Origin of the sequence: Pseudomonas sp. PDM22 (assembly GCF_014851965.1) — a bacterium.
Classification (GTDB): domain Bacteria; phylum Pseudomonadota; class Gammaproteobacteria; order Pseudomonadales; family Pseudomonadaceae; genus Pseudomonas.
The window spans coordinates 57672-115342 of the sequence record NZ_JACVAR010000002.1 but is presented as its reverse complement, the minus strand read 5'-3'; the positions used below and the strand labels follow the sequence as shown (position 1 = coordinate 115342).

The window sequence follows — 57671 nt, the reverse complement described above, 5'->3', positions numbered from 1 at the left end:
GCCGCTGCTCATCACGCCCAGACCATCGGTCCACAGCACCTTGGCGCCGCCCACTGGCGTGCCTTCGTGCTTGCGCGCGGTCCACACCAGCAGCTCATTGCCGGCGATCTTGCTCACCGCAACGCTGTTGGAGACGAACACAACGGTGGTCGCGCGGTATTTGCCGACCAGCGCCTCGACCAGGTACAGGCCGGGCTTCAGCTTGCCCAGCGGCACGTAGACGTTGCCCGGTGCGACATTGATGAACTCGCTGGAAGAGCCGGCGAGGCTGACTTCCTTCGGCGGCTGGATCGGTTTGGCGTCCCACAATGGATAGCGGAACTGGATGACCATCGGCAGGCCGGGAATCGGCGCGTACTGCGGCTGCGCGTCATAGGGCGTCGGCGCGCGCATGGCATTGCCCATCTTCAGCTCGGGCACCACCTCGGTGACCTGCTGGCGCGACTCGTAGGAGAAGGTCCGCTGCATCACCCGACGCGACTTGCGGTACCAGTTGTCCCACAGGTAGGCCAGGGTGTTGGACAGACCCTCGCCCTTGAACTGCCCTTCGGACAGCACGCGGTGCAGGTTCTTCTGGCGCTTGAGGAAGTCCAGCGGCTTGTCGATGCGGTAGACGCGGATATCCGCGCCACCGTATGGCTCCATGCGGTAGCGACGGTAGTCACGGCCTGGCGCTTCCAGGCGCACCTTGGCCACCTCGTCGGAAGCGAAGCTTGAGTCGGCGAGCAGGAAGAACGACTCGCCAGCCATGGGCGCGTAGTTGCTCGCCGGGACGTCATCGTCCGCCTGCACGATCGCGGGCGCGGCGGCGAACAGGCCGGCGCAGGCCAGGGCAGCGGCAATGCCGCGCAGCGCGTTCATCGGGTCAGGAAGGACAAGCGATAGACGCCGATAAAGTTGGGATTGGATTCGTCGGGTATCCATCGGGTGTCCTTCCATGTCATGAGTTGTTGCAGGCTGACCGAGCGCATGCCGTTGTCGGTCGCCGTACGAGTGCCGGTGTGATAAGCGATGTCGCGGCCCATCCAGATCATCAGATGCTGGTCATCGCCCTGGTCGAAGAACATCAGGTCGCCGGGACGCGCCTGGTTGAGGTCGCGACCAACGAGCTGGCTGTTGTATTGAATGAGTTTGATCGCGTTGACGTAGGGGCCGGTCTTACCGCCGCCCTGCTGCCAGGTCTGCGCGAGATTGCGCTGTGCGTCGGACAGTTCCAGCTCCGGCGGCAGGTAGCGGTTGGACATACCGTTGGCGCGCAGCCACTTGGCGTCATGCACCTTTAGCGCCTCGTTGGCGGCAAAGCGCACGAGGCCGGCGCAGTCCTGCTGGTACCAGCGCGGGTTCGGCCCGCGACGCAGCTGCTCCTCGGCGATGCGCACGAACCAGGCGCGGAACACCTGGGTCTGCTGCGCATCCAGCGCCGGCTCCGTTGCGTGCGCCAGCGTGGCGACAAGCAGACTGGCCAGCAGCATGAGGGGTTTGCGGATCACAGCGCCTTCCATTCCAGCGGCAACCACTCCCACTCACCGCTAGGCTCGCTGCCAGCCGGCAGGGTCAGGGCGTAGGAGCCGTTGCCGGCGAGAGTCTTCAGGCGCGGCAGGAGCAGCGTGTCGGCGGCGTTGCGGAATACCGGCTCGATGTCCTGCGGCAGGCTGTCCAGGGTCTCACGCTGGAGCAGTGCGGACAGCGTCTTGGGCGCCAGGTACGCGGGCACCAGGGCGTCCTTGGGCAGCACGTCGGCCAGCGGCGGGTAGCGCTTGGCCAGGGTGTTGCGGGCCTTGTCGAGCAGCTTGTCGTCGATGGAGAACAGCAGGGTGTTGCCATCGCGCAGCAGGCTGACGCGGAAGAAGCCGTTGCCGCTGACCTGGTCGGGATTCCCCGCCTCGCTGGCCGGGTACTGGCCGAAGCGCGAGCTGACTTGACGCTGCCACAGGTGACCTTCGCCCTCGGCACGACTTTCAACCTCGAAGGCGCCGGCCTCCACGTTGGCCTCGTAGGCTCCGATCATGCTGCCGAACAGCTTGCCCAGTTGCTCGTCCAGCTCGGGGCTGGCCGGCGCGTCGAGCTTCACCGCGAGCAGCGGCGAGTGCAGGCGCGAGTCCGGGTACCAGCACAGGCCGGCAGCGCCGGAGAGGTGCTCGGAGAAGGCGGCTGCCATCTTCTGCTCGGCGCCCAGCTTCACCAGCATGTTGTCGTACAGGCCCGGCGTGACCGGCAGCGCGACGCAGGCGCTGGCGCCCATGGGCATGGCCTGCCAGACAGGGGTGAAGTCCAGGTCCGGCTGGCGGGCAACCTCGTTGAGCGCCAGGTAGCTGTGCCAGCCGTCCTTGCCCTGTTCGAAGCGCACGCCAGCGAAGGTCGGGATGAAGCGCTGGTAGCCCATGGCGAGAACACCGGCGCCCAGGGTGATGCGCTGCTTCAGCTCGCCACGCGGTTCCAGGGAGAAGTCCTTGGCGAACAATGGCTCGCCTTCCAGCGCGCTGCCCAGGTCCTTGGCGACGGCGGCATCGGGCTCGCCCAGGTTGTCGTAATCCGGGTTGGGGAAGAGCATCTTCGGGTTCGACAGAACCAGCATCTGGTCGCCACGGGAGACGAACAGCAGGGTCTTCTCGGCGCCATAGCGCAGGCTGTAGACCGGCGTGGCGCTGCTCTTCACCTGGATTTCCGCGACCTTCTTCAGCTGGCTGTCATCGGCCGCGATCCTGGCCAGCGGCTCCAGCACCTTGGCCAGGCCGCCGCGCTTGAGCACCACCATGAAGTCGCGCAGACGGCCATCGGCACCGCGCCACAGGGCGACCTGGGCCGGCTGGTCGAGCAGTTCCTCGATCACGCTGTCCTTCAGGGTCAGGTCGTGCTCGTAGACGATGCGCCGCAGGGTGCCGGTCAGGCCCAGGCGGTCGGCGTTGTTCTCGTAGTAGAAGACGAAGTCCTCGGTGAGCACGTCGCGCAGCAGCGGCACTTCCAGCACGGCCTTGGGCAACTGGCTGAGGGAGGCGCTCTCGATCAGCGCGTCGGGGCGCTTGAGGTCGCGGACCACTTCCGGGCTTTCCGGCGCTTCCAGGGTCCCCACCGGCGCCGAATGGAAAGCCGGGATCAAGCCGAAGGCGAGGGCCAGGCCACCGGCGACCAGCGCGGCGGCGAGCGCGCCGATGGCGATCAGCGGACCACGGCCCGGGGCCTGGGCCGGCGTCGGCGTGGAGGTGCTGTCTTGGCTGCTGGAGGGCGTATTGTCGCTCATGGATCGCTTGTCCCGTGTCATCCCTGCGAGGGGCGAATTCAGTAGTTGAAGGTCTTCACCAGCACCAGATCACCGATGGTGCGCATCGGCACCACGAAGGTCTCGCGCTTCTCGTTGACGGTATTTTCGTTGAACACCAGGTTGATCTCGGCGGTGATCACGTCCTGCTCGTGGTTGCCTTCCTGGAAGTTGTAACCCTGGCTGGCGTTGTAGTTGCCCCAGTAGTTCACGTAGACCAGGTAGGTGCCGTGCAGCGGCGCGGCCATGGTGAACATTTCCGGGCCGGGGCCATCGACGCCGTCCGGGTCGAGGCCGCCGCCATTGCTCAGGCGCGGCCGCGCCCAGAAGGCATGCTGGCCGTCGGGCGTGACGATATGCAGGTCGAGCTCGGCCTTGGGGTCGTTCCAGCCCAGCGCCAGGCGCAGGCGCGGCGCGACCCGGTGGTTGTTGGCCTCGTAGAACTGGATGCGCTTGAGGGATTTGCCCTCGGCGCTGGCCACCTCGACGCTGTTGCTGCCGGCGCCGAAGTTGTACGGACGGACAAACCTGCCTTCGCCGTCGGTGTAGAGAGGGAGCGGATTGCCGTTGACTACCAGGCGCTGGGCACGGTCGACGCCGGCCACTTCGCGCAGGTGGCCCTCGATCAGGCTGCGGCCACGGGAACCGCCCCGGTCGATGGGTGGCGTGGGATAGGCCACGCGGGGCACGCTGGGATCATCGGTCAGACCCGAATAGCGCCAGCCGGCGGCAGGGCTGGAGAGGTCCGCACTCGGCTCGGCAGCGACCGTCGCAGCCAGGAGACTGGCTGACAGAAAAAAGACGGCACGAACCATCCGACGCGTGAGCTGCATGAACATTCCTTGATCGTGCATAGCGGGGGGAGCCAAATGTAACCGGTCTTGTCGACGCGCGGAACGGCGTTAGCGCGGCGTTGCGACCCAAGGCGATCTTTCAGAAATTTCCTACAAGCTGAATAGCCTTTTTCGCAACACCCATTGGAAGAATCTCGACTTCCCCCGAGTCACATCCAGCCGCCCCACTGCAGGACGAAGATGCCGATGTTGGTCGTCAGCGCCGCCACCAGGGTGGTGATGACGATGATCGACGCCGCCAGCTCGTGATTGCCATTGGCCGCACGGGCCATGACATAGCTGGCCGCCGCCGTGGGGCTGGCGAAATAGAGGAACAGCACGCCCAGTTCGGCGCCGCGGAAGCCCAATGCCCAGGCGACGGAGGTGCAGATCAGCGGCAGCCAGACCATCTTCATCAGGCTCGCGCTGATCGCCAGCCCACCGCTTTCGCGCAGCGAGGCCAGCGACAGGGTGCCGCCGATGCACACCAGCGCCAGCGGCAGGGTCATCTGGGCGAAGTAGTCAGCGGAGGTCAGCAGCCACTTCGGCAGGCCGATACCGAACCAGGAGAACGGCAGCGCCGCCAGTACGCTGATGATCAGCGGATTGCAGATGACATTGCGGGCGATGCTCAGCGGGTCGGACTTCATGCTCGGGCTGTAGATCGCCAGCACCACCGAGGACAGCGTGTTGTAGCAGAGGATCACCAGCGCAGCGAGGACCGAGCCCAGCGCCAGGCCGTGGTCGCCATAGAGGCTGGTGGCCAGCGCCAGACCGATGATGCCGTTGTTGCCGCGGAATGAACCCTGCACGTAGACGCCACGCTCCTCGCGCGGCACCCGCCAGACGGCCCAGCCCCAGGCCAGCAGGAAACCCACCAGGGTCGCCGCGCAGAAGTACAGCAGCACTTCGGGGCGCGCCGCACTGTGCAGATCGGAGTGGTAGATGCCGAGGAACAGCATCGCCGGCATGGTGGCGTTGAACACCAGCGCCGACGCCGTCTGGATGAATTCCGGGTTGATCGCCCCCACGCGGCGCAGCAGCACTCCGAGGAACAGCATGGCGAAGACCGGGGCGGTGATGCTGAAGGTCTGGAGCAGGAGTGCGAGCATGGGGCGGGAGGGGTCTGGGCGGTGGGGGCGACAATCATAGCAAGCTAAGTACCCACCGCGCCGGGGCAAATCAGGCTTCGCCCTCTTCCTCGTGGGCCAGCGCCAGGTACTCCGTAGACCTGGTCACGTCGCCCTCGGCCACGCGGGTCAGCTTGCCGTCGACGGTGGCGCCATTCTCCATGCTCAGTTGGCGATACTGGATATTGCCCATTACCCGCGCATTGGAATGCAACTCCAGCAGGTGCTCGACGTACAGGTCGCCGACGATGGTGCCGTCGATCAGCGCATCATAACTGCTGACATTACCCTCGATTCGGCCTTCCGCACTGAGCGCCAGCAGGCTGGCCGCGCCGGGCTTGTGGATTACGTTGCCCTTCACCGTGCCGAGGACCTTCAGGCCGTCCTCGAACTGAATGTCTCCTACCAGAGCGACGTTGCCGGACAACAGGCTGGAGAACTTGTCCACCGTCACCTGCGGCCCTTTTTTCTTGCTGTTGCTGAACATCGAATTTCCTCGCGCGGACTACTTGCCAGGTTTCTGCTGGCGGTAGAAGGCCAGCTCGGTCTTGAGTTTCTTGATCTCGGCCGACATCGAATCGATGCGGCGCATCAGTTGTTCACGGTTGGCGCGGTCCTCCTCGCCCTGCATGCGCTTTTCCTCCAGTTCGGCGGTCAGTTGCACCACCTGTTCCTGCAGCGCATGCAGCTCATCGGCGTGTTTCTGGCCCTGGCTGTCGTCCAGCCCGCGCACGAACCACAGGCCCGCCAGCACCGCCGCCAGCAGGACGAACAGCGCCAGCAGGCGGCCGAACCATGCCGAGCCACGGGGAGCATGGGGCGAATGGTCGGCGCGTAGCAGGTCGCGGGTAGAAGGCTTTCTAGTCCGTGGCCATGCCATCGCTATCGATCTCCATTCCCCCTAGCGAGAGGAAGTTCTGTGGGTCAACGAACTCGCCGTGGTAGAGCACTTCGAAGTGCAGGTGCGGGCCGGTGGAACGCCCGGTGGAGCCGACCTTGGCGATTTCCTGCCCCGGCAGCACGACGTCGCCAACTTTCACCTCCAGCTTGGAAGCGTGGGCGTAGCGGGTCACCAGGCCGTTGCCGTGGTCGATTTCCACCCGATTGCCATAGGAGGGGTTCGGCCCCGCCACGATCACGCGCCCTCCCGCGGCCGCGTGGATCGGGCTGCCGGTGGGCGCGGAGAAGTCCTGCCCGGAATGGAAGGCCAGGTGATGATTGAAGGGGTCGAATCGGTTGCCGAAGGGCGAGCCCAGGCGCGCCTGCTCGACCGGCCGGCGCGCTGGAATCGCCATGAAATCGGCATTGCGGCGGGCCACCTGATCCATCAGCAGGTCGAAGACCCGGCGCAGGCATTTCGCCGAGCGCTCGCCCTGCTGCAGATCGTCGGTCGAGCCGGGCAGCGGCTCGGCACAGGGACGCGGAGGCAGGAGGATGCCGCCCTCGCCTTTGCCGGACGCCGCGACCTTTGCCGCGGCCTTGGGCTTGGGTACCAGTTCCGGATCGACCTTGGCCAGCTTGCGGGCGATTTCCTCGTGACTGTCGACGGCCTGGAGCAGATAGGTCGCATCCTTTTCCAGTACCTGCAGGCGACCGGCCAGGTCGCCGATGCGCTCCGCGGCGAAGCGTTCGCCGGAGTCGTCTTCCGCCGCCGGCTCGGCCGGGGCAGCGACCGGCATCGGCGCCGGCGCGAGGTTGACCCGACCGACCCAGATGCCGCCGGCGAAGGCCGCAACAGCGAACAGTACGGCCACGCAGCCACCGATCACCACGATCCGGCGCGGGTCGACCAGGCGCAGGTCCGAGCGGGTCAGGGCTTGGCGTGACGGGGAAAGGGATTTCATAGCGGTACCAGTGAATTGCATTCGGCCCGACGGGTGGCCGCCGGGGTGCACAGGGTACCTGTTCTTGAAAACTTCGCAGCGGCTAAACACTGAAAAATGTAAATAAATAAGAAGAAATCATCTTGTCTGAGAAGACTTTCAGATGTTTCCCACTAACAGGATCACATTATCCCAGTGAATCAAACTGCCACTACGCCGGTAAAACGGACTCGATCTCCTGCAAACGATGCTCCTCCAGGCGCAGTTGGCGCGAGTGGAATCGCTTCAGGCTGACCCGGTGGCCAATGCTGACCAGCGTCACCCCCGGCAACTGGTCGAGCAGCACCTGATAGAGCGCGGCTTCGTCGGATTCATCGAGCGCGGAGGTGGCTTCGTCGAGGAACAGCCACTGCGGTGCGTAGAGCAGCGCGCGGGCGATGGCCAGGCGCTGCTGCTCGCCCGGCGAGAGCACACGCTGCCAGTGATCGGCGTCATCCAGACGCGGCACCAGCGAATCCAGGCGGCACAGATGCAGCACCTGCTTCAGCTGCTCAGGGGCGTGGCGATCGCCTGACTCCGGATAGCTCAGCGCCTCGGCCAGGGTGCCGATGGGCAGATAGGGTTTCTGCGGGACGAACAGGCTGCGTGCGTCAGGCATCTGCACCACGCCGCTGCCATAGCGCCAGAGGCCGCTCATGGCGCGCAACAGGGTGCTCTTGCCGCCGCCGGAGGGGCCGCCGATCAGCACGTGCTCGCCGGGGTTCAGCTCCAGGCTGGTGGGCTGCAGCAATTCTCGGCCGTTGCCCAGGCTCAGGGTGAGGTTGTGCAGTTGCAGGTTGTCACCGGTCTTGCGCGCGTCGATGTTGGCGGACTCATGGGCAGTCTCGTCCATGGTCTCGCGGAAGCTCAGCAGACGGTCGCAGGTGGCGCGCCAGCTGGCGAGGCTGGCGTAGGCGTCGATGAACCAGCTCAGGCCGTCCTGCACGTTGCCGAAGGCGGAGTTGATCTGCATGAGTTCGCCGAGCTGGATCTGCCCGGAGAAGTAGCGCGGCGCGGCGACGATGAAGGGAAACACGGTGGCGATCTGGGCGTAGCCTGAGCTGAAGAAGGTCAGGCGCTTCTGCACCTTCATCAGTTCCCAGAAATTGCTCCAGACGTTGCGGAAGCGGCCCATCAGGCGGGCGCTCTCGTTGGCCTCGCCGTTGTACAGGGCGATGCTTTCGGCGTTCTCGCGCACCCGCACCAGGCCGAAACGCAGGTCCGCCTCGTAGCGTTGCTGGCGGTTGTTCAGACCGATCAGGCGGCGTGCGATGAGGTGCGTCAACCAGCTGCCGACCGCGGCGTAGAGCAGTGCCGCCCAGAACATGTAGCCGGGAATGCTGATACCGAAGAGCTCGATGCTGCCGGATACGCCCCAGAGAATGACCGAGAAGGACACCAGGCTGACGATGTTGCGGATCAGCCCCAGACCAAGGGTCAGGGTGGTGTCGGTGAAGCTGTTGAGGTCTTCGGAAAGACGCTGGTCAGGGTTGTCGGTGTGCCCACGCTGCTCCAGGCGGTAGTAGTTCTTGTCGCCCAGCCAGGCGGCGAAGTGCTTCTCCGTAAGCCAGCGGCGCCAGCGGATGGTGAGCATCTGGGTGAGGTACAGCCGGTACACCGCGGTGAGGATGAACACCGCGGCGATGCCGCAGAACATCAGCATCAGGTGGATGAAGCTCTTCAGGTCCTTGTTCTGCAGGGCGTTGTAGAAGTCGCGGTACCAGCTGTTGAGCCAGACGCTGAGGGCCACGCCGACCAGCGACAGGGCGATCACCACGATCAGCAGCAACCAGGCCATGCCCTTCTCTTCGCTGCGCCAGTAGGGCGCGGTGAGTTGCCAGACTCGGTGGAAGAAGCGGCTGCGAACGGCGTCGTTCGCGGCCCGGTACTCGGCGCTGTCGGTCATGGGGGTCGGCTCGCACGGCTGGAAATAAAAAGGAGCGCTCATTGGCGCTCCTTTGTCTTATCGATCGCTTAACGCCTCACCGGGCGCTTCTGCAGCTTACGTTGCAATGTGCGCCGGTGCATACCCAGCGCTCGAGCGGTCGCGGAGATGTTGCCGTCATGTTCGGCAAGCACGCGCTGGATATGTTCCCACTGCAGACGATCCACCGACATGGGGTTTTCCGGCACCAGGGATTCCAGGTCGGCATGTTGCGACAGCAGTGCAGTGAGCACATCGTCGGCATCGGCTGGTTTGCACAGGTAGTTGGTGGCGCCGCGCTTGATGGCTTCCACCGCGGTGGCGATGCTGGAATAGCCGGTGAGGATCACCACGCGCATCTCGGCGTCGAGCTCGAGCAGCTTGGGCAGCAGCACCAGGCCGGAGTCGCCGTCCATCTTCAGGTCCAGCACGGCGTAGTCGGGCAGATCTTCCTTGGCCATGGCCAGGCCTTCCTCGGCGGAGCCGGCGACCGACACCCGCAACCCGCGGCGGGTCATGGCTCGGGCCATGACGCGGGTAAAGGTGGCATCGTCGTCCACCAGCAGCAGGTGGGGCTGCTCTTCGCCTTCGAACAGGATCTCTTCGCTCATGGTACTTCCTCGCGGGCGCGGCTATCAGGCCACGCCATAGCTTCTGGGCAGACGCAACTCGGTCAGAGTGCCGCCATCTTCATGGTTATACAACTTCACCGTTCCACCCGCGCGGGTCACGCTGGCCTGACTGAGGAACAACCCCAGGCCAAAGCCCTTGCCCTTGGTGGTGAAGAACGGCTTGCCGAGCTGTTCGGCAATCGCCAGCGGCACGCCCGGGCCCTGGTCGCGGATGCTCAGGCAGATTTCACCGGCATCCCAGTCCAGGCGGATGTCCAGATCGTCCGGACAGGCGTCCGTCGCGTTATTCAGAAGATTCAGCAGCGCCTGGCTCAGGTCGGTCGGCGGAGTCATCCGCGGCGCCTTGCCCTTGCCCAGCGTCTGGTAGCGATAGCTCGCCTCGGGGCGCATCAGGTGCCAGCGACGCAGCACCGACTCGACCCATTCGTTGGCGCCCTGCTCTTCCACCGCCTGGCGACGATCCGCCTCGGCGGCGCGTACCAGGTGCTGAAGAGTAGTCTTGCAGAGCTTGACCTGCTCCTGCAGCAGGGCGAGATCTTCCTGCAACATCGGCTGGTCCGCATTGGTCTGGCGCAATTCCTTGAGCAATACGCTCATGGTCGCCAGGGGCGTGCCCAGCTCATGGGCAGCGCCGGCGGCCTGGGTGGCAACGGCCAGCAGTTGCTGGTCGCGCATGCCTTCCTCGCGGCGCTGGGCCTGCAACTGTTCCTGGCGGCGCAGCGACTCGGACATGCGGGCGACGAAGAAAGTGATCAGCGCGGCGGCCAGCGCGAAGCTCAGCCACATCCCGTAGATCAGCAGGTTGTCGCGCTGCCCGGCCGCCATCTCCAGCGGGTGGAACCACACCAGCAGCACCGTATAGCTGGCCAGCGCGAGGCCGGCCAGGGCGATGGTGTAGAGCCACGGCAAGGTCGCCGCGGCGATGGTCAGCGGCACCAGGTAATAGGAGACGAAGGGGTTGCTCGAACCGCCCGAGTAATAGAGCAGCACGCTGTGGATGACCAGGTCGCAGGCGAGCTGGACGGCGTACTCGAGCTCGGTGACCGGCCACGGACCGCGCAGGCGCAGCGCAGTACCCAGGCACAGCACGAGGGAGACGCCGATGGTCACGCCGAGCGCCAGCCAGGGCAGCTGGATCAGCTGGGCCTTGTAGGCGAGCCCGACGGAACCGGCCTGGGCGGCAAGGACGAGAATACGGATGAGCGTCAGATGCAGAAGGTTCTGACGACTGGCGGACAGCTGGAAAACCGGTGGGCGCATGGTGAATTCCGGAATTTGCGCGAGTATAGCCAAGAGCCCCCTCCCCTTAATGCGGCATAGCGCCACAGCATACTCCAGCGCGCCCTGTGACGGCCGCCCCAGCCCGAAACAATTGGTGACATCGGTCATTAACCCGAATCCGAACCCTTCCTCGTCAAAGGGTCTGACAGTTCTCGCCACTGCCTCTACTAAGCTGTGGCTCGGACATTTTCTGGAGCAAGGAGTCATCCATGTCTGTACTGAAGAAACCCTTCACCGCCATCGCCGCCGCCATCGCCCTGTGCGCCACCAGCCTGGGAGCCCTGGCAGACGAACCTCGCTACAACCAGGTTTCGCTGCGCGCCGAGGTCAGCCAGGAAGTCGCCCACGACCTGATGCACGTGACCCTGTTCAGCGAAGGCCAGGGCACCGACCCGGCCAAGCTCGCCGCCGAGACCACCACCGCGATGAACGCGGCGGTCGAGCAGGCCCGCAAGGTGAAAGGCGTGACTGTCAGCCTGGGCAGCCGCAGCAGCTACCCGGTGTATGACGACAAGGGGCAGAAGATCACCGCCTGGCGCGAGCGCGCGGAAATCCGCCTGGAAAGCACCGACTTCGCCGCCCTCTCCCAGCTCAGTGCCGACCTGCTGGGCAAGCTGAAGATGGGCAGCATGAACTTCAGCATCGCCGACGCCACCCGCGCGAAGAATGAGGACGCGATGATGAAAGGCGCCGTGGATGCCTTCAAGGCCCGCGCCCAGGTCCTCACCGACGCGCTCGGCGGCAAGGATTACAAGCTGGTCAGCCTCAGCCTGAACACCTCCGGCGCGCCGCCCCCCATGCCGGTGATGCGCATGGCGGCGATGAAGGCCGACAGCTACGGCGGCGCCCCGGCCCAGGAAATCGAAGCCGGCACCAGCCAGGTCACCGTCAGCGCCGACGGCACGATCGAGGTGCAGATGCCGTAACACCTACGCTCTCCTCCAGCGCGGCGCCTCCTTCGGACCGGGGCGCCGCCACCCGACCGCACGGTTCCCATTGTCGAAATTGCGACATTCCCTTGCACCCGCGTCACAACTTCTACACTCACCCCGGTCGACCGCTTGCGCCCGGCATGTGCCGTGCATAGCTTCACGCAACGCAGCTCACGAGGCTGCCCCTCGATGACAACCAGAATAAACAGAGGTCCGTATGCGTAAGAACGCCGTCATCCGCTCCATGATTGCCGCTGGGTTGATCGCCAGCGCCCCGCTCGCCCACGCCGCCAACAACCTGGTCTACTGCTCCGAAGGCAGCCCCGCGGGCTTCGACCCCGGCCAGTACACCACCGGCACCGACTTCGACGCCTCGGCCGAGACGGTCTTCAACCGCCTCACCCAGTTCGAGCGCGGCGGCACCCAGGTCATCCCGGGCCTGGCGGAAAAGTGGGACGTATCCGATGACGGCAAGACCTACACCTTCCACCTGCGTTCCGGCGTGAAGTTCCACACCACCGACTACTTCAAGCCGACCCGCGAGTTCAACGCCGGCGACGTGCTGTTCACCTTCAACCGCATGCTCGACAAGAACCACCCGTTCCGTAAGGCGTACCAGACCGAGTTCCCCTACTTCACCGACATGGGCATGGACGCGAACATCGCCAAGGTGGAGAAGGTCGACGACCACACCGTCAAGTTCACCCTCAATGAAGTCGACGCCGCGTTCATCCAGAACCTGGCCATGAGCTTCGCCTCGATCCAGTCCGGCGAATACGCCGACCAGTTGCTCAAGCAGGGCAAGGCCGCCGATATCAACCAGAAGCCGATCGGCACCGGTCCGTTCGTGTTCAGTCGCTACCAGAAGGACGCGATGATCCGCTTCAAGGCCAACCCGGACTACTGGAACAAGGGCGAGGTGAAGATCGACAACCTGATCTTCGCCATCAACACCGACGCCTCGGTGCGCATGCAGAAGCTCAAGGCCAACGAGTGCCAGATCACCCTCTTCCCGCGCCCGGCCGACCTGGAAGCGCTGAAGAAGGATGCGAACCTGAACATGCCGTCGCAGCCGGGCTTCAACCTCGGCTACATCGCCTACAACGTCCTGCACAAGCCGTTCGACAAGCTTGAAGTGCGCGAGGCGCTGGACATGGCGGTGAACAAGAAGGCAATCATCGACGCCGTCTACCAGGGCGCCGGCCAACTGGCCGTGAACGGCATGCCGCCAACCCAGTGGTCCTACGACGACACCATCAAGGACGCCGGCTACAACCCGGAAAAGGCCAAGGAACTGCTGAAGAAGGCCGGCGTGGCCGAAGGCACCGAGATCACCCTGTGGGCCATGCCGGTGCAGCGCCCCTACAACCCCAACGCCAAGCTGATGGCCGAGATGCTGCAGTCCGACTGGGCCAAGGTCGGTATCAAGGCGAAGATCGTCACCTACGAGTGGGGCGAGTACATCAAGCGCGCCAAGGGCGGCGAGCACGACGCCATGCTGATCGGCTGGAGCGGCGACAACGGTGACCCGGACAACTGGCTGGGCACCCTCTACGGTTGCGACGCCGTGGACGGCAACAACTTCTCCAAGTGGTGCGACCCGGCCTACGACAAGCTGATCAAGGATGCCAAGCGCACCCCCGACCAGGCCAAGCGCACCGAGCTGTACAAGCAGGCCCAGCACATCCTCAAGGAGCAGGTGCCGATCACCCCGATCGCCCACTCCACCGTGTACCAGCCGATGCGCAAGACGGTGCAGGACTTCAAGATCAGCCCGTTCGCGCTGAACTCGTTCTACGGCGTCAGCGTAGGCAAGTAAGGCCAGCGGCCGCCGGGTTTCCCGGCGGCCCTTTCTTCCGGCAGCCGCCGTGCGCAAAGCGCTCATCCGCCTGACCCTCGCCAGCCTGCTCGGCTGCGCGCCGGCATTCGGCCAATCCCTGGTGGTCTGCACCGAGGCCAGCCCGGAAGGGTTCGACATCACCCAGTACACCGCCGCCACCACCGCCGATGCTTCGGCGGAGACCGTCTTCGAGCGCCTGGTACAGTTCGCCCCCGGGAGCACCCGCGTGGTGCCCGCGCTGGCGGAAAGCTGGGAGATCAGTGACGACGGCCTGCAGTACACCTTCACCCTGCGTCAGGGCGTGAAATTCCACAGCACCGACTACTTCACCCCGACCCGCGAGTTCGACGCCAACGATGTGCTCTGGAGCTTCCAGCGCCAGCTCGACCCGAAGCATCCGTGGAACAAGCTGGCCCCGCGCGGCTTCCCCTACGCCGAGGCGATGGGCCTGCCCGGCCTGATCAGCGCAGTGGAAAAGCTTGACGACCACCACGTGCGCTTCACCCTCAGGCACCCCGAGGCGCCCTTCCTCGCCGACCTCGCCATGGGCTTCGCCTCCATCTATTCCGCCGAGTACGGCGACCTGCTGCTGGCCGCCGAGAAGGCCGACCAACTGAACAACCTGCCCATCGGCACCGGCCCCTTCGTCTTCCAGCGCTACCAGAAGGACGCCCAGGTGCGCTTCAACGCCAACCCCGACTACTGGGGCGGCAAGCCGAAGATCGACCGCCTGCTGCTGGCGATCACTCCTGATCCGAACGTGCGTATCCAGAAGGTCAAGGCCGGCGACTGCCAGATCGCCGTCTACCCCAAGCCCACCGACATCCCCGCGCTGCGCCAGAACCCGAAGCTGACGATCGAAGAACTGGACTCGCTGCTGGTCGCCTATGTCGGCATCAATACCCGACACAAGCCGCTGGACGACGTGCGCGTGCGCCAGGCGATCAACCTCGCCTTCGATCGCGACGCCTACCTGCGCGCGCAATTCGGCGAAGGCGCCGCGACGCTGGCAGTGGCGCCTTATCCGCCGACGCTGTGGGGCTCCGATCCGCAACTCAAGGTCTGGCCCCACGATCCGGCGCGGGCGAAACAGCTGCTGGACCAAGCGGGCATCAAGCCCGGCCTGAAACTGTCGATCTGGACCCGCCCCGGCGGCGGGCCGACCAACCCCAACCCCGGCATCGGCGCGCAGATGCTGCAGAACGACCTGGGACAGATCGGCATCCAGGCGGACATCCGCGTGTTCGAATGGGGCGAGCTGATCAAACGCGCCAAGCAGGGCGAGCACGACCTGATCTTCATGGGCTGGGCTGGCGACAACGGCGACCCGGACAACTTCCTGACACCGAACCTTTCCTGCGCCGCCGCCAAGAGTGGCGAGAACCAGGCGGGCTGGTGCAACGCGGAGTTCGACGAACTGCTGCGCAAGGCCCGCGCCATTACCGCTCAGGAAGCCCGTGCGGGCCTCTACCGCCAGGCCTTGGCAATCTACCAGCGCGAGGCACCGTGGATCGCCCTGGCCTACCCGAAGCAGTTCGCCGTGGTGCGACCGGGCGTGAGCGGCTTCACCCTGAGCCCGCTGGGGTCGAACAACTTCTCGCGGGTTGAAGTCGCGCCCTGACTGTAGGAGCGCGCCATGCGCGCGATCGCTGGCATGGCCCGCTCCTGGACCAAACTTCAGGCATCCAGGCCGAACGGATCGTCCACTGAATGACTCGGCTGGGTGAACCAGCGCGGACCTTCCGCCGTCATGTAGAAGTGGTCCTCCAGACGGATACCGAACTCCCCCGGCACACAGATCATCGGCTCGTTGCTGAAGCACATGCCGACGTCCAGCGGCGTGCTGTCGCCGCGCACCAGGTACGGCCCCTCGTGGATATCCAGACCGATACCGTGGCCGGTGCGGTGCGGCAATCCGGGCAGCGCGTAATCCGGCCCTAAGCCGCCGGCCTCCAGGCAACGGCGGGCCGCGGCATCCACCTGCTCGCAGGGTTCACCCAGCACAGCGGCGTCGAACGCAGCCTGTTGCGCGGCCTTCTCCAGGTCCCACAGCTCCCGCTGGCGCGCGCTGGGCGAGCCGAACACGTAGCTGCGGGTGATATCCGAGTTGTAGCCGAACAGCTGGCACCCCGTGTCGATCAGCACCATGTCGCCTTCACGCAACGGGCGCGGTTGGCGCACGCCGTGGGGGAAGGCGCTGTCCTCGCCGAACAGCACGATGCAGAAGGTCGAACCCGGCGCGCCGACCTGCCGGTGCGCCACCTCGATGAAGCGCGTCACCTCGGTGGTGGTGATGCCCTCGCGCAGGATGCTCGCAGCGGCCTTGTGTACTTCCAGGGTCATGTCCTTCGCCCGCTGCATCAGCGCCAGCTCCGCCGGCGACTTGCAGCGCCGGCACTGCTCGATCAGCGCGCCGGCGTCCACCAGTTGCAGCTTGCCCGTCGCCTGGCGCAGGCGCTCGAACATGCCGAACGGCAGGCTGTGGGAAAGGCCGACCCGCGCACCTTCACGCACTTCAATCTCCGCCAGCATTCCAGCCAGCAGGGCGAACGGACTCTCGTGCTCGGCCCACACGCTGATGCTGCCGGGCAGCACCTGCAGATCGCGCACCGTGCCCTCTTCGAAGGCCGGGGCGATGTAGCGCACTTCGCCCCGCGCCGGCACCAGCGCGCCCACCAGCCGTTCGCTGGGGCTCCACTTCAGGCCGGTGAAATAGACCAGCGTGCTGCCGGCATCGACGAATACCGCCGAGATTTCCCGCGCCTGCATCAACTGCTGCAGCTGCGCGATGCGCGCCTGGTACTCCTCGAGCGCAATGGGCCGAGCGCCGGCCGTCATGACCTGCAATTTCGCCAGCGCCTGCTCGGGGCTCACGCCCCCAACTCCCAATGTCATGCGACTCTCCCGAGGAATGGAATGAAACGACCTGAAATTTAAGCAGCACTGAAATTCCCGGTCAAAGGCTTTTCGGTGTTCTGCCTCCTTGCGGCCGATTTTCCGTCCGCTGATGGCTCGATGCTTTCACCGGCCGACGACACTGGTATGCTGCCGGCGTCCCACAAGAGCCTTGCCAATGTCCGCAGATCGTATCGGAGAACGCCTGCGCCGTTATCGGCGCGCAGCGAAGAAGACCCTGAACCAGGTGGCCGCCGAATCCGGCCTGACCGCCAGCTTCCTGTCCCAGGCCGAGCGCAATCTCACTGGCGTCTCGCTGTCTTCCCTGGCCAGCATCGCCAAGGCGCTGGACGTACCGCTCAACGCCCTCTTCGACTCTCCGCAGCAGATCCCGCCGGACTCGCACCAGGGCGAGCGAGTGCGCTACACCATCGAAGGCCAGCCACTGAGCTACGAGCGGCTGTCCAGCAGCTTCCCCGGCAACCAGCTGAACGCGGTGAAGGTGACTGTCCCGGTGGGCTACGAATCCGAACTGATCACCCACGACGGCTCGGAATTCGCCTACGTCCTCACCGGGCGTATCGCCTACGACATCGATGGCCACACCTATCCGCTAGGCCCCGGCGACTCCGTACACTTCGACTCCGGCAAGCGTCATTGCCTGCGCAATGTCGGCGACAGCGTGGCGGAAATGCTCACCGTCACCACCCTTCCGCTGTTCGGCGAACATCCCGCCACCTGATTCACAGACTGGCAAAATTTTCAGTACCACTGAATTTTAAGTTGAACTTAATTTCAGCCTGACTTAACTTCGGCGCGGCGTGGCCGGGCACAGCCCGACCATGAATGGATAGGCCTTATCCGGACCAGTCCGACCAGGCCGGCTGCAAACCCCATCGGTTCGCCGGCCCCCTCAGAAAAACAAGAATGAGGTCAGGCAATGCGCAAGATGCGACGTAATCCCCTGCACGCACTCGCCTTCGGCGGGCTGCTGCTCGCCGGCTCCGCGGCTCAGGCCGCCTCCAGCCTGGTGTACTGCTCCGAAGGCAGCCCGGCGGGCTTCGACCCCGGCCAATACACCACCGGCACCGATTACGACGCCACCTCGGAAACCCTGTTCAACCGCCTCGTGCAGTTCCAGCGCGGCGGCACCGAAGCCCAGCCAGCACTCGCGCAAAGCTGGGAAACCTCCGCCGACGGCAAGACCTGGACCTTCCACCTGCGCCCGGGTGTGAAGTTCCACACCACCGACTACTTCAAGCCGACCCGCGAATTCAACGCCGACGACGTGCTGTTCACCTTCAACCGCATGCTCGACAAGGAGCAGCCGTTCCGCAAGGCGTACCCAACCGAGTTCCCGTACTTCACCGACATGGGCCTGGATCGCAACATCGCCAGGGTCGGCAAGGTCGACGAGCACACCGTGACCTTCACCCTGAACGAGGTCGACGCGGCCTTCGTGCAGAACCTGGCAATGAACTTCGCGGTGATCCAGTCCGCCGAATACGCCGACCAGTTGCTCAAACAGGGCAAGCCCGGCGAGATCAACCAGAAGCCCATCGGCACCGGTCCGTTCGTGTTCAGCCGCTACCAGAAGGACGCGATGATCCGCTTCAAGGGCAACAAGGATTACTGGAAGCCCGAGGACGTGAAGGTCGACAACCTGGTCTTCGCCATCAATACCGACGCCTCGGTGCGCATGCAGAAGCTCAAGGCCGGCGAATGCCAGATCACCCTGAACCCGCGCCCGGCGGACCTCGAGGCGCTGAAGCAGGACCCGAACCTGAACATGCCGTCGCAGCCAGGCTTCAACCTCGGCTACCTGGCCTACAACGTCACCCACGCTCCGCTGGACAAGACCGATGTGCGCCGAGCGCTGGACATGGCGCTGAACAAGCAGGCGATCATCGACGCGATCTACCAGGGCGCTGGCCAGCTGGCGGTGAACGCCATGCCGCCGACCCAGTGGTCCTATGACCAATCGATCAAGGGCCAGGCCTACGATCCGGAGCAGGCCAGGGCGCTGCTGAAGCAAGCCGGCGTGGCCGAAGGAACCGAGATCACCCTCTGGGCGATGCCCGTGCAACGCCCGTACAACCCCAACGCCAAGCTGATGGCCGAGATGATCCAGGCAGACTGGGCCAAGGTCGGCATCAAGGCGAAGATCGTCACCTATGAGTGGGGCGAGTACATCAAGCGTGCCCATGCCGGCGAGCATGACGCCATGCTGTTCGGCTGGACCGGCGACAACGGTGATCCGGACAACTGGCTGGGCACCCTCTACGGCTGCGATTCGGTGAGCGGCAACAACGTCTCCAAGTGGTGCGACGCCACCTACGACAAGCTGGTGCGCCAGGCCAAGGCCACCACCGACCACGACCAGCGAGTGGCCCTGTACCAGAAGGCCCAGCAACTCCTCGCGCAGCAGTTGCCGATCAGCCCCATCGCCCACTCCACCGTCTACCAGCCCATGCGCAAATCGGTGCAGGGCTTCCTGATCAGCCCCTTCGGGCGCAACTCCTTCTACGGCGTGGCCAACCAGCCCTGATCGCCGACTCGACACCGGCGGCCACGGCCGCCTGAACGCCAGCCCGGCGCAGACCGGGCGGCACATCCCGTCTTCCCCTCCGCCTGCCGGCTCCCCCATCTCTCCGATGGGCGGAGGGGATGCATTCGTTGCTAGGAAAACCGACAACAACAAGGAGCAACTCATGCAGCATCACGTATTCACCCGCACGCTTCTGGCACTCGCCGTCCTGGGCGCCCCGCTGGGCCAGGCATTCGCCGACGAGGACGATCTGCCCCCAGACGAAACCCTCCGCAACAGCGAAGTGGTGATCAAGGGCCAGGCCGGCGCGAAAGGCTTCATCGAAGGCCAGAGCCTGACCTTCAGCACCCGCAACTTCGCCGCCCGCGAGCAGATGAAGGACAGTTTCCACTTCAACATCAAGAAGGACGGCTATACCGAGCCGACCCACAGCCGCTACACCTGGACCCAGGGCAGCCAGCTCAAGTACAGCTCCGGCTACACCCAGGGCACCGTGGGCGTTGGCCTGGACGCCTCCGCCTTCAACGAGATCGCCCTGGAACGCGGCCACGGACGCATCGCTGGCGGCGGTACGCGCACCCTGACCGACAGCGACGGGGATGCCGTGCCGCAGTGGTCGAAGATGGGCGTGGCCAACCTGAAGCTGCGCGCCTCCAACACCGAGCTGCGCGCGGGTCGCCAACAGACCGAGACCCCGGTCTTCAACATCAACGACAACCGCGCCCTGCCCTCGTCCTTCGATGGCGTCAGCCTCCTCAGCGAAGAGCTGGAAGGCCTGCAGGTCCAGGCTGGCAGCTTCACCCGCGCCAGCCCGCGCACCGGCGCAGGCAGCGAACGCCTGACCACCGAGTACGGTGCGCAGGACTTTTCCGGCAGCCACTTCAGCTACCTGGGCGGCAGCTACCAGGCGATGAAGGAACTGAAGCTCACCGCTTATGGCGCGCACTTCGAAGACATCTGGAACCAGTACTACTTCGGCGCCTCCCACGACCTGGGCGACCCATCCAGCCTGGCGCTGAATACCAGCCTGAACTTCTACCACACCGGCGACACCGGCGAGCGCAAGGCCGGCTACATCGACAACGATGCCTACAGCCTCGCCTTCACCCTCACCCACGGCGCCCATGCCGTGCTGCTGGGCTGGCAGCAGATTCGTGGCGACGAGTACTTCGACTACGTGCACGAGACTGCGGCCATCTACCTGGCCAACTCCCTGCTCTCCGACTACAACGGTCCCAACGAAAAGTCCCTGCAGCTGCGCTACAGCACCGACTGGGCGGCCTTCGGCGTGCCCGGCCTGACCACCATGGCGTGGTACGCCAAGGGCTGGGGTATCGACGGCACCCACTACGACGGCGACCGCAACGGCGTGAGCGGCTACAACGTGCGCGCCATGGACGACGAGAAGCACCACGAGCTCGGCCTCTCCACCGGCTTCACGCTGCAGGACGGCCCGCTCAAGAGCAGCAGCTTCCGCCTGACCTACATGAAGCACCTGGCCAGCCAGAATCAGGCGGACGGTAGCGTCAACGAGATCCGCCTGGTCAGCAACTTCCCGTTCAACCTGCTGTAAGGAGAACCGGCATGCCCATCCCGCGTCTGATCCCCCTTCTGCTCGCGCTCGGCAGCGGCACCGCCCTGGCGCAGAACCTGGTGGTCTGCACCGAAGCAAGCCCGGAAGGGTTCGACATCGTCCAGTACACCGGCGCGGTCACCGCCGATGCCAGCGGCCAGACCGTCTTCAATCGCCTGGCCGACTTCCGCCCCGGCACCACCGAAGTGGTGCCTTCGCTGGCGCAAAGCTGGGAGGTCAGCCCCGACGGGCTGAGCTACACCTTCCACCTGCGCCCGGACGTAAAGTTCCATACCACCGACTACTTCAAGCCCACGCGCGCCCTCAACGCCGACGACGTGCTCTGGACCTTCCAGCGTCCGCTGGACCCGAAGCACCCCTGGCACGAATCGTCCGCGCGCGGCTATGCCTACTTCGACGCCATGGGCATGCGCGAATTGATCAAGTCGGTGGAAAAGCTCGACGACCTCACCGTGCGCTTCACCCTGAATCACCCGGAGTCGCCGTTCCTGGCCGACATGGCGATGGACTTCGCCTCCATCTACTCGGCCGAGTACGGCGACCAGTTGCTGGCCGCCGGCAAGCAGGGCCAGCTCAACAACCTGCCCATCGGCACCGGGCCCTTCGTCTTCAACCGCTACGCCAAGGACGCCCAGGTTCGTTTCCGCGCCAACCCGGACTACTTCGGCGGCAAGCCGAAGATCGACAACCTGATCTTCGCCATCACCCCGGATTCCAACGTCCGACTACAGAAGATCCGCCGCAACGAGTGCCAGATCGCGCTCTACCCCAAGCCGTCGGACGTGCCGGGTCTGGAGCAGGACAAGAACCTGGCAGTGGACAGCATCGACGCCCTGCTCACGACCTATGTCGCCCTGAACACCCGGCACAAACCGCTGGACGACGTGCGCGTGCGCCAGGCCATCAATCTGGCGTTCGACAAGAAGGCCATGCTGGATGCCGTCTACGGGAATGGCGCGGCCACGCCGGCCATCAACCCGTACCCCGCCACCCTGCTGGGTTACAACAAAGACATCCAGGACTGGCCGTACGATCCTGAACGAGCCAGGGAGCTGCTCAAGGAAGCGGGCGTGGAGAACCTCAAGCTGACCCTGTTCACCCGCAACGGCAGTTCCTCGACCATCCCCAATGCGGCACAAATGGCACAGATGCTGCAGTCGGATCTGGCCAAGGTGGGCATCACGCTGGACATCCGCACCCTGGAGTTCGGCGAACTGATCAAGCGCATCAAGGCCGGCGAGCACGACCTCTCGCTCTATGGCGGCTGGGCCGGCGACAACGGCGACCCGGACAACTTCCTCTCGCCCAACCTGAGCTGTGCGGCAGCGAAATCAGGCGAAAACCATGCTTTCTGGTGCGATCAGGACTTCGAATCGCTGATCCAGGAAGCCCGCCAGACCAGCGACAACGCAAAACGGGCGGAACTTTACAAAAAGGCGACATCCATATTCCACGAGCAGGCCCCATGGATTCCCCTGGCACATCCTAAGCTGTTCAATGTGCGCCGCAGCACTATCTCGGGCTACACCATCAGCCCGCTGACAAAAAACAACTTCGCCGACGTTCAGATCCAGTAACCGGCAAAGTCATAAGAAACCGGCGCCCGTCGTGATCCGACGGGTAGCCGCTCGGTGAGGAGCCCCCAACCACCATGCTCAGTTTCATCGCACGTCGATTCGGTCTGCTGATCCCGACCTTCTTCGGCGTCACCCTGCTGACCTTCGCGCTGATCCGCCTGATTCCGGGCGACCCCGTGGAAGTGATGATGGGTGAACGCCGCGTCGATCCGCAGATGCATGCCGAGGCCATGCACCGCCTGGGGCTCGACAAGCCCCTCTACCAGCAGTACCTCGACTACGTCGGCAACCTCGCCCAGGGCAACCTCGGCGAGTCGCTGACCACACGCGACAGTGTCTGGCACGAGTTCCTCACCCTGTTCCCCGCGACCCTCGAACTGTCCCTGGCCGCCCTGCTGTTCGCCGGCGTCTTCGGCCTGCTCGCCGGGGTGATCGCCGCCTTGAAGCGAGGCTCGCTGTTCGACCACGGGGTGATGACCATCTCCCTGGCCGGCTACTCGATGCCGATCTTCTGGTGGGGCCTGATCCTCATCATGCTGTTCTCCGTTTCCCTGGGCTGGACGCCGGTTTCCGGGCGTCTGGACCTGCTCTACGACATCGAGCCGAAGACCGGCTTCATGCTCATCGACACGCTGCTGTCGGATGAAGAAGGCGCCTTCATGGACGCCGTGCGCCACCTGATCCTGCCGGCCATCGTGCTGGGCACCATCCCGCTGGCGGTGATCGCCCGGATGACCCGCTCCTCGATGCTCGAAGTACTGCGCGAGGACTACGTGCGCACCGCCCGCGCCAAGGGCCTGTCGCCGGCCCGCGTGGTGTTCGTGCACGCCCTGCGCAACGCCATGATCCCGGTACTCACCGTGTTCGGCCTGCAGGTCGGCACGCTGCTCGCCGGTGCGGTGCTGACCGAGACCATCTTCTCCTGGCCCGGCATCGGCAAGTGGCTGATCGACGCCATCGGCCGCCGCGACTACCCGGTGGTGCAGAACGGCATCCTGCTGGTGGCGACCCTGGTGATCCTGGTGAACTTCATCGTGGACATCCTCTACGGCCTCGCCAACCCACGCATCCGTCATCAACGCTAACCGGAGCCGACGCCATGAATGCCAACGCCAAAGCTCCCGCCAGCGACCCGAGCCTGGTCTACCCGTCCCCGCTGAAAGAATTCTGGCATGCCTTCTCGCGCAACAAGGGCGCGGTCGGCGGCCTCCTGTTCATGCTGGTCATCGTGTTCTGCGCGCTGTTCGCGCCGTGGGTCGCGCCCCATGACCCAAGCGAGCAGTTCCGCGACTTTCTGCTCACCCCGCCACTGTGGCTCGAAGGCGGCAACTCGCAGTTCCTGCTGGGCACCGACGAACTGGGCCGCGACCTGCTCTCGCGCCTGATGCACGGCGCGCGCCTGTCGCTGATGATCGGCCTGACCTCGGTGCTGATCTCGATGATCCCCGGCATCTTCCTCGGGCTGCTCGCCGGCTTCTCGCCGACCCGCCTGGGCCCGGTGATCATGCGCCTGATGGACATCATGCTGGCCCTGCCCTCGTTGCTGCTGGCGGTGGCCATCGTCGCCATCCTCGGCCCGGGCCTGATCAACACCGTGATCGCCATCGCCATCGTTTCGCTGCCGGCCTATGTGCGCCTGACCCGCGCCGCCGTGATGGGCGAGCTGAACCGCGACTACGTCACCGCCTCACGCCTCGCCGGTGCCGGCACCCTGCGCCTGATGTTCGTCACCGTGCTGCCCAACTGCATGGCGCCGCTGATCGTACAGGCCACCCTGAGCTTCTCCTCGGCGATCCTCGACGCCGCCGCACTGGGCTTCCTCGGCCTGGGTGTACAGCCGCCGACGCCCGAGTGGGGCACCATGCTGGCCTCCGCGCGCGACTACATCGAGCGCGCCTGGTGGGTCGTCTCGCTGCCCGGCCTGACCATCCTGCTCAGCGTGCTGGCAATCAACCTGATGGGCGACGGCCTGCGCGATGCGCTGGACCCGAAGCTGAAGAACGCAGCGTGAGGACAGTGACCATGCACAGCCTCAAGATCGCCGATCACAACAAGAAAAGCCTGATGGAGACCGCCGTATGAGCCTCCTCGACCTGCGCAATCTTTCGGTCCGCTTCGGCGACCGCAACGCCGTCCCGGTGGTGGACGGCCTCGACCTCTCGGTGGACAAGGGCGAAGTCCTGGCCATCGTCGGCGAATCCGGCTCCGGCAAGTCGGTGACCATGATGGCCCTGATGGGCCTGATCGACGCCCCCGGCATCATCACCGCCGACACCATGCAATTCGACGGCACCGACATGCTGCGCCTGAAGGGACGCGAGCGGCGGCGCATCGTCGGCAAGGACATCGCCATGGTCTTCCAGGACCCGATGACCGCCCTCAACCCCAGCTTCACCGTCGGCTACCAGATCGAGGAAGTGCTCAAGCTGCACCTCGGCCTGCGCGGCAAGGCCCTGCGCCAGCGCGCCCTGGAACTGCTCGAACGGGTGGAGATCCCCGGCGCCGCGCAGCGCCTGGACGCTTACCCGCACCAACTCTCTGGCGGCATGAGCCAGCGCGTCGCGATCGCCATGGCGATCGCCGGCGAGCCCAAGCTGCTGATCGCCGACGAGCCCACCACCGCGCTGGACGTGACCATCCAGGCGCAGATCATGGAGCTGCTGCTCAACCTGCAGCGCGACCAGGGGATGGCGCTGATCCTGATCACCCACGACCTCGCCGTGGTCGCCGAGACCGCCCAGCGCGTCTGCGTGATGTACGCGGGGCAGGCGGTGGAGATCGGCGAGGTGCCGGCGCTGTTCGACCTGCCGACGCACCCGTACACCGAGGCGCTGCTCAAGGCGATCCCCGAGCACAGCGCCGGCGAGGAACGCCTGGCCACCCTGCCCGGCATCGTCCCCGGCAAGTACGACCGCCCGCAGGGCTGCCTGCTGTCGCCGCGCTGCCCCTACGTGCAGGACAACTGCCGCAGCGTGCGCCCTGCCCTCGAAGCCCATGAACGCGGCGCCGTGCGCTGCTTCTACCCGCTCAACCTGAACACCGAGGTGGCCCGATGAGCGCCGTCCTGACCGCCCGCGACCTGACCCGTCACTATGAAATCTCCCAGGGCCTGTTCAAGCCGCACGCCCTGGTCCGCGCGCTGAACGGTGTGTCCTTCGACCTGCAGGCCGGCAAGACCCTCGCCGTGGTTGGCGAGTCCGGCTGCGGCAAATCCACCCTCGCCCGCGCGCTGACCCTGATCGAGGAACCCACTTCCGGCTCCCTGCAGATCGCCGGCCACGAGGTGAAAGGCGCCGACCACGACACCCGCAAGCAACTGCGCCGCGACGTGCAGATGGTCTTCCAGAACCCCTACGCCTCGCTCAACCCGCGGCAGAAGATCGGCGACCAGCTGGCCGAGCCGCTGGTCATCAACACCAGCCTGTCCCGCGCCGAACGCCGCGAGCGCGTGCAGGCGATGATGAAGCAGGTCGGCCTGCGCCCCGAGCACTACCAGCGCTACCCGCACATGTTCTCCGGCGGCCAGCGCCAGCGAATCGCCCTGGCCCGCGCCATGATGCTGCGGCCCAAGGTGCTGGTGGCGGACGAACCGACCTCGGCGCTGGACGTGTCGATCCAGGCGCAGGTGCTCAACCTGTTCATGGACCTGCAGCAGGAGTTCGGCACCGCCTATGTGTTCATCTCCCACAACCTCGCCGTGGTCCGCCACGTGGCCGACGACGTGCTGGTGATGTACCTCGGCCGCCCGGCGGAAATGGGCCCGGCGGACAAGCTCTACGAGCGCCCGCTGCACCCCTACACCCAGGCGCTGCTGTCGGCGACCCCGGCCATCCACCCCGATCCGGACAAGCCCAAGATCAAGATCCAGGGCGAACTCCCCAACCCACTCAACCCGCCCACCGGCTGCGCCTTCCACAAGCGCTGCCCGTATGCGACCGAGCGCTGCAAGACCGAGGTGCCGGAACTGCGCCTGCTCGATGAGCGCCAGGTGGCCTGCCACCATGCGGAGCAGTTCCTGAACTGATACGAAACGGGCCGGTCATAGACCGGCCCCTCTTTCGGAAACAGCTGCGTCCTACGACGCAGCCGGAACAGGCCTATCGCCTGATCCAGACAATCCCGCCAGGGTGGCACCCCGCCACTGCCTGCACGCCGTGGCCGTTATCCACAGGGCCACGATCCTCCATGTTGCTGTTCTACCTTCTGCTCATCCTCGTCACTGCCATCGTCGCCAACGTCCAGTTGCACAAGTGGAAGCGTCAGCGACGGATGGACGTGCGCGCGGCCGTGAAGTCGCGGAAGAAGCCAGCGGCGAAGAAGAAAGCGCCAGCGGAGGACGTCGAACTCGACGAAATCGACTGGGACGGTCTCGATCAGGAGGAGCTGGATTTCAGTGCGCCGCCCCCGCCAGCGCCAAAGCCACTGCCCGCGTCGGTTCGTGCCGCGGCTCCCACCCAGCCGCCGGCAGAGGCCAAACCGAAGGTCGAGCCCAAGGACGAATTCTTCGCCCTGGAACGCGCACTGCCACCGGGACAACTGACGGCCGCCCAGCGCGACGAAGCCATGGCGCAATTGCTCAAGACCAGCCTGCACCTCCCCACGCCGGAGCCCGGCGAAAAGCATGTGGTGCTGGACATGGACGACGGCAGCTACGTGCCGGTCGCCACGCACCCGGCAGCAGCGGCCATCGCCCTCGGGCATCTTGCCGAGAGCCTGCAACAGCGCATGGGCGCGCAACTGCTGCGCGAGTTGCGCGGCAAGGACCTGGGCCTGCTGGTGGTCGCGCGCAATCCGCAGAAGCCCTCGGTGGCGCGGCTGTGGAAAATCCAGCCGGAAGACCTCTGATCCGCGCTTCTACAAATCGCGGATCAGCGCCAGGCGCACGCCGAAGCCCAGCAGGATGCCGCCGAAGCCCCACTGCTGAACACGCTGCATCGTCCGGTGCCGCGCCAGCCAGCGCCCCATGCGCTCGCCACTGACGGCGTAGAAGCTGTCGAACCCCAGCCCGACCACCACCAGCACGCCGCCCAACAGCCCGAACTGCAGCGCCAGCGGGCCGTTCTGCGGATGGATGAACTGCGGCAGCAGCACCGAACAGAACAGCAGCGCCTTGGGGTTGAGCAGATTGGTCAGCAGGCCCCGGCGAAATGCTCGTCGGTAGCTGACTGTGGATAACCCAGCCGAGCCGGTCGCTACCGGCAAACCCAGCGGTGTGCGCAGCAGTTGCAGGCCAATCCACGCCAGGTAGAGGCCGCCGCCGATGCGCACGACATCGAAGGTCCAGGGCGCGGTGCGAAACAGCAGCGCCAGCCCGGTCGCCGCCAGCGCGACGTGGCAGCCACGGGCCAAGCCCAGCCCCAGGGCCGTTGCCAGAGCCGCGCGGCAGCCGTCGCGGGCACCGGTGTGCAGCAGGAGAATCATGTCCGGCCCCGGCAGCAGGTAGACCATCGCCAGGGCCAGCAGGAAGACGCCGATATCCACAAGAGCCACTCCGAAGAAGTCATTGCGGATAGGGATTCTATGCCTGAAGGCCGAGGCAAGTGCTTGCGTATTCAGCCAGTCTGACGCTAACAATTGGCATACTCTGCCAGTCTAAAGCTTAAACAGTAGCCATTCATGCCAAACCCTAAACTGGACGCCTACGACCACCGCATCCTCGCCGCGCTGCAGCGCGATGGCCGCCTGAGCAACGTCGAACTGGCCGAGGAGATCGGTCTGTCGCCCTCCCCCTGCCTGCGCCGGGTGCGCCTGCTGGAAGAAGCCGGGATGATCCGTGGCTACCACGCCGAACTGGGCCGCGACGAAGTCGGCCTCGGGCTGACCGTGTTCGTCGGAGTGAAGGTGGAGCGTCACAGCGACACCAGCGCCGCCGCCTTCCGCCAGGCCGTGATCGACCTGCCGGAAGTCATCTCGGTGCACCTGGTCAGCGGCGAGTCGGACTTCCTCCTGCAAGTGGTGCTGCCCGACCTGCGCGCCTATGAGCAGTTCCTTACCGGCACCCTGCTCAAGCTGCCGGGCGTCAGCGACATTCGCAGCAACTTCGCCATCCAGACGGTGAAGGAGTCGGCGCCCCTGCCGCTGCGCCACCTGCCGAAATAGCGAAGATTGCGCGCGCGCCGCCGTGCGCCTATCATTCGCACCCTTCCCATCCACCGACAGCAAAGGAGAGACATCATGCAAGCACTGATCACCCTTTGCAGGTCGCGTCTGGCGTAATCGCTTCCCCGCCGCCCCTTTTGGCGGCACCGCATTGCCCGGCTCCGGCCTGCCCCCATCCTCTTTTTTCGTTTCATTCCTCATGGGATTGGACAATGGGCAATTGCATCCAAAATCTGTCCGACGGCATCACCCTGATCGCCGCGGACGACACCTGGATCGAAGGTAAAGCGATCCAGCAACTTGAAACCACCGCCCGCCTGCCGGGCATGCAGCGTGTCGCCGGCATGCCGGACCTGCACCCCGGTCGTGGCTACCCGATCGGCGCGGCGTTCTTCACCACCGGCCGCCTGTATCCGGCGCTGGTGGGCAACGACATCGGCTGCGGCATGGCGCTGTGGCGCACCGATATCGCCACCGCCAAACTGAACCTGGACAAGCTGGAAAAGCGCCTGGGCAACCTCGACGGCCCGCTGGACGATGACTGGATCGAGCGCGTCGCAAGCTTCGGCCTGCCGCCCTGCGGCCACGAGCATTCGCTGGGCACCATCGGCGGCGGCAATCACTTCGCCGAGCTGCAGCAACTCGATCAGCTCTACGACCAAGTCGCCGTCGAAGCCCTCGGCCTCGACCGCCGGCACCTGCTCCTGCTGGTGCACAGCGGCTCGCGTGGCCTGGGCGAAGCCATCCTGCGCGAGCAGGTCGATCGCTTCAGCCACCAGGGCCTGGAACAAGGCACCGACGACTGCGCTCACTACCTGGCTCGCCACGATGGCGCGCTGCGTTTCGCCGAAGCCAACCGCCAGCTGATCGCCCGGCGCATACTCGACCGCCTGCGTGCGGACGGTTCGCAGGTGCTGGACGTGAACCACAACCTCGTCAGCCCGGCGCAGGTCGAAGGCGTCGACGGCTGGCTGCATCGCAAGGGCGCGACGCCGGCGGATCGCGGGGTGATGGTCATCCCCGGTTCGCGCGGCGACTACAGCTACCTGGTGGAACCGGTCGCCGACCCACGCAGCCTCTTCTCCCTCGCCCACGGCGCGGGGCGCAAGTGGATGCGCAGCGAGTGCAAGGACCGTCTCTCGGCGCGCTACCGCGTCGAGCAGCTGGCCCGTACTGCGCTGGGCAGCCGGGTGATCTGCGGCGATCGCGGGCTGATCTACGAGGAAGCGCCGGAGGCCTACAAGGCCATCGACTCGGTGGTCGGTGCGCTGCGTGAAGCAGGGCTGCTGCGGGTACTGGCGCGACTGAAGCCGGTGCTGACCTACAAGACCCGCGGGGAGTGCTGCTGATGATCCTGCTGCAACTTTCCGCGGCCCAGGGGCCCGACGAATGCGCACTGGCCGTGGCCAAGGCCCTGCAGCGCCTGCTGCGCGAGGCCGAGGCCAACGGTGTCGAGGTGCGCGTGATCGAGGAAGAAGCCGGCCCGCGCCGAGGCACCCTGCTCTCGGTGCTGCTGGCGCTGGACGGTGACTCGGCGGCAACCCTGGCCGAGGACTGGAGCGGCACCCTGCAATGGGTCTGCGCCAGCCCTTATCGGCCCAATCACGGGCGCAAGAACTGGTACTTCGGCGGCGCACGCTTCAGTGCGCCGCCGGCCAGCCTCGAAGGTGAAGTACGCTTCGAAACCTTGCGCTCCTCCGGCCCCGGCGGGCAGCACGTCAACACCACCGACTCGGCAGTACGCGCGACCCACGTTGCCAGCGGTCTGAGCGTGAAGGTCCAGACTGAGCGCAGCCAGCACGCCAACAAGCGCCTGGCGCTGCTGCTGATCGCCCGCAAGCTGGAGGAACGCGCGGAGCAGGCAAGCAGCGAGCTGCGCGCCGAACGCCGGCTGGTGCATCACCATCTGGAACGCGGCAATCCGCGCCGGGTGTTTCGCGGTGAACGCTTCGAGGGCTGATGTCAGCCGCAGAAGAAGCGCAGGAACGTGCGCAGGTCCGCCTGCGCACGTTCCACGCTCACCGGGGTGAAACGCGCTTCGCTGTGCGCCGGGCATTGCGCCAGGCGGCCGATGTCCAGCGGGTGCAGCACGCCCAGCAGCGGGTAGCCACCCATGCTCTGGCGGTCGGCCAGCAGGACGATCGGCTGGCCGTCCGGCGGCACCTGGATGGCGCCTTCCACTACCCCCAACGACCATTGCCGGCGAGGCGCGTTCAGCGCTTCGCCGCGCAGTCGCACGCCCATGCGATCGGACTGCGGGCTGACCTGCCAGCGCTGTTCGAAGAAGGCCTGGCGCTGGTCCTCGCTGAAAGGATCCGGGCCGGGCAGTACGCGCAGTGTCGGGGCCTCGCGGTAGTCCGGCCGATAAGGCCAGGGCACGCTGGCACCGCGAGTGAATCGCTCGCCGTAGACGGCACATTCCAGCAGATCGTCGGCGGCGAGCGGCTGGCCATTGCCGGCAAGACCGCCGAGTTTTTCCCGCATCTGGGTCGCGACGCTACCCAGTATCGGCTGCGCCGAGAAACCTCCGGCAGCGGCGAGATACGCCCGCTGCCCGGTACGGGCGAAGCCCAGCTTCAGGCGCTGCCCGGCCCTCACGCGAAAGCGCGACCAGCCCGGTAGCGGCTTACCATCGAGCGTCGCCGGCAACTCGGCGCCCGCCAGTGCCAGCCAGGTGTCAGCCTGCACTTCCAGCTCCACTCCGCCCAGCGCGATTTCCAGCAACGGCACGCCCGGCCCGTTGTCGAGCAGGCGATTGGCCCAGGCCGCCGCGTGCTTGTCCACAGGGCCACCGGGCGATACGCCCAGGTGCTGCCAGCCCCGTCGGCCGCCGTCCTGCAGCAGACAGAGCAGGCCGCAAGCCATGATTTTCAGGCTCATGGCTCGCCACCGGCCGCGCGATAAGCTGCCTCATCGATGGGCACAAAGCGCACGCAATCGCCCACAGCCAGCGGGCAAGGCGGCTGCCGATGCGGATCGAACAGGCGCTGCGCGGTGCGCCCGAGCAGGTGCCAACCGCCGGGCGAGGCCTGTGGATAAACCGCCGTCTGCCGCTCGGCGATTGCCAGGCTACCGGCGGGCACGTGGGTGCGCGGCGTGGCCCGGCGCGGCAGGGCGAGGCGTTGGTCGAGCTCGCCGAGGTAGGCGAAACCGGGGGCGAAGCCGATGGCGCCGACGCGATAGTCGCGGCCAGCGTGCAGATCGATCACCTGCGCCGGAGTGAGCCCGCAGAGACGGGCGACTTCGGCAAGGTCCTCACCGGCGTACCACACCGCGATTTCATGCAGGCGCCCGGCGCTGTCGGCGAGGGAGTCGCCGGGCCAGTCCGCCAGCGCGGCCTGCACGCGGCTTTGCAATTGCGGGAGGTCGGTGCGCAACAGGTCGTAGTGCAGCAACAGTGTGGTCCAGCCCGGCACACAATCCGTCAGTGCCGCGCCCAGCTCGGTACGCAGGCGCTCGGCCAGTCGGGCGATGCGCAGCGGCAGCGCATCGTCGGGCTGTTCCGCGAGGGTGATCAGCAGCGCCGTGGCGCCGAAGGCTTCGACACGGATCATGCCTGGTCCAGCAGGCCACGCAGGCGCCGCAGCACCGCCAGGGATTCGGGGTTATCACCATGCACGCAGAGGCTGTCGGCGCGCAGGCGCAGCAGATTGCCGTCGATATCCGGGAAAGGCTCGCCACGGGCAATGGCCAAGGCCTGGTCGAGGATGCGCTGCGGCTCGTGGTGCACGGCGTTGGGCAGCCGGCGCGGGGCAAGCTGACCATCGGGCAGGTAGGCGCGGTCGGCGAATGCTTCGAACATCAGCGGCACGTCGGCGGCGTCAGCCAGTTGCAGCTCGCGGTTGTTGTCGGCCAGGGCCAGCACCATCAGCGGCAGGCGCTTGCGGTAGGCGGCGCAGGCATCGAGCACCGCGGCGAGCAGCGCGTCATCGCGCACCAGGTCGTTGTACAGCGCGCCGTGGGGCTTCACGTAGGCGACCTGGGTGCCGGCGGCGCGGCAGAAGGCGTCCAGCGCGCCGATCTGGTACAGCACCAGGGCGTGGACTTCTGCGGGCGAACAGCTCATGTGCCGGCGACCGAAGCCAGCCAGGTCCGGGTAGGCGGGGTGCGCGCCGATGCTGACGCCCTGCTCCACCGCCAGTCGAACGGTGCGCTGCATGGTCAGCGGATCGCCCGCGTGGTAGCCACAGGCGAGGTTGGCCTGATCGATCAGAGGCATGGCGTGGGTATCGTCGCCCATTCGCCAGGCGCCGAAGCTTTCGCCCATATCGCAGTTGAGCAGGATACGCGGGGTGGGCTCGATCATCGCTATCGCCGTCCTTCCAGATTTCCCACAGGTTAAAGCACCTGCAGGCCTTTGGCCTTCGGAGAATACTCAGTCACGCTCAGGAGGAGTACCATCCCGCCTCTAGACCCGTGGAAATCTCCCCCCGAATGATCAAAGCCGCCATCCTGGCCGCCTTCGGCCTGAGCATCGTTTATGTCCACCTGCGTGGGCGGGTGCGCCACAAATTCACGCGCCAGCTGAGCGACCACTCCAGCTTCCTGGCGCCGATCAACTGCCTGATGTACCTGTTCTCACGGGTGCCGAGCCAGCCGTACCTGGCGACCGACGAATTCCCCGAGATGCGCCTGCTTGCCGACAACTGGGAAGCCATCCGCAGCGAAGCCCTGCACCTGCGCGACGCCGGCAGCATCAAGCGTTCCGACCAGCTCAACGACGTGGGTTTCAACTCCTTCTTCAAGACCGGCTGGAAGCGCTTCTACCTGAAGTGGTACGACGACAGCCACCCGTCCGCCGACGCACTGTGCCCGAAGACCACCGAGCTGCTGCGGCAGATTCCGTCGGTGAAGGCGGCGATGTTCGCCGAGCTGCCGCCGGGCTCGCGCCTGGTGCGCCACCGCGACCCCTATGCCGGTTCGCTGCGCTACCACCTGGGCCTGCTGACGCCGAATGACCCGGGCTGCTTCATCGAGGTGGACGGCGAGCGCTACCACTGGCGCGACGGCGAGGCGGTGGTATTCGACGAGACCTATATCCACTACGCCGAGAACACCACGGATCACGACCGGGTGATCCTCTTCTGCGATATCGAGCGGCCGCTGAAATACGGCTGGGTGACGGCGTTCAACCGCTGGTTCAGCCGCAACGTGATGGCAGCAGCGGCTTCGCCCAACGACGCGGGCGACAAGACCGGCGGCATCAACCGCGCCTTCGCCTCGCTGTACAAGATCCGCCTGCATGGCAAGGCGCTGAAGAAGCGCAACCGCAAGCTGTACTACCTGCAGAAGTGGGGCTTCTTCGCGGCGGTGCTGGCACTGTTCTTATGGATATGAGCCGCGCCTGAAATCAAAAAGGCCTCCGCATTCGCGGGGGCCTTTTTGTTTGCGGACCGTTCAAGACATCGTGGACCGATCCGTTTGCAGGTGCATCGCTGGCCGCGAAATCCGCAGGTACCGGCGACGGCTGTGCGGGACGCCAACGCCGGCGGTGCCGGCAGGTCGCGGGCATGGCCCGCTCCTACAGGTTCAGGCCAGCGCGATGAGCTCCCCCTGACGCAGGATCAATAGACATCGCGGCGGTAGCGCCCGCTCTCCAGCAGCGCCTCGACCTCGACGTCCCCCAGCATCTCGCGCAGGGCGCGGTCGACGCCTTCGGCCATGCCCTGCAGGCTGCCGCAGACGTAGATCGCCGCGCCGTCGTCGAGCCACTGGGCGAGGACTTCGCCGCTGGCACGCAGGCGGTCCTGCACGTAGAGCTTTTCGGCCTGGTCGCGGGAGAAGGCGACATCCAGGCGTTGCAGTTCGCCGCGCGCCAGCAGGCCTTCCAGTTCCTCGCGGCAGTAGAAGTCGTGGGCGATGTTGCGCTCGCCGAACAGCAACCAGTTACGCGACCGGCCCTCGGCCACGCTCGCCTGCAGCAGTGCGCGCAGGCCGGCGATACCGGTGCCGTTGCCGATCAGGATCAGCGGGCGATCCTCCTCGGTCAGGTGGAAGCTGCGGTTGCGCCGCAGGCGCAGCAGCAGGCTGCCGTCCTCGGGCAGGTACTCGGTCAGCCAGCCGGAACAGATGCCCAGCGAGCCGTCGGCGTGCTGCTCCTGGCGGACGATCAGCTCCAGGGCGCCTGCGCTGCGCAACGAGGCGATGGAGTACTGGCGCACCGAGAGCTTGATCAGCGCGTCGTAAACCGCCTGGCCATGCTGGCCGACCAGGTGCTCGAGGTTGCCCGGCAGCAGGCAGCCGGCCAGGGCGTCCTTCAGCGGCAGGGCCAGGCCATCCACTTGCACCTTGGCAGCACCATCGAGGCCGAGGCGCTCGAGCCAGCGGGCGACGAGGAAGTCCGGTTGGCGCGGGACGATTTCCACCAGGTCGCCGGCAGCCCAGTCGATCTGCGAATCGTTCGGCGCGGTGAGGCGCAGCAGCCAGGTGGATTCGCCCTGGCTGCCGGGGTTGAGGTGTTCGCGACCACTCAGCGTCCAGACCTCGAAAGCTGGTGCAGTGAAGGCCACTTGCGGCGCGCCGCCGGAGAGTTCGGCCAGACGGACCTGCCAGTCGTGCAGCGCAGCGGCATCACCGTTGTCCACTTCCACGCCGTCGAACAGCGGGCGCGCGCCCTGCCCTTGCAGCCAGCCCTGCATGCGTCGGGCGAAGCCGCAGAAGTGTTCGTACTGGCGGTCGCCCAGGGCCAGGATGGCGAAGCGCAGGTCATTGAGGCCGAGGGTCTGGCCCAGCAGTTGGCGTTCGAAGCCACGGGCGCTGTCCGGCGCCTCGCCTTCGCCAAAGGTGCTGACCACGAACAGCGCGTTGCGGGTCTGCTCCAGCTGCGCGCGATCCAGCTTGCCCAGCGGCTCGACACGCACCGGCAAACCGGCGGCCTGCAACTGGCCGGCGCTCTGCCACGCCAGCTGCTCGGCGAAGCCGCTCTGGCTGGCATAGCCCACCAGCCAGGAGTCGGCGCCAGCGGCGTTGCTGCCCAATTCGCCACGGGCGGCCTGCGCGGCGCGCTTCTTGCGGCGGCGGTCGAGGTAGAGCAGCCAGCCGGTGATGAAGAACAGCGGCATGGCGAGGCTCGCGAGCATCATCAGGATGCGCCCGGTAAGGCCGAAGTAGCTGCCCACGTGCAGGGCGTAGACGCTGGTGAGCAGTTGCTTGCCGGCGCTGCTGTCGTTGTAGCGGCGGTGCTTGAGCAGCTTGCCGCTGGCCGGGTCGATGGTCATCTCGTTGAAGGCGCGTTCGTGGGCGGCATCATCGAGGAGATAGAACACGGTGGCCGGCTGGCCCTTCACCGGCGGCAGGCGCAAGTTGTAGGCAGTCATGTTGGGGCCGCCGGTCTGCGCGACGGTGTTCCAGATGGCCGTGGCATCCACCACCGGCGGCGGGCCCTCGGGCGCCGGGCCACGTTTGCCGCCGCGCTGGCCGCCCTTGGCCTGGCCGGCAGGGGCGTCGTCGAGCAGCTTGAACAGGCCGTTGCGGTACCACTCGTAGGACCAGTACAGGCCGGTCAGCGAGGCCAGGAGGTAGAACACCAGGCACCAGGTGCCGGCGACGGCGTGCAGGTCCCAGTTGAAGGCGCGACCCTTCTTGCGCCAGTCGAAGGTCAGCCAGGTGCGCCAGTTCAGCGCCTTGCGCGGCCAGCGCAGGTACAGGCCGGAGAGGCAGAAGAAGATCAGGATCAGGGTGCAGGCGGCCGTGATCCGCTGGCCGACTTCGCCGGCGGCGAGGAAACGGTGCAGCTGCATGATGAACATGAAGGCGCCCTCGCCCACTGGCGCGGGCAGAGCTTGCGCGGTGTACGGGTCGACATAGAGCGATTCGCCCCGGCGCTGGCCCGGTGGCGGGCTGAAGAAGATGCGCGCGGACTCCACGCCTTCGGTCTTCAGCCAGAGGAAGGAAACCTTCTTGCCCGGCTCGGCGCTCTCCACCCGGCGGATCAGTTCGTCCATCGGCAGCACGGCTTCGGCGCGCTTTTCCACCACCAGGCTCTGGGGGTTGATGGCGCGCAGGATTTCATCCTGGAACGACAGCATCGCCCCGGTGATGCCCATCAGTGCCAGCACAAGCCCTGCGCTGATACCGAACAGCCAATGCAACTGGAAAAGGACTTTCTTCAACACCGCGACTTCACCTTCGGACACCCATCACGCAGGGCGGGCATTTTAATGAGAATGGCTCGCAAGCGCAGCCGATTTAACAATCTTTACCCTGGCCTTACCTTCGCCGTACGGGCGCCAGCCCCGGACAAAGAAAAGCCCCGGCCGAGGAGCATCGGCCGGGGCGGGGCGCCAGAGGTGCGCGCCCCAACGGAAGGAGCTCGTTCTCAGAAGTGGACGTTGACACCCAGCAGCGCGGTGCGACCAGGGGCCACGTGGGCCATGTGGGTGCTGAAGACCTGGTCGAAGTAGCGCTTGTCGGTCAGGTTCTGCACGTTGAGCTGCAGGTCGACGTTCTTGCTGATCACGTACTTGGCCATGGCGTCGTAGCGCCAGTAGGACGGAATCATGGTGCTGTTGGCGGTGTTGCCGTACTGCTCGTCGACGTAGGTGGCGCCGCCGCCCACGGTGAAGTTCTGCAGCACGTCGTAGGTCGACCAGAGGGTGAAGTTGTTCTGTGCGGTCTGTGGCATGCGGTTGCCTTCGTCGCTGGCCACGCTGGACTTGAGGATCTCGCTGTCCAGGTAGGTGTAGCCGCCGAAGACTTTCCACTTGGGCGTCAGCGCGCCGCTGAAGCCCAGCTCGACGCCCTGCACACGCTGCTCGCCATCGAGCACCTGCACGGTGGAGTCATCCGGCGAGGCAACACGGGCGTTGGTCTTGTCGGTGCGGAAGATCGCTGCATTGAGCGACAGCGCTTCGTCGAAGAACGCCCACTTGGTGCCGATCTCGTAGTTACGGTTGCGTTCCGGATCGAGGTTGGTGTTGGCCAGGGCCAGGTCGCCACCGCCTTCACCGGCAGTCTCGCCGCTAGGGTTGCTGGAGGTGGACCAGGCGGCGTAGACGCTGCCGTTGGGCGCCGGTTTGTAGACCACACCGAGCTGGTAGTTCCAGAAGTGGGAGTTGTTCTGGCGGTCGAAATCGCCGGCGGGCGAGCCGCGGCCCCCGGTGGAATAACCGCTGGAGCGGGTCTCGAAGTCGTCGTAGCGCAGGCCGAGGTTGAGGTCCCACTGCTCGCTGAGCTTGAGGGTATCGAACACGTAGGCCGAGGCGGTCTTGGTGTCGGTGTCGGTAAAGGCGGCGCTGTCGGTGATGCTGCCGGTCCAGTGGTCGCCCGGGGTCGGCTTGTTCAGGCTGGTGCAGTCGCCGCTGGCGATCAGCGATGGCGTGCAGATGTTGCCACTGCCGCCGCCCGGAGTGATCACGTACGGGCGGTTGTGCACGTCCTCGTAGCTGAACTCCATACCGGTCACCAGGGTGTGGCCGACGAAGCCGGTGTCGAAGGTGGACTTCAGGTCAGTCTGGTTGACCCAGCCCTTGGAGGTGGAGTTGCGGTTCTTCGAGGAGCGATAGACCAGGCCGTTGGCGACGTTGCCGCGACTGTCGTCGGGGTTGGTGACGATGTAGTCGAGGGTGGTGCGCACCAGGCGGAAGCTGTTGGACAGGGTCAGGTTGTCGTTCAGGTCGTGCTCGATCCGGAAGGTCCCGGTATCGGTGGTGCTCTTGCGATAGTCGCGGTCGTTCAGGCCGTAGAAGTTGCTCTTGTCCACGGACACCGGCTTGCTTGGGTTGCGCTCGCTGCGCCCGGCCAGGGTCAGCGGGATGCCGTAGTCGGGCATGTCGTCGGTGGACAGGTGGTAGTAGGACAGCGTCGCACGGGTCGGCGTGTTGAAGCCGAAGGTGATGGTCGGCGCGACGCCCCAGCGGCTGACATTCACCTCGTCGCGGCCGGCGACGTTGGCATCGTGCTTCATCAGGTTCAGGCGGAAGGCCGCGTTGTCGCCCAGCATGTGGTTGACGTCGAGGGTGGTGCGGCGGGTCTGGTCGGTGCCCAGCACGACGCTGGCGTCGTTGAAGTCGGCCTGCTTGGCGGTCTTGCTGATCAGGTTCAGGCTGCCACCGGTGGAGCCGGCGCCGGTGTAGGCGGAACCCGGGCCCTTGCTCACTTCGATCTGCTCGATGTTGAAGATTTCGCGGGTCTGCGAGGCGACGTCGCGCATGCCGTCGAGGAAGGTGTCGCTTTCGGCGTTGAAGCCGCGGATGAACGGGCGATCACCCGCCGGGTTGCCACCCTCACCCGCCCCGAAGGTGATGCCGGGCGTGGTGCGCAGCGCATCCTGCAGGGTCAGCGCGCCGGTATCCTTGATCACCTGCTGCGGGATCACGGTGACGGTCTTGGGCGTATCCAGCAGCGGCGCGGTGTACTTCTCGTTGGAGGACTTCTCCACGTTGTAGGTGGTCGGGTCCTGCTGCTGGGTGCCGACGACAGTGTCGGCGTCCAGGGACAGCACGTCCTGGCCGGACTTCTTCGGCGCTTCGTCAGCATGGGCCAGTTGAGCGCCGGACATGGCGGTGATCGCCACGCCGACAGCGCTGACTAGAAGGCGCGGCTTGCTGCCGGCGAACTCGGTGGATTGACGCGACATCGAAACTCCCTCCCCAGGGGTTCATGAAGGCCGCGCAATTTATTGCAACTGAGAATTTGTATCAATTCACATTCATTACCATACGCACATGATTTACAACTTTTACACTTTCTCCCTGTCGGAAGTAGGGGTATGCCGGTTGTACCGATATGTTGCAAATCATTATCATTGGCAAATTATCGAAACTGATGGAACCGGCCCATGCTGCTGCACATTCCCGGCGTCTTCACCCGCGATGAGGTGACGCGCATCCGCGCCGCCCTGGAACAGGCCGAGTGGGCCGACGGCAAGGTCACCGCCGGTTACCAGTCGTCCCGCGCCAAGCACAACCTGCAACTGCCGCAGGACCATCCGCTGGCCCGCGAAATCGGCGAAGCCATGCTGCAGCGCCTGTGGAGCAACCCGCTGTTCCAGTCGGCCGCGTTGCCGAGCAAGGTGTTCCCGCCGCTGTTCAACTGCTACACCGGCGGCGGCTCGTTCGACTTCCACATCGACAACGCCGTGCGCGACACCCAGGGCGGCCGCGAGCGAGTGCGCACCGACGTGTCCTCGACGCTGTTCTTCAGCGACCCGGAGGACTACGACGGCGGCGAACTGGTGATTCAGGACACCTACGGCACCCAGCAGGTCAAGCTGCCGGCCGGCGACCTGGTGCTCTACCCCGCCACCAGCCTGCACAAGGTCAACCCGGTGCCCCGTGGGGCGCGCATCGCCTCGTTCTTCTGGACCCAGAGCCTGGTGCGCGAGGACAGCCAGCGCGCCCTGCTGTTCCAGATGGACCAGTCGATCCAGGCGCTGACCCGTGACGTGCCGGACCATCCGGCGCTGATCGAGCTGACCGGCACCTACCACAACCTGCTGCGCCGTTGGGTGGACGTCTGACCCGCCATGAGTTTCATCCTGCGTCGCACTGAAGAAATCAACGTCGAAGACCTCACCGGCCAGCTCACCGACGACCCGCGGCAGACCGCCCGCCTGATCGTGACCGGCGCCCGCAAGGGTGACCTCGAAGCCCAGGCGCTGCTCGGGCAGATCCTCCTCGACGGCCACGGCATCGAGCAGGACGTCAGCCTCGCCCTGACCTGGTTCGGTATCGCCGCCGAACGCGGCCACGCCATGGCGCGCAACATGCTCGGGCGCTGCCTGGAGCACGGCTGGGGCTGCGCGAAGGACGAGGCCGGCGCCTCCCGCCATTACGCCATCGCCGCGCAGCAGAAGCTCGACTGGGCGATGTACAACCTCGCCAACCTGCTCTCCACCGGCCGTGGCGTGGAACGCGACGATGCCCGCGCACTGGCGCTGTACCAGAGCGCAGCGGCGCTGGGCCATGCCAAGTCGATGAACCTGGTCGGGCGCTTCCACGAGGAGGGCCTGGCGGTGCCGCGCAACCTGGAGGCAGCGCACCAGTGGTACCGCCGATCGGCCGAGGCCGGCGACTTCCGTGGTCAGTTCAGCCACGCCTCGGTACTCGCCGAGCGCGGCGACCTGCCAGCCGCACGCATCTGGCTGGAGCGCGCACTGGAAGGCGGCAACCTCAACTTCCTGCGCGTGGCCCGCCAGCAGCTGGCGGCCTCCATGCCGCCGAGCCTGCGCGAGCTGACCCTGGCCTACTTCCAGCGCGCCGCCGAACTGGGTGACGAGTCGGACCTGCGTCACCTCGCCGAGCAGATGGGCGTCGCCTGACGCCCCTTGACGTAATTTTCACGCCCGCTTTGCTAGCTTCGCCGGCTACCCTGGCTGCCGGAGTGTTCGGCAGCCGCCACGTAACGACGAGGCGCAAGTGTCGAACACCACATCCCCCGCAGCGCGCAAACGCGTGGACTGGGCCGCCCTGGGCTGGCTCCTGCTGTTCTTCTGGTACTTCTCCGGCGTTACCCAGGCGCTGATCCTGTTCAGCGGCACCACCGGCTTTGCCGGCTTCCGCGACGCGTTCTTCCTCAGCAGCCTGTGGCTCGCACCGCCGCTGCTGCTGCCGCGCTTCACCAGGGGCATCGCCGCCGTCATCGGCCTGGTGCTCTGGGGCGCCTCGCTGGTGGGCCTGAGCTACTTCGGCATCTACAAGCAGGAGTTCTCGCAGAGCGTCATCTTCGTGATGTTCGAGTCGAACACCGCCGAAGCCGGCGAGTACTTCAGCCAGTACTTCAGCCTCTGGCTGTGCCTGGCGCTGCTGGCCTACAGCGTGGTCGCCGTGGTGCTGTGGAAGCGCATCCGCCCGATCAGCATGCCGGCCTATGCCCGTGTGCCGCTGGCCGTGCTGCTGGTCGTGCTGAACCTGTTCTACCCCTTCTACAAGCAGATGGTCACCCAGGAGCGCACCTTCGCCCAGGCGGTGGAGAAGGTGCAGTCGCGCATGGAGCCGGCGGTACCGTGGCAGTTGGTGGTCGGCTACGTCCAGTACCGCCAGCAGTTGGACAACATGCAGAAGCTGCTGCAACAGAACGCCTCGCTGCCGCCCCTGCAGAACCTCAAGGACAGCAGCGGCAACGAGCCGCGCACCCTGGTCCTGGTGCTGGGCGAATCCACCACCCGCCAGCACATGCACCTGTACGGCTACGGCCGCGACACCACGCCGAACCTCGACGCCCTCGCCGCCAGCGGCCAGGGCCTGACCGTGTTCCAGAATGTGGTCGCGCCGCGCCCCTACACCATCGAGGTGATGCAGCAGATCCTCACCTTCGGCGATGAGCAGAACCCGGACAGGTTCCTCACCGATCCGTCGCTGATCAACCTGATGAAACAGGCAGGCTACAAGACCTTCTGGATCACCAACCAGCAGACGATGACCAAGCGCAACACCATGCTCACCACCTTCTCCCAGCAGACGGACGAGCAGGCGTACCTGAACAACCAGCGCAACCAGAACGCCAGCCAGTACGACGGCGTGGTGCTGGACCCGTTCGAGAAGGCCCTGAAGGACCCGGCGCAGAAGAAGTTCATCGTGGTCCACCTGCTGGGCACGCACATGGACTACCGCTACCGCTATCCCGAAGAATTCGCCTACTTCAAGGACCGCCAGGGCGCCCCCTCGGCGCTGTCGGATGACCAGGTGGAGACCTACAACTTCTACGACAACGCAGTGCGCTACAACGACTTCGTGGTGTCGAGCCTGATCAAGCGCTATTCGGCGGCCAACGCCAACGGCTTCATGCTCTACCTCTCCGACCACGGCGAGGAGGTCTACAGCTCGGGCAACCACGACCGTCTGGGTCGCAACGAGATGGACCCGACCCGGCCGATGTACACCATTCCGTTCATGGTCTGGACTTCGCCGAGCTGGCAGGCCGAGCACCCGCGCGACCTGCAGGCAGTGGCCAACCGCTCCTACAGCAGTTCGCACCTGATCCACACGCTGTCGGACCTCGCCGGCCTGAGCTACGACCGTTACGAACCGGCCAAGAGCCTGGTGAACGAGCAGTTCGCCGCCGCCCCGCGCTGGATCGGCGACCCGTACAAGAAGGACGGTCTGCACGAGTTCGACAAGCTGCCGCAGGACAAGGCCGCGCCGGAACAGGAAATCGCCAAGGACGCCGAGGCTCCCGCCACGGCCCAGGCTCCGGTGCAGACGCAACCCAAGGAGGGTTGAGTCTCCCGCGATGCGATGAAACGCCCTGCCCCTGCGGGGCGTTTTTCATTCGGCCCCACCCATGGATTCAACCTGCAGGAGCGCCCGATGGGCGCGATCGCGGACATGGCTCGCTCCGACAACAGTGCGCAGCGGATTCAGTCCATCGCCCGTCCACGCCGCCAGAAAAGAAAAAGCCCCGCATCAGCGGGGCTTTTTCAGTGCAGCATGGCTTACAGGTAGAAAGCCTTCAGCGGCGGGAAGCCGTTGAATTCCACCGCACTGTAGCTGGTGGTGTAGGCACCGGTGGACAGCCAGTACAGGCGGTCGCCGGCGGCCAGGTTCAGCGGCAGGCCGTACTTGTAGTGCTCGTACATGATGTCCGCGCTGTCGCAGGTCGGGCCGGCGATCACCACTTCTTCCAGCTCGCCCGCCTTCTCCACGTGGATCGGGAACTTGATGGACTCGTCCATGGTTTCGATCAGGCCGGAGAACTTGCCCACGTCGGTGAACACCCAGCGCTCGACGGCGGTACGCGACTTGCGCGCCACCAGCACGACTTCGCTGACCAGGATGCCGGCGTTGGCGATCAGCGAACGGCCCGGCTCAAGGATGATTTCCGGCAGTTCGTCGCCGAAGTCTTCCTTGAGGAAGCGGATGATTTCTTCCGCGTAGGTTTCCAGGCTGTTGGTCTTGGCGATGTAGTTGGCCGGGAAGCCGCCGCCCATGTTGATCAGCTTCAGCTCGATGCCGTCTTCTTCCTTCAGCCGCTCGAAGATGACCTTCACCTTGGCGATGGCCGCGTCCCACACGCCGATGTCGCGCTGCTGCGAACCCACGTGGAAGGATACGCCGTAGGGCACCAGGCCAAGGTCGCGGGCCAGCACCAGCAGGTCCATGGCCATGTCCGACTGGCAGCCGAACTTGCGCGACAGCGGCCAGTCGGCCGAGGTGGAGCCCTCGGTGAGGATGCGCACGTAGACCTTGGAGCCCGGCGCGGCCTTGGCGATGTTGCGCAGGTCGGCTTCGGAGTCGGTGGCGAACAGGCGCACGCCCTTCTCATAGAAGTAGCGAATGTCGCGGGCTTTCTTGATGGTGTTGCCGTAGCTGATCTGCTCGGCGCGCACGCCGGTCTTCATCACCTTGTCCAGCTCGTAGATGGAGGCGATGTCGAAGTTCGAACCCTTGTCGCGCAGCAGCTCGGTGATCTCGGTGGCCGGGTTGGCCTTCACCGCGTAGTAGATCTTGGCGAACGGAAAGCAGCCGGTCAGCTGGTCGTAGGCATCGGCGATGGTCTGCTTGTCGATGACGACGAAGGGGGTTTCCTGCTTGTCGGCAAACGCCTTCATACGCTGGAAGGTTTCGGGGGCGAAGTAATCCTCGACCTTGATGGACATGGTTGGGACTCCAAATGGCAGAACAGGTTATTCGTAGGGGTGAAGCTGAACGTCGAATCCGTTTCCCCACTTTGGTTCGCCTACTTCCCAAGGCATGTCGCCGAGTATCACCGGTACCGGTCAATGGAGCCGGTGCCTCTCGTCGTCAGTACTTGAGCCGGATGGATCGTTTCCAGCATGGACGTTCGGGCGCGAACTTTAGGACCTGAAGTCCCTGAGTTCAACCCTGAATTGCCGCTTTTTCGCATCCCTTTGTCGCACTGCCGGTTGACTGTTTCGGATACTCAACAAAATGCACGGAATACCGCACAGAACGGGGCTTTCGACGCGTTTCTGCATCATCGTCCTACTGAGTTAACGACCGGTGACAGAGGGGGGAGTTCAGCTGTTCGGGATGGGTGGTGCCGGAGGGGATTTCGTGAGGGGTGTACCAAGGGAAATCGGAGCTGGGCGAGCCCTCTCCCTAACCCTCTCCCTGAAGGGAGAGGGGACTGATCGGAGCTGCCGAGAATTGAGGAGTCATCCTCGAGCGTTGGGCTGACAGAGCGCTCGAATAGCTCCCTCTCCCTTCAGGGAGAGGGCGGGGGAGAGGGAAACCGTCCGCAGCGGAGGAACAGGTTCGCGAGCAAGCTCGCTCCTACAGGGCCAGGTCAGGAAGCCTGCGCCACCTCCGCCGGCGACACGATGTTGGTCTTGCGTCCACGCGAGCGACCCGAGCTCAGGTAATCGGCGATCGACTCCTGCGTCACCTCGCCGAGGAACTGCCCCTCGGCATCCAGCACCGGCAGCCACGAGCTGTTGAACTCGTACATGCGCGACAACAGGATGCGCAGGTGCTCGTCGTGGCTGGCGGTCACGCGGAACTCGTTGAGGAAGTCGCTGCACGCGCCTTCCTTGCGGCGCATGTCCTTGCGGCGCACATAGCCCAGCCCCTTGCCGCTGGCGTCGACCACCACCAGGTAGCGGCGGTCGTCTTCCTCCATCTTCTCCAGCGCTTCGGCGACGCTGGTCTGCGGGTTGGCGGTGACGATGCTGCTGTCGGCGGCATCCTCGGCACGCACCAGCAGCAGGCGCTTGAGGGTACTGTCCTGGCCGGTGAAGGCACTGACGAACTCGTCCGCCGGGTGCGCCAGCAGGGTGTCCGGGTGATCGTACTGGAGCAGGCGGCCGCTCTTGAACACCGCCACCTTGTCGCCCAGCTTGATCGCCTCGTCGATGTCGTGGCTGACCATGATCACGGTCATGCCCAGCTTGCGCTGCAACTCGAAGAACTCGTTCTGGATCGACTCGCGGTTGATCGGGTCCACCGCACCGAACGGCTCGTCCATCAGCAGCAGCGGCGCGTCGGCCGCCAGCGCGCGGATCACGCCGATACGCTGTTGCTGCCCGCCGGACAGTTCACGCGGGTAGCGCGAGAGGTACTGCTTGGGCTCGAGCTTGACCATGGCCATCAGCTCGCGCGCCTTCTCCTTGCACTTCTGCTTGTCCCAGCCGAGCAGGCGCGGCACGACCATGATGTTTTCCTCGATGGTCATGTTGGGGAACAGGCCGATCTGCTGGATCACGTAGCCGATCTGCCGGCGCAGGGTCACCTCGTCCAGTTCGGCGGTGTCCTGGCCGTCGATCAGCACACGCCCGGAGGTGGGCTGGATGATCCGGTTGATCATCTTCAGCGTGGTGGTCTTGCCGCAGCCGGAGGGGCCGAGGAACACGCAGATCTCGCCCTTCTCCACAGTCAGGCTGACCTTGTCCACGGCACGGAATTCCTTGCCGTCCTTGAGGGTGAAGGTCTTGGTCAGTTGGTCGAGTTCGATCATGTTCAGTCTCCTGTCTGCGGGCGCAGGCCCTTCGGGGTGAGCGCACGCTGCAACCATTGCAGCAGCAGGTCGGCGGCGATGGCCAAGAGGCTCACCAGCACGGCGCCGACCACCAGCATGGGCATGTTGGATTGGCTGATGGAATTGAGGATGAGGACGCCCAGGCCACCGGCACCGATCACCGCGGCGATGGTCATCACGCCGATGTTCATCACCACGGCGGTGCGCACGCCTGCGAGGATCACTGGCACGGCGATGGGGATGTCGACCATCCGCAGGCGCTGCCAGAAAGTCATGCCGATGCCCTTGCCGGCTTCGCGGATGCCGGGTTCGACATTGGTCAGCGCGAGGTAGGTGTTGCGCAGGATCGGCAGCAGCGAATAGAGGAACACCGCAGTGATCGCCGGCAGCGGGCCGAGGCCCTGGCCGATCTTCGAGTAGAGCGGCAGCATCAGGCCGAACAGCGCAATGGACGGAATGGTCAGCACCACGGTGGCGGCGCCCTGCAGCGGGCCCGCGAGCCAGCGGAAGCGCGTCATCAGCACGCCCAGCGGCACGCCGACGATGATCGCCAGGCCCACGGCGATGGACACCAGCATCAGGTGCTGCAGCGTCAGTTGCCCGACCTGGGTCCAGTCCAGGCGGGAAATCACGGTCATGAAGTCCATGTCAGTTTTCCTCCTGTGCGGGTTGTTCCTCGACAGGCTTGGCCTTGTCGCCCAGCAGGCCGTGCTCGCGCAGGAACTTCTGCGCTACGCGCTGCGGCGGCTCCTGTTCGATATCGACCTGGGCGTTGAGCGCCTGCATGGTCTTGTCGTCGAGCAGATCGGAGATGGGCTCGAACAGGGTTTTCAGCTCCGGGTGCTTCTGCAGCGCATCGGCGCGCAGCACCGGGGCGGCGTTGTAGAAGGGGAAGAAGTGCTTGTCGTCTTCCAGCACGCGCAGCTTGAAGTCCTTCAGGCGGCCGTCGGTGGTGTAGACGAGGCCGACGAACACCTGGCGATTCTTCAGCGCGGTGTAGACCAGTCCGGCATCCATCTGCCGCACGTCGTCGCGGGTGAAGTGCAAGCCGTACAGCTCGCTCATCGGCCCGAGGCCGTCGGGGCGCCCGGCGAATTCCGGGTCCATGGCGAACAGGTGGGTCTTCTTCGCGCCCTGCTCCTTCATCACCCGCGCCAGGTCGCTGAGGGTGCGCACGCCGAGTTGCTCGGCCTGCTCCTCAGGCATGGCCAGGGCATAGGTGTTGTTGAACGGTGCGGGCTTGGGCCAGACCAGCCCCTTCTTGCCGTCCAGCTCACGGACCTTGGCCAGCGACTGCTGGGCATCCAGCTTGTCCTTGATCTTGTTGTAGACGATCAGCGACGAGCCGGTGTACTCCCAGACCAGGTCCAGCTGGCCGCTCTGCTGGGCACTGCGCGCCAGGGTGCTGCCCAGGCCGTTGGTGACCTTCACCTCATAGCCCTTGCTCTGCAGGTACTGCGCGGTGATGGCGGTGAGGATGCGCTGTTCGGTGAACGGCTTGCCGCCGATGCGAATCACGTCGGCCGCGTGCGCAGCTCCCGTGGCGGCGGCGAGCAGCAAGCCCAGCGCGCCAAGCAGACGTTTCATGCCGGCTCCTTTGAATTCCAGTCCCTTCATTGCGTCAGCCCCCGCTCCAGCACGCTGCGGCTGAACAGTACCAGCAGGCCATCGAGCACCAGCGCCAGCAGCGCGGTGCACACGGCTCCGAGCAGCAGCTTGGATTGGTCGTCCAGGGCGATGCCGGGGAAGATCAGGCTGCCCAGGCTGTTGGCGCCGATCAGGAAGGCCAGCGGAGCGGAACCCACGTTCAGCGCCAGGGCGATGCGCACGCCACCCATGATCAGCGGTACCGCGTTGGGCAACTCGACCCGCAGCAGCACCTGGCGCGGGGTCATGCCGATGCCGGTGGCCGCTTCCTTGAGCGAGGCCGGCACGGCGCGCAGGCCTTCGTAGGTGTTGCGCACGATGGGCAGCAGGGATGCAAGGAACAACGCGAGGATCGCCGGGCCGTTGCCGATCCCGACAATCGCCAGGGCGATGGCCAGCACGGCCAGCGGCGGGATGGTGTTGCCGACGTTGAACACCTGCATCAGGCGTTCGGCCTGCCCTTGCAGGGCGGGCCGGCTGAGCAGGATGCCGGCGGGGATACCGACCGCAACGGCGGCCAGCATGGATGCGAACACCAGAACCAGGTGCGCCTGCAGGTAGAACAGCAGGTCTTCGCGGTACTGCCACAAGGTGGCGGGGGTGATCCAGTGGATCAGCAAAGCCAGAACAACGACTGCGAAGCAGACGCCGAACAGGGCCTTGCCCGTGGTGGTTTTCACCATGGTTGGGGGACTCCCTTCGGGTGCGCGGCGACTGGCATCGCCCCGCTCACTTGACGCTCGATCCCGTCCAGAAACCCATCTGGGACCGCGATTAAACGCGACGGGAATCAAGCACTTGCGCATGCGTTTGCGGATTACCGTCGCGAAGGGATGGACCCTCGTCCGTGCCCATCCGTTCAATAAAATTGCCATCCTTGTGCCATCGCGCGCAGGCGAAATCGGCGTCAGCCCCCATGATCCGGGGGCTGTGGGCGACAAAGTTTTTTTCAAAAAAACCGTCGACCCGGCTGAACCATCGCCCAGGTGCACTTGCCCAACGCCGAATGCGCCCGGCGAACACGCACGCGGTTTCGCTCAGCGGTTATCATCGGGTTCCTTTCGCGTGCCCCCGACCCATGGATAGGTCACTCGGGGCCGGCGTCTTGCCTACCACGGAGATCCTTCACCATGCTTGATCTGGCTGCGGCGTTCATCGCGCTGACCACCCTGCTCACCTACGTCAACTACCGCTTCATCCGCCTGCCGCCGACCATCGGTGTCATGGCCACCGCCCTGGTGTTCTCCTTCATCGCCCAGGGCATGTCGCTGCTCGGCTATCCGGTCCTGGAAGTCGAGATGCAGCAGATCATCAGCCGCATCGACTTCTCCGACGTGCTGATGACCTGGTTCCTGCCCGCCCTGCTGTTCGCCGGCGCGCTGCACGTGAACCTCGCCGACCTGCGCAACTACAAGTGGCCCATCGGCCTGCTGGCCACCTTCGGCGTGCTGATCGCCACCACGGTGATCGGCTACCTGGCCTACTACACCTTCGCCCTCTTCGGCTGGCACGTGGACTTCATCTACTGCCTGCTGTTCGGCGCGCTGATCTCGCCCACCGACCCCATCGCGGTGCTGGGCATCCTCAGGTCCGCCGGCGCGCCCAAGCCGCTGGCCACCACCATCGTCGGCGAGTCGCTGTTCAACGACGGCACCGCCGTGGTGGTCTTCACCATCCTGCTGGGCATCCTGCTGGCCGGCGAGACACCCACTGTGTCCTCCATCGCCTGGCTGTTCGTGCAGGAGGCCATCGGCGGCATCCTGTTCGGCGCAGCGCTGGGCTACGGGGTGTTCCTGATGATGCGTGGCATCGACCAGTACCAGGTGGAAGTCATGCTGACCCTGGCCCTGGTCATCGGCGGCGCAGCACTGGCGGCACGGCTGCACGTGTCGGCGCCGATCGCCATGGTGGTGGCCGGCCTGATCATCGGCAACCAGGCGCGGCAGTACGCCATGTCCGACGAGACGCGGCGCTACATCGACAAGTTCTGGGAGCTGATCGACGAGATCCTCAACGCCCTGCTGTTCGCCCTGATCGGCCTGGAGCTGCTCCTGCTGCCATTCAACTGGCTGCACGTGGTCGCGGCCTTCGTCCTCGGCGGCGCGGTGCTGATCTCGCGCCTGCTCACCGTCGCCCCGGCCATCCTCGTGCTGCGCCAGCGGGAAAACGGCCGCCGCCAGGTACCTGCCGGCACCATCCGCATCCTCGTCTGGGGTGGCCTGCGTGGCGGCGTCTCGGTAGCCCTGGCGCTGTCCCTGCCGCTGGGCGAGCAGCGCGACCTGATCCTCAGCCTGACCTACGTGGTGGTGCTGGTGTCGATCCTGCTCCAGGGCCTGTCCATCGGCCCGCTGGTGCGGCGCATCTACAAAGGCGCCGAGCCCGTCGCCGACAGCCACCACTGAAGGCCCCATCAAAGGCCAAGCGCCTTGCGTCGCCGGGTCTGCCGGCGACGCCTCGAATCAGGCTATAATCCCGCGTTTTTCGGGCCGCTCGCCGCCCGTCTTCACCGAATCGACCAGGCACCCATCCATGAGCATCCAAGCCGCCGAAGTCGCGAAGCGCCGCACGTTCGCGATCATTTCCCACCCCGACGCCGGTAAGACCACCATTACCGAGAAGCTCCTGCTGATGGGCAAGGCGATTGCCGTCGCCGGTACCGTGAAGTCGCGAAAGTCCGACCGCCACGCCACCTCCGACTGGATGGAGATGGAGAAGCAGCGCGGCATCTCCATCACCACCTCGGTGATGCAGTTCCCCTACCGCGAGCACATGATCAACCTGCTCGACACCCCCGGCCACGAAGACTTCTCCGAAGACACCTACCGCACCCTGACCGCGGTGGACTCGGCGCTGATGGTCCTCGACGGCGGCAAGGGTGTAGAGCCGCGTACCATTGCCCTGATGGAAGTCTGCCGCCTGCGCGATACGCCCATCGTCAGCTTCATCAACAAACTCGACCGCGACATCCGCGACCCGATCGAGCTGCTCGACGAAATCGAAGCGGTACTGAAGATCAAGGCCGCGCCGATCACCTGGCCGATCGGTTGCTACCGCGACTTCAAGGGCGTGTACCACCTCGCCCAGGACAAGATCATCGTCTACGTGCCGGGCCACGGCCACGAGCGCATCGAGACCAAGGTCATCGACAAGCTCGACTCGGACGAAGCACGCGCGCACCTGGGCGACCTCTACGACAACTTCCTCGAAGAGCTGGAGCTGGTGCAGGGCGCCTGCCACGAGTTCGACAAGGACGCCTTCCTCAAGGGCGAGATGACCCCGGTGTTCTTCGGTACCGCGCTGGGCAACTTCGGCGTCGACCAGGTGCTCGACTGCATCGTCGACTGGGCTCCGCAACCGCTGGAGCGTGGCGCCCACGAGCGCACCGTGGCACCGACCGAGGAGAAGTTCTCCGGCTTCGTGTTCAAGATCCAGGCGAACATGGACCCGAAGCACCGCGACCGCATCGCCTTCATGCGCATCTGCTCGGGCAAGTACGAGAAGGGCATGAAGATGCGCCATGTGCGCCTGGGCAAGGACGTGAAGATCGCCGACGCGCTGACCTTCTTCTCCAGCGAGCGTGAGCAGCTGGAAGAGGCCTTCGCCGGCGACATCATCGGCCTGCACAACCACGGCACCATCCAGATCGGCGACACCTTCACCGAAGGCGAGGCGCTGGGCTTCACCGGCATCCCGCACTTCGCCCCGGAACTGTTCCGCCGCGTGCGCCTGAAGGACCCGCTCAAGTCCAAGCAGCTGCGCCAGGGCCTGCAGGAACTGGCCGAGGAAGGCGCCACCCAGGTGTTCTTCCCCGAGCGCAACAACGACATCATCCTCGGCGCCGTCGGCGTGCTGCAGTTCGACGTCGTCGCCAGCCGCCTGAAGGAGGAATACAAGGTCGAGTGCGCCTACGAGCAGATCAACGTCTGGTCCGCGCGCTGGATCGAGTGCAAGGACGAGAAGAAGCTCAAGGAGTTCAAGGACAAGGCCTTCGAGAACCTGTCCGTCGACGGCGGCGGCCACCTCACCTACCTGGCCCCGACCCGCGTGAACCTGAGCCTGATGGAAGAGCGCTGGCCGGACATCACCTTCCGCGCCACCCGCGAACACCACTGAGTTCGCCGCTCACGAAAACGCCCGCCTTGTGCGGGCGTTTTTGTTTACGCCGACCGGCTTTTCGTAGGAGCGAGCTTGCTCGCGAACCGGACCCCGCAGGTTCGCGAGCCAGCTCGCTCCTACAGTCAGGCCTGACCTCCTCTGCGACAGTTAGCCCAGGCACGTGTCGGAGGATCAGCGATGGGGTTTCACGGCAAGGATTTACGTCGAGGGCGGCACTCGGCTACAGGGCAGATCTACTTCGTTACCACCGTGACACACCGACGCGAACGACTCTTCAGTCACTGGACTGGCGCCATTGCCGTTGCCAGGGTGATCCATCTGTTCACCGGACTCACCTCGGCCAGAATCCATGCCTGGGTGCTCATGCCAGATCATCTGCACTGTCTGATAGAGCTGGGCGACGTGAGTCTCAACCAATGCATGCAGCAACTCAAATCGCGCACGGCAATCGCCCTGAATAGATCGACAGGTCGCAGCGGCACAGTCTGGCAGTCAGGGTTTCACGACCACGCCCTGCGCCGCGAAGAAGACCTGAAAGCTACAGCCCGCTACCTGGTCGCCAACCCCTTGCGCGCCGGCCTGGTGCGCTCCCTTCGCGACTACCCCTTCTGGAACGCCGTCTGGCTGTGACCTATAGCCTGTAGGAGCGAGGGGGACGCCATCGTTATTGCTCGCGAACAGCCCCTGCTGCGGAGCCTGGGTTCGCGAGCAAGCTCGCTCCTACGAAGAGCAGCACTCACGGATCGAGCGCGCCGGAACTCCAGGTGCTGGAAGTCGCGCTGCCGGTCAGCTTGGCGGCGATGGCGCCCTGCGGGATCAGCCGGTCGCGATAACGTGTGGCGAGCAGCCCGCTCTGCGGTGCGCGCAGGATGTGCTCGCTGCTGGCGTCGCCGGGGCGGGCGATGATGCGCGCGAAGCGCTCGCCCGCCTCGATGTACTCGCCCAGCTCGCGTTCGAAAACCAGCACGCCAGCCGCCGGGGCGAACACGGTTTCCATGAAGCCCATTGGCGTGGCTACTCCCTTCCACTCCGGCAACGGCCCGGCATCGCTCACCACGCCACGGGCGCCCAGGAAACGATAGAGACCATCGGCATCCTGCTGTGCCAGCGCATCGCTGACGTCGCCCTGGCCGCGCAGTTCGACGGTTGCCACCAATCGCCCGGCGAAGCGCTGTTCGGCCACCCACGGGGCGATCACCACCTCTTCGAACGCCCCATCGCCATCGCCTTCCCAGATGATCGCCAGCTCCGCGCGAAGGGCGGCAGCGAGGTCCTGCGCGGCAGGCCAGAAGCACTCGTGGAGGTAGACGTACTGCAGCGCCTCGTCATCGGTGTGCAGGTCGAGCACGATGTCCGCAGGCGCGGCCAGTTCTGCCACGCGTTTCTGCCACAGCGTGAGGTTATCCAGGGTGCCGCTGGCGGCCGCCGAGGCGATGAAGCCACGATTGAAATTGCGCGAGGTCGCGTCGTGGTTCCGACCGAGAATCCGCCCCTGGCGGAACTGCCCGATGCCGATGGGATTGGCCTGCGGCACCACCGTCACGCTGCCATTGAGCGCACCGCGTTCGGCGGCATCGCGCAGGCGTGGCAGCAGCTCGTGAAGCACCAGCATCCCGGCGATTTCATCGGCATGTACGCCGGCCTGCAGGTGCACCTTCGGCCCCGGCCTGCCGCCGTCGATACGCCAGGCGCGCACGCGCAGCTCGGCACCGGAATCACCCGGTACGCTGAAGGATACGTCCTCGATCATTTGCCCTCTCCTCTTGTCCGAATCGCCCATGGAAATCTTCCCCGGCGCCTCCTAGTATCGAAACCGTTCGCCGCTTGCCGGCACCCCGCAACACAGGACGCCCGCCCTTGGATACCCCCCGCCAGAAAGCCCAGCGCGCCACACCCGAGGAACGCCGCGACCACCTCGTGCGCGCCTGCCTCAAGTGCCTGGTCGCCGATGGCCACGCAGGCATCTCGGTGCGTCGCATCGCCAAGGAAGCCGGGGTCGCCGTGGGCCTGGTGAACCACCACTTCGGCAGCATCGACGCGCTGGTCGCCCAGGCCTACGAAACCCTCGCCAGCGAGGTGACCCAGGCGCTCTACCGGCAGGTCGACGCGGTCGGCAACGACCCGGCCGTGCGCATGGAAGCCTTCCTCACCGGGTCCTTCTCGCCCCAGGTGCTGGACCCCGACCTGCTCAGCCCCTGGGTCGTGTTCTGGAGCCTGATCCGTCACTCGCCGCCGGTGAACGAGGCACACGAGCGCGGCTACCACAGCTACCTCGCGATCCTCGAAAAGCTCATCAGCGAACTCGCCAGCGCCGAGGGTTTCAGCGTGGCGCGCCCGCGACTCGCCGCCATCGGTCTCTCCGCCATGCTCGACGGACTGTGGCTGGAGTGGTGCCTGAACCCCTCGACCTTCAGCGCCGCCGACGGCCTCGAGCTCAGCCGTTGCTGGGTAGAGGGACTGCGCCGAGGTGCCTACGCCTAATCACTCAAACTGCCGTCCTTGCACGGCGCTTGCCCAGCCATGAACGCTGCGTCGTCTTCTGCTCGCGGCGAACCGGGGTGGCGCGCTCCAGCAAGGCAAACAGCGCTTCGATGATGAAGGTCAGACAGACATAGATCGCCGCCACCAGCAGCAGCGGCTCATAGATCTGGAAGGTCTGCGCACGCACCACGTTGGCGGCGCCGAGCAGGTCGACCACGGCGATGGTGGAAGCCAGCGCGGTGGACTTGAGCAGCATCACGCTTTCCCCCGCCAGCGTCGGCAGCAGCAGGCGAATCGCCCGCGGCAACCACACGCGGTAGAGCACCAGCGTGCGGTTCATGCCGAATGCCGAAGCGGCCTCCAGTTCGCCGCGCGGTACCGCCTTGAGACCGCCGCGGACCACCTCGCCGACGTAGGCGCCGACCGAGAGGATCAGCGCGATGACGATGTACCAGAAGCCATCGCGCAGGTACGGCCAGAGGAAGCTGCCGCGGATCAGCGGGAACTGCGCGAAGAGGCTGCCCAGGCCGTAGTAGAAGATGTAGATCTGCACCAGCAGCGGCGTGCCGCGAATCACGCTGGTGTACGCCAGCGCCAGGCGCGAGACCAGGAAGTTGCGCGACATCCGCGCCAGCGCCACCCCCAGCGCCAGCACGAAGCCCAGCGTGGCGGAAATCAGCAGGATCACCAGGGTGGTGCCCAGGCCCTTGAGCAGCAGGGCCCCATAGACGAATAGCCAGTGTTCGTTCATCGCCGCGCCTCGTTCAGACCGCCGGAATCCAGCGGCGGAAGCGCCGCTCCAGGTAGCCCGCGAACAGGTTGGAAAGCACGGTGAGCACGTAATACAGCGCCGCCGCGGTGAGGTAGAAGGTCAGGTAGTGACGGGTCGAACCGGCGGCCTGCTTGGCGGTGTAGAGCAGCTCGTTGGTGCCCACCACGCTGATCAGCGCGCTGTCCTTGATCAGGTTGACCCACAGGTTGGCCATGCCGGCCAGCGCGTTGGGCGCCATCATCGGCAGGGTCACCCGGCGGAACAGGCCGAAGCCGTGCATGCCGTAGGCGCGCGCCGCTTCGATCTGGCCATAGGGGATCGACTGGATGGCACCACGGAAGATTTCCGAGGCGTAGGCGCCCTGCACCAGGCCGAGCACGACGATGGCCACCATCATGCCGTTGAGCTTCACCTGGCCATAGCCGAGCCATTCGAAGAACTGGTTCAGGCCCATGGAGCCGACGTAGAACAGCAGCAGGATCAGCAGCAGCTCCGGCACCGCCCGGCACAGCGTGGTGTAACCACGCGCGAGTATCGCCAGCGGGCGCGGTCCGCCGATCTTGGCGCTGGCCGCGGCCAGGCCGATCAGCAGGCCGACGAGGAAGGCGCCGACGGAAATCTGCAGGGTGACCAGTAGCCCCTTGAGCAGGGCCGGGCCCCAGCCGGTGGGGCCGAAGCCGATCAGGTCGAAGATGCTTTGCATGGCCGTCTCCAGGAGGGAGGCTCAGGGTCGTCCCCGTGCCCGCAGCGGGCACGGGGACGGCTCACGCTGGGATCACTGCTTGGGCGCGACGCTCATGCCGAAGTACTTGTCCGACAGCGCCTTGTAGTCATCGCTGGCGAGCAGCTTGCCGATGGCCTCGTCCATCTTCGCCTTCAGCTCGGTATCGCCCTTGCGCATGCCGGCGCCGACGCCGCGGCCGAACAGCGGGTCGTACTTCACCTCGCCCTTGTTGACGATGCCGGCCGCCTGGGCGTCCGGCGACTTGACGAACGACGCCACGGCGATGCCGTCGGCCATCATCAGGTCGATGCGCCCGGCCACCAGGTCGGCGTTCACCGAATCCTGGGTGTCGTAGTAGCGCACGTCGGCGATCTTCTCGAAGTACTGCTTGAGGTAGTTGGAGCTGACGGTGGAGATCTGCACGCCGATGGTCTTGCCCTTCAGGCCCTCGGGGCTGATCTGCACGTCCACCGCCTGGGGCGCGGCGACGGCCACCGGGGTGTCGTAGTAGGGGCGGCTGAAGGCGATCTGCTTCTCGCGCTCATCGGTGATCGACAGGGAGTTGAAGATCACGTCGATCTTTTTCGCCAGCAGCGCCGGGATGATGCCGTCCCAGGCCACCTCGTCGATCTCGCAGGTCGCCTTCATCTCGGCGCAGACCTTGTGGATCAGGTCCGGCTCGAAGCCGACCCAGCTGCCATCGGGCTGCTTCTGCGAGAACGGCGGATAGGGCTCGGCGGCCAGGGCGAAACGGATCGTCTCGGCCTGGGCGCTCGCCACGCCGGCCACCAGCATCGCCGCACCCACCATCAGATTGCACAGACCTTTCTTGTTCATCGTGATCCCCTGCATTGTTTTACTTAGTGTTGGGTCACGCTCATCGATGCGCCGACAGCGCGGCATCGGTCAGCGATTCTGGTGCGCGTTGACGAACTGCCGGCAGCGCTCGCTGCGCGGCCGCGAGAAGACCTCCTCGGCGGTGCCCTCCTCCTCGATCAGGCCCTTGTGGAGGAACGCCACATGGCTGGATACGTCGCGGGCGAAAGCCATCTCGTGGGTGACCAGGATCATGGTCCGCCCCTCCTCCGCCAGCGAGCGGATCACCTTCAGCACTTCGCCCACCAGCTCCGGGTCCAGCGCCGAGGTCGGCTCGTCGAACAGCATCACTTTCGGCCGCACGGCCAGCGCGCGGGCAATGGCCACGCGCTGCTGCTGGCCGCCGGAAAGGAAGGCCGGGTACTCGTGGCGCTTCTCGGCCAGGCCGACGCGCTCCAGCAGCGCCTCGGCGCGCTCGCGGGCCTCGGCCTTGCTCTCGTGGAGGACGAAGGTCGGTGCCTCGATCAGGTTCTCCAGCACGGTGCGGTGCGGCCACAGGTTGAAGCTCTGGAACACCATGCCCAGCTGTGAGCGGATGCGGGTGAGCTGCTTCTGGTCGGCCACCATCGGCTCGCCGTGGCGGTTCTGGGTCAGGCCGATGGTCTCGCCATTGACGGTGACCGAGCCCTGGTTGGGAATCTCCAGCATGTTGATGCAGCGCAGCAGGGTGCTCTTGCCCGAGCCGCTGGCGCCGATCAGCGAGATCACTTCGCCCTCGCGCGCCGACAGCGACACACCCTTGAGCACCTCGAAGTCGCCGAAGCGCTTGTGGATATCCCGCACCTCGATCACCGGTCTGGACTGCGCCTGCACGTCCTGCAGGAGCGGGCCATGCCCGCGACCCGCCTCGGCACGGGGCACATCACGGACGGAGTCCGCTCCTACGGAGTTGGCCTTCGCCGGAAGGGATTCGACAAAGCGGATGATCCGCGCACAGGCCTCCGCCATGCTCTCGTCGCTCAGGCCGAAGGACAGCCGCACGAAGCCCTCCGCCTGCGGGCCGAAGGCCGCCGCGTCGAGCACCGAGACGCCGGTGGCGTGGAACAGCTGCCAGGAGAAGTCCAGCGAGCTGAGGCCGGTATCGCGCACGTCGACCATGACGAACATGCCAGCCTCGGGCGACAGCACCTTCACCCGCGGGCAATCGCTCAGCGCGGCGACCACCAGGTCGCGGCGGCGGCGGTAGATCTCGCGCATTGTCGTGACAACCTCGTCGTGACGCTCCACCGCCGCGAGGGCGGCTTCCTGCACGAAGCCCGGCAGGCCGTAGAACATGTTC

The 57671-nt window shown here is 65.6% G+C and carries 51 protein-coding genes (2 of these 51 cut by a window edge); 23 read left to right on the top strand and 28 right to left on the bottom strand.

Annotated elements, in window-relative coordinates:
* The 11 genes from IB255_RS06200 to IB255_RS06150 form a co-directional block, all read right to left on the bottom strand.
* A protein-coding gene (locus IB255_RS06200; protein ID WP_192209895.1) for an alpha-2-macroglobulin family protein crosses the window boundary here: on the bottom strand, window positions 1–861 show its start. Its footprint begins 3693 nt before the window's first position; only the first 861 of its 4554 coding nucleotides appear in the window; its start codon is at window positions 859–861; the stop codon falls past the left edge of the window.
* Window positions 858–1472: a DUF1175 domain-containing protein gene (locus IB255_RS06195; protein WP_225594755.1), complete on the bottom strand. Its 615-nt coding sequence runs from the start codon at window positions 1470–1472 to the stop codon at window positions 858–860. The genes IB255_RS06200 and IB255_RS06195 overlap by 4 nt, the downstream gene beginning before the upstream one ends.
* Window positions 1473–1486: 14 nt before the next feature.
* Window positions 1487–3238 (bottom strand): DUF2138 domain-containing protein, encoded by a 1752-nt coding sequence (locus IB255_RS06190; protein WP_192209894.1) that lies wholly within the window; start codon window positions 3236–3238, stop codon window positions 1487–1489.
* A 38-nt stretch (window positions 3239–3276) separates the two neighbouring features.
* Window positions 3277–4071 carry a YfaP family protein gene (locus IB255_RS06185; RefSeq protein WP_081518162.1) on the bottom strand — a complete coding sequence of 265 codons (795 nt, stop codon included), beginning with the start codon at window positions 4069–4071 and terminating at the stop codon, window positions 3277–3279.
* 188 nt (window positions 4072–4259) lie between these two features.
* The gene (locus IB255_RS06180; RefSeq protein WP_081517434.1) at window positions 4260–5201 is read right to left on the bottom strand and encodes an AEC family transporter; all 942 of its coding nucleotides are present in this window, start codon (window positions 5199–5201) and stop codon (window positions 4260–4262) included.
* Between the two features lie 70 nt (window positions 5202–5271).
* The gene (locus IB255_RS06175; protein WP_192209893.1) at window positions 5272–5706 is read right to left on the bottom strand and encodes a bactofilin family protein; all 435 of its coding nucleotides are present in this window, start codon (window positions 5704–5706) and stop codon (window positions 5272–5274) included.
* Window positions 5707–5724: 18 nt separating this feature from the next.
* A complete protein-coding gene (locus IB255_RS06170) occupies window positions 5725–6099 on the bottom strand; it encodes a hypothetical protein (protein ID WP_225594718.1) in 375 nt (124 codons plus the stop codon).
* On the bottom strand, window positions 6080–7063 hold the full coding sequence (locus IB255_RS06165) for a M23 family metallopeptidase (protein ID WP_081517432.1): 984 nt from the start codon (window positions 7061–7063) through the stop codon (window positions 6080–6082). The genes IB255_RS06170 and IB255_RS06165 overlap by 20 nt, the downstream gene beginning before the upstream one ends.
* Window positions 7064–7253: 190 nt before the next feature.
* Window positions 7254–8987: an ABC transporter ATP-binding protein/permease gene (locus IB255_RS06160; RefSeq protein ID WP_081518160.1), complete on the bottom strand. Its 1734-nt coding sequence runs from the start codon at window positions 8985–8987 to the stop codon at window positions 7254–7256.
* A gap of 68 nt (window positions 8988–9055) precedes the next feature.
* On the bottom strand, window positions 9056–9616 hold the full coding sequence (locus tag IB255_RS06155; RefSeq protein WP_081517431.1) for a response regulator transcription factor: 561 nt from the start codon (window positions 9614–9616) through the stop codon (window positions 9056–9058).
* A 24-nt stretch (window positions 9617–9640) separates the two neighbouring features.
* Window positions 9641–10897 carry an ATP-binding protein gene (locus IB255_RS06150; RefSeq protein ID WP_045209553.1) on the bottom strand — a complete coding sequence of 419 codons (1257 nt, stop codon included), beginning with the start codon at window positions 10895–10897 and terminating at the stop codon, window positions 9641–9643.
* A gap of 230 nt (window positions 10898–11127) precedes the next feature.
* On the opposite strand from IB255_RS06150, the gene IB255_RS06145 reads away from it, so the two are divergent.
* The 3 genes from IB255_RS06145 (at window position 11128) to IB255_RS06135 (ending at window position 15311) form a co-directional block, all read left to right on the top strand.
* Window positions 11128–11844: an SIMPL domain-containing protein gene (locus IB255_RS06145; RefSeq protein ID WP_192209892.1), complete on the top strand. Its 717-nt coding sequence runs from the start codon at window positions 11128–11130 to the stop codon at window positions 11842–11844.
* A 223-nt stretch (window positions 11845–12067) separates the two neighbouring features.
* A complete protein-coding gene (locus IB255_RS06140; protein ID WP_192209891.1) occupies window positions 12068–13669 on the top strand; it encodes an ABC transporter substrate-binding protein in 1602 nt (533 codons plus the stop codon).
* 49 nt (window positions 13670–13718) lie between these two features.
* Entirely contained in the window at window positions 13719–15311 is a 1593-nt protein-coding gene (locus IB255_RS06135) for an ABC transporter substrate-binding protein (RefSeq protein ID WP_192209890.1), read from the top strand.
* A 56-nt stretch (window positions 15312–15367) separates the two neighbouring features.
* Here the strand turns inward: IB255_RS06135 and IB255_RS06130 are convergent, their stop codons facing one another.
* A complete protein-coding gene (locus IB255_RS06130) occupies window positions 15368–16585 on the bottom strand; it encodes a M24 family metallopeptidase (protein WP_192209889.1) in 1218 nt (405 codons plus the stop codon).
* Window positions 16586–16763: 178 nt separating this feature from the next.
* Here IB255_RS06130 and IB255_RS06125 point away from each other — a divergent pair, with 178 nt between their 5' ends.
* The 9 genes from IB255_RS06125 to IB255_RS06085 all read left to right on the top strand — a co-directional run bounded on the left by IB255_RS06125 (window position 16764) and on the right by IB255_RS06085 (window position 27149).
* Window positions 16764–17327, top strand: a complete 564-nt coding sequence (locus IB255_RS06125) for a helix-turn-helix domain-containing protein (RefSeq protein WP_081517427.1) — start codon at window positions 16764–16766, stop codon at window positions 17325–17327.
* Between the two features lie 198 nt (window positions 17328–17525).
* Window positions 17526–19133 (top strand): ABC transporter substrate-binding protein, encoded by a 1608-nt coding sequence (locus IB255_RS06120; protein ID WP_192209888.1) that lies wholly within the window; start codon window positions 17526–17528, stop codon window positions 19131–19133.
* 163 nt (window positions 19134–19296) lie between these two features.
* Complete coding sequence (locus IB255_RS06115; protein WP_192209887.1) at window positions 19297–20706, top strand: OprD family outer membrane porin; 1410 nt, start codon at window positions 19297–19299, stop codon at window positions 20704–20706.
* Window positions 20707–20717: 11 nt separating this feature from the next.
* Window positions 20718–22304, top strand: a complete 1587-nt coding sequence (locus IB255_RS06110; protein WP_192209886.1) for an ABC transporter substrate-binding protein — start codon at window positions 20718–20720, stop codon at window positions 22302–22304.
* Between the two features lie 74 nt (window positions 22305–22378).
* Complete coding sequence (locus tag IB255_RS06105; RefSeq protein WP_045209546.1) at window positions 22379–23389, top strand: ABC transporter permease subunit; 1011 nt, start codon at window positions 22379–22381, stop codon at window positions 23387–23389.
* A gap of 14 nt (window positions 23390–23403) precedes the next feature.
* Entirely contained in the window at window positions 23404–24315 is a 912-nt protein-coding gene (locus tag IB255_RS06100; protein ID WP_081517424.1) for an ABC transporter permease subunit, read from the top strand.
* 67 nt (window positions 24316–24382) lie between these two features.
* Entirely contained in the window at window positions 24383–25360 is a 978-nt protein-coding gene (locus IB255_RS06095; protein WP_081517423.1) for an ABC transporter ATP-binding protein, read from the top strand.
* Complete coding sequence (locus IB255_RS06090; RefSeq protein WP_151189449.1) at window positions 25357–26328, top strand: peptide ABC transporter ATP-binding protein; 972 nt, start codon at window positions 25357–25359, stop codon at window positions 26326–26328. The genes IB255_RS06095 and IB255_RS06090 overlap by 4 nt, the downstream gene beginning before the upstream one ends.
* A 161-nt stretch (window positions 26329–26489) precedes the next feature.
* Window positions 26490–27149 (top strand): hypothetical protein, encoded by a 660-nt coding sequence (locus tag IB255_RS06085; protein WP_192209885.1) that lies wholly within the window; start codon window positions 26490–26492, stop codon window positions 27147–27149.
* Window positions 27150–27158: 9 nt separating this feature from the next.
* Here IB255_RS06085 and IB255_RS06080 read toward each other — a convergent pair whose 3' ends face one another.
* The gene (locus tag IB255_RS06080) at window positions 27159–27785 is read right to left on the bottom strand and encodes a LysE family translocator (protein ID WP_192209884.1); all 627 of its coding nucleotides are present in this window, start codon (window positions 27783–27785) and stop codon (window positions 27159–27161) included.
* A 135-nt stretch (window positions 27786–27920) separates the two neighbouring features.
* Here IB255_RS06080 and IB255_RS06075 point away from each other — a divergent pair, with 135 nt between their 5' ends.
* The 3 genes from IB255_RS06075 (at window position 27921) to prfH (ending at window position 30363) form a co-directional block, all read left to right on the top strand.
* Window positions 27921–28403 carry an Lrp/AsnC family transcriptional regulator gene (locus IB255_RS06075; RefSeq protein WP_192209883.1) on the top strand — a complete coding sequence of 161 codons (483 nt, stop codon included), beginning with the start codon at window positions 27921–27923 and terminating at the stop codon, window positions 28401–28403.
* Window positions 28404–28615: 212 nt separating this feature from the next.
* Window positions 28616–29752 carry an RNA ligase RtcB family protein gene (locus tag IB255_RS06070; RefSeq protein ID WP_192209882.1) on the top strand — a complete coding sequence of 379 codons (1137 nt, stop codon included), beginning with the start codon at window positions 28616–28618 and terminating at the stop codon, window positions 29750–29752.
* Complete coding sequence (prfH, locus tag IB255_RS06065; protein WP_192209881.1) at window positions 29752–30363, top strand: peptide chain release factor H; 612 nt, start codon at window positions 29752–29754, stop codon at window positions 30361–30363. Before IB255_RS06070 ends, prfH begins: the two co-directional genes overlap by 1 nt.
* Window positions 30364–30365: 2 nt before the next feature.
* Here prfH and IB255_RS06060 read toward each other — a convergent pair whose 3' ends face one another.
* Genes IB255_RS06060 through IB255_RS06050 form a run of 3 tightly spaced genes read right to left on the bottom strand, consistent with a single transcriptional unit; the run spans window position 30366 to window position 32709 of the window.
* Window positions 30366–31283: a biotin-dependent carboxyltransferase family protein gene (locus IB255_RS06060; RefSeq protein WP_192209880.1), complete on the bottom strand. Its 918-nt coding sequence runs from the start codon at window positions 31281–31283 to the stop codon at window positions 30366–30368.
* Window positions 31280–31957 carry a 5-oxoprolinase subunit PxpB gene (gene pxpB / locus IB255_RS06055; RefSeq protein WP_192209879.1) on the bottom strand — a complete coding sequence of 226 codons (678 nt, stop codon included), beginning with the start codon at window positions 31955–31957 and terminating at the stop codon, window positions 31280–31282. The genes IB255_RS06060 and pxpB overlap by 4 nt, the downstream gene beginning before the upstream one ends.
* Window positions 31954–32709: a 5-oxoprolinase subunit PxpA gene (locus IB255_RS06050; protein WP_192209878.1), complete on the bottom strand. Its 756-nt coding sequence runs from the start codon at window positions 32707–32709 to the stop codon at window positions 31954–31956. The genes pxpB and IB255_RS06050 overlap by 4 nt, the downstream gene beginning before the upstream one ends.
* A gap of 131 nt (window positions 32710–32840) precedes the next feature.
* On the opposite strand from IB255_RS06050, the gene lpxO reads away from it, so the two are divergent.
* Entirely contained in the window at window positions 32841–33740 is a 900-nt protein-coding gene (gene lpxO, locus IB255_RS06045; protein WP_138212927.1) for a lipid A hydroxylase LpxO, read from the top strand.
* Between the two features lie 227 nt (window positions 33741–33967).
* Here lpxO and IB255_RS06040 read toward each other — a convergent pair whose 3' ends face one another.
* Window positions 33968–36514, bottom strand: coding sequence for a sulfite reductase flavoprotein subunit alpha (locus tag IB255_RS06040; RefSeq protein ID WP_081518156.1), 2547 nt, complete (start codon window positions 36512–36514; stop codon window positions 33968–33970).
* Between the two features lie 206 nt (window positions 36515–36720).
* A complete protein-coding gene (locus IB255_RS06035; RefSeq protein WP_081517414.1) occupies window positions 36721–38979 on the bottom strand; it encodes a TonB-dependent receptor in 2259 nt (752 codons plus the stop codon).
* Between the two features lie 201 nt (window positions 38980–39180).
* On the opposite strand from IB255_RS06035, the gene IB255_RS06030 reads away from it, so the two are divergent.
* The 3 genes from IB255_RS06030 (at window position 39181) to IB255_RS06020 (ending at window position 42562) form a co-directional block, all read left to right on the top strand.
* Window positions 39181–39861 (top strand): Fe2+-dependent dioxygenase, encoded by a 681-nt coding sequence (locus tag IB255_RS06030; protein ID WP_081517413.1) that lies wholly within the window; start codon window positions 39181–39183, stop codon window positions 39859–39861.
* A 6-nt stretch (window positions 39862–39867) separates the two neighbouring features.
* Window positions 39868–40662, top strand: coding sequence for a tetratricopeptide repeat protein (locus tag IB255_RS06025; RefSeq protein WP_081517412.1), 795 nt, complete (start codon window positions 39868–39870; stop codon window positions 40660–40662).
* Window positions 40663–40759: 97 nt separating this feature from the next.
* Window positions 40760–42562: a phosphoethanolamine transferase CptA gene (locus IB255_RS06020; RefSeq protein ID WP_081517411.1), complete on the top strand. Its 1803-nt coding sequence runs from the start codon at window positions 40760–40762 to the stop codon at window positions 42560–42562.
* A gap of 212 nt (window positions 42563–42774) precedes the next feature.
* Here IB255_RS06020 and IB255_RS06015 read toward each other — a convergent pair whose 3' ends face one another.
* The 5 genes from IB255_RS06015 to IB255_RS05995 form a co-directional block, all read right to left on the bottom strand.
* A complete protein-coding gene (locus tag IB255_RS06015; protein WP_045209531.1) occupies window positions 42775–43938 on the bottom strand; it encodes a type III PLP-dependent enzyme in 1164 nt (387 codons plus the stop codon).
* A gap of 650 nt (window positions 43939–44588) precedes the next feature.
* Window positions 44589–45755: a betaine/proline/choline family ABC transporter ATP-binding protein gene (locus IB255_RS06010; protein ID WP_081517410.1), complete on the bottom strand. Its 1167-nt coding sequence runs from the start codon at window positions 45753–45755 to the stop codon at window positions 44589–44591.
* Between the two features lie 2 nt (window positions 45756–45757).
* Window positions 45758–46423 (bottom strand): ABC transporter permease, encoded by a 666-nt coding sequence (locus tag IB255_RS06005; protein ID WP_081517409.1) that lies wholly within the window; start codon window positions 46421–46423, stop codon window positions 45758–45760.
* Between the two features lies 1 nt (window position 46424).
* Window positions 46425–47363 (bottom strand): glycine betaine ABC transporter substrate-binding protein, encoded by a 939-nt coding sequence (locus tag IB255_RS06000; protein ID WP_081518155.1) that lies wholly within the window; start codon window positions 47361–47363, stop codon window positions 46425–46427.
* Between the two features lie 26 nt (window positions 47364–47389).
* The gene (locus IB255_RS05995) at window positions 47390–48106 is read right to left on the bottom strand and encodes an ABC transporter permease (RefSeq protein ID WP_081517408.1); all 717 of its coding nucleotides are present in this window, start codon (window positions 48104–48106) and stop codon (window positions 47390–47392) included.
* Between the two features lie 447 nt (window positions 48107–48553).
* Here IB255_RS05995 and IB255_RS05990 point away from each other — a divergent pair, with 447 nt between their 5' ends.
* The 3 genes from IB255_RS05990 to IB255_RS05980 all read left to right on the top strand — a co-directional run bounded on the left by IB255_RS05990 (window position 48554) and on the right by IB255_RS05980 (window position 52169).
* Window positions 48554–49825, top strand: coding sequence for a cation:proton antiporter (locus IB255_RS05990; protein WP_081517407.1), 1272 nt, complete (start codon window positions 48554–48556; stop codon window positions 49823–49825).
* 127 nt (window positions 49826–49952) lie between these two features.
* Window positions 49953–51536: a peptide chain release factor 3 gene (locus IB255_RS05985; protein WP_054906664.1), complete on the top strand. Its 1584-nt coding sequence runs from the start codon at window positions 49953–49955 to the stop codon at window positions 51534–51536.
* 180 nt (window positions 51537–51716) lie between these two features.
* Window positions 51717–52169 (top strand): REP-associated tyrosine transposase, encoded by a 453-nt coding sequence (locus tag IB255_RS05980; RefSeq protein WP_081517406.1) that lies wholly within the window; start codon window positions 51717–51719, stop codon window positions 52167–52169.
* 106 nt (window positions 52170–52275) lie between these two features.
* On the opposite strand, the gene IB255_RS05975 is transcribed toward IB255_RS05980, so the two are convergent.
* Complete coding sequence (locus IB255_RS05975) at window positions 52276–53289, bottom strand: succinylglutamate desuccinylase/aspartoacylase family protein (protein WP_081517405.1); 1014 nt, start codon at window positions 53287–53289, stop codon at window positions 52276–52278.
* A gap of 107 nt (window positions 53290–53396) precedes the next feature.
* On the opposite strand from IB255_RS05975, the gene IB255_RS05970 reads away from it, so the two are divergent.
* Complete coding sequence (locus tag IB255_RS05970; RefSeq protein WP_081517404.1) at window positions 53397–54020, top strand: TetR/AcrR family transcriptional regulator; 624 nt, start codon at window positions 53397–53399, stop codon at window positions 54018–54020.
* A 4-nt stretch (window positions 54021–54024) separates the two neighbouring features.
* Here the strand turns inward: IB255_RS05970 and IB255_RS05965 are convergent, their stop codons facing one another.
* From IB255_RS05965 to IB255_RS31050, 4 genes are all read right to left on the bottom strand, one after another.
* Entirely contained in the window at window positions 54025–54771 is a 747-nt protein-coding gene (locus tag IB255_RS05965) for an ABC transporter permease (protein ID WP_081517403.1), read from the bottom strand.
* Between the two features lie 13 nt (window positions 54772–54784).
* The gene (locus IB255_RS05960; protein WP_081517402.1) at window positions 54785–55495 is read right to left on the bottom strand and encodes an ABC transporter permease; all 711 of its coding nucleotides are present in this window, start codon (window positions 55493–55495) and stop codon (window positions 54785–54787) included.
* A 72-nt stretch (window positions 55496–55567) separates the two neighbouring features.
* A complete protein-coding gene (locus tag IB255_RS05955) occupies window positions 55568–56353 on the bottom strand; it encodes a transporter substrate-binding domain-containing protein (protein ID WP_081517401.1) in 786 nt (261 codons plus the stop codon).
* A gap of 69 nt (window positions 56354–56422) precedes the next feature.
* Window positions 56423–57671 carry the 3' portion of an aminotransferase class I/II-fold pyridoxal phosphate-dependent enzyme gene (locus tag IB255_RS31050; protein ID WP_081517400.1) on the bottom strand. Its footprint extends 791 nt past the window's final position, so only the last 1249 of its 2040 coding nucleotides appear in the window; its start codon lies beyond the right edge, outside the window; it ends in the stop codon at window positions 56423–56425.

Coding starts and splice junctions, on each gene's coding strand:
- IB255_RS06125 (WP_081517427.1), top strand. CDS start 16,764: ATGTCCGCAGATCGTATCGGAGAACGCCTGCGCCGTTATCGGCGCGCA.
- IB255_RS05995 (WP_081517408.1), bottom strand. CDS start 48,106: ATGGTGAAAACCACCACGGGCAAGGCCCTGTTCGGCGTCTGCTTCGCA.
- IB255_RS06070 (WP_192209882.1), top strand. CDS start 28,616: ATGGGCAATTGCATCCAAAATCTGTCCGACGGCATCACCCTGATCGCC.
- IB255_RS06175 (WP_192209893.1), bottom strand. CDS start 5,706: ATGTTCAGCAACAGCAAGAAAAAAGGGCCGCAGGTGACGGTGGACAAG.
- IB255_RS05955 (WP_081517401.1), bottom strand. CDS start 56,353: ATGAACAAGAAAGGTCTGTGCAATCTGATGGTGGGTGCGGCGATGCTG.
- IB255_RS06060 (WP_192209880.1), bottom strand. CDS start 31,283: ATGAGCCTGAAAATCATGGCTTGCGGCCTGCTCTGTCTGCTGCAGGAC.
- IB255_RS05985 (WP_054906664.1), top strand. CDS start 49,953: ATGAGCATCCAAGCCGCCGAAGTCGCGAAGCGCCGCACGTTCGCGATC.
- IB255_RS06170 (WP_225594718.1), bottom strand. CDS start 6,099: ATGGCATGGCCACGGACTAGAAAGCCTTCTACCCGCGACCTGCTACGC.
- IB255_RS06025 (WP_081517412.1), top strand. CDS start 39,868: ATGAGTTTCATCCTGCGTCGCACTGAAGAAATCAACGTCGAAGACCTC.
- IB255_RS05965 (WP_081517403.1), bottom strand. CDS start 54,771: ATGAACGAACACTGGCTATTCGTCTATGGGGCCCTGCTGCTCAAGGGC.
- IB255_RS06010 (WP_081517410.1), bottom strand. CDS start 45,755: ATGATCGAACTCGACCAACTGACCAAGACCTTCACCCTCAAGGACGGC.
- IB255_RS06100 (WP_081517424.1), top strand. CDS start 23,404: ATGAATGCCAACGCCAAAGCTCCCGCCAGCGACCCGAGCCTGGTCTAC.
- IB255_RS06130 (WP_192209889.1), bottom strand. CDS start 16,585: ATGACATTGGGAGTTGGGGGCGTGAGCCCCGAGCAGGCGCTGGCGAAA.
- IB255_RS06160 (WP_081518160.1), bottom strand. CDS start 8,987: ATGACCGACAGCGCCGAGTACCGGGCCGCGAACGACGCCGTTCGCAGC.
- IB255_RS06085 (WP_192209885.1), top strand. CDS start 26,490: ATGTTGCTGTTCTACCTTCTGCTCATCCTCGTCACTGCCATCGTCGCC.
- IB255_RS06165 (WP_081517432.1), bottom strand. CDS start 7,063: ATGAAATCCCTTTCCCCGTCACGCCAAGCCCTGACCCGCTCGGACCTG.
- prfH (WP_192209881.1), top strand. CDS start 29,752: ATGATCCTGCTGCAACTTTCCGCGGCCCAGGGGCCCGACGAATGCGCA.
- IB255_RS06195 (WP_225594755.1), bottom strand. CDS start 1,472: ATGCTGCTGGCCAGTCTGCTTGTCGCCACGCTGGCGCACGCAACGGAG.
- IB255_RS06155 (WP_081517431.1), bottom strand. CDS start 9,616: ATGAGCGAAGAGATCCTGTTCGAAGGCGAAGAGCAGCCCCACCTGCTG.
- IB255_RS06090 (WP_151189449.1), top strand. CDS start 25,357: ATGAGCGCCGTCCTGACCGCCCGCGACCTGACCCGTCACTATGAAATC.
- IB255_RS06120 (WP_192209888.1), top strand. CDS start 17,526: ATGCGCAAGATGCGACGTAATCCCCTGCACGCACTCGCCTTCGGCGGG.
- IB255_RS06110 (WP_192209886.1), top strand. CDS start 20,718: ATGCCCATCCCGCGTCTGATCCCCCTTCTGCTCGCGCTCGGCAGCGGC.
- IB255_RS05980 (WP_081517406.1), top strand. CDS start 51,717: ATGGGGTTTCACGGCAAGGATTTACGTCGAGGGCGGCACTCGGCTACA.
- IB255_RS06095 (WP_081517423.1), top strand. CDS start 24,383: ATGAGCCTCCTCGACCTGCGCAATCTTTCGGTCCGCTTCGGCGACCGC.
- IB255_RS06050 (WP_192209878.1), bottom strand. CDS start 32,709: ATGATCGAGCCCACCCCGCGTATCCTGCTCAACTGCGATATGGGCGAA.
- IB255_RS05960 (WP_081517402.1), bottom strand. CDS start 55,495: ATGCAAAGCATCTTCGACCTGATCGGCTTCGGCCCCACCGGCTGGGGC.
- IB255_RS06145 (WP_192209892.1), top strand. CDS start 11,128: ATGTCTGTACTGAAGAAACCCTTCACCGCCATCGCCGCCGCCATCGCC.
- IB255_RS05975 (WP_081517405.1), bottom strand. CDS start 53,289: ATGATCGAGGACGTATCCTTCAGCGTACCGGGTGATTCCGGTGCCGAG.
- IB255_RS06015 (WP_045209531.1), bottom strand. CDS start 43,938: ATGTCCATCAAGGTCGAGGATTACTTCGCCCCCGAAACCTTCCAGCGT.
- IB255_RS06075 (WP_192209883.1), top strand. CDS start 27,921: ATGCCAAACCCTAAACTGGACGCCTACGACCACCGCATCCTCGCCGCG.
- IB255_RS06190 (WP_192209894.1), bottom strand. CDS start 3,238: ATGAGCGACAATACGCCCTCCAGCAGCCAAGACAGCACCTCCACGCCG.
- IB255_RS06035 (WP_081517414.1), bottom strand. CDS start 38,979: ATGTCGCGTCAATCCACCGAGTTCGCCGGCAGCAAGCCGCGCCTTCTA.
- IB255_RS06115 (WP_192209887.1), top strand. CDS start 19,297: ATGCAGCATCACGTATTCACCCGCACGCTTCTGGCACTCGCCGTCCTG.
- IB255_RS06185 (WP_081518162.1), bottom strand. CDS start 4,071: ATGGTTCGTGCCGTCTTTTTTCTGTCAGCCAGTCTCCTGGCTGCGACG.
- IB255_RS06140 (WP_192209891.1), top strand. CDS start 12,068: ATGCGTAAGAACGCCGTCATCCGCTCCATGATTGCCGCTGGGTTGATC.
- IB255_RS06150 (WP_045209553.1), bottom strand. CDS start 10,897: ATGCGCCCACCGGTTTTCCAGCTGTCCGCCAGTCGTCAGAACCTTCTG.
- IB255_RS05990 (WP_081517407.1), top strand. CDS start 48,554: ATGCTTGATCTGGCTGCGGCGTTCATCGCGCTGACCACCCTGCTCACC.
- IB255_RS06005 (WP_081517409.1), bottom strand. CDS start 46,423: ATGGACTTCATGACCGTGATTTCCCGCCTGGACTGGACCCAGGTCGGG.
- IB255_RS06180 (WP_081517434.1), bottom strand. CDS start 5,201: ATGCTCGCACTCCTGCTCCAGACCTTCAGCATCACCGCCCCGGTCTTC.
- IB255_RS06030 (WP_081517413.1), top strand. CDS start 39,181: ATGCTGCTGCACATTCCCGGCGTCTTCACCCGCGATGAGGTGACGCGC.
- IB255_RS06000 (WP_081518155.1), bottom strand. CDS start 47,363: ATGAAACGTCTGCTTGGCGCGCTGGGCTTGCTGCTCGCCGCCGCCACG.
- IB255_RS06105 (WP_045209546.1), top strand. CDS start 22,379: ATGCTCAGTTTCATCGCACGTCGATTCGGTCTGCTGATCCCGACCTTC.
- pxpB (WP_192209879.1), bottom strand. CDS start 31,957: ATGATCCGTGTCGAAGCCTTCGGCGCCACGGCGCTGCTGATCACCCTC.